The sequence below is a fragment of the Streptomyces sp. NPDC057623 genome (genome assembly GCF_042800355.1).
Taxonomy (GTDB): domain Bacteria; phylum Actinomycetota; class Actinomycetes; order Streptomycetales; family Streptomycetaceae; genus Streptomyces.
The window spans coordinates 92,521-140,432 of sequence record NZ_JBHVGZ010000022.1; the positions used below are offsets into that span (position 1 = coordinate 92,521).

46 protein-coding genes and 1 pseudogene are annotated in these 47,912 nt (G+C 71.8%); 18 read left to right on the forward strand and 29 right to left on the reverse strand.

From position 1 onward, the window contains the following. Positions 1 to 785, forward strand: a 785-nt coding sequence (locus ACFU95_RS23110; protein WP_383830686.1) for an oxygenase MpaB family protein, incomplete at its 5' end; no start/stop codon positions are given. A gap of 247 nt (positions 786 to 1,032) precedes the next feature. Then, complete coding sequence (locus tag ACFU95_RS23115) at positions 1,033 to 2,145, forward strand: ABC transporter substrate-binding protein (protein WP_383830689.1); 1,113 nt, start codon at positions 1,033 to 1,035, stop codon at positions 2,143 to 2,145. A 12-nt stretch (positions 2,146 to 2,157) separates the two neighbouring features. Here ACFU95_RS23115 and ACFU95_RS23120 read toward each other — a convergent pair whose 3' ends face one another. From ACFU95_RS23120 to ACFU95_RS23135, 4 genes are read right to left on the reverse strand one after another with little or no spacing between them, the layout of a single operon-like run. Continuing rightward, the gene (locus ACFU95_RS23120) at positions 2,158 to 2,451 is read right to left on the reverse strand and encodes a hypothetical protein (RefSeq protein ID WP_383830692.1); all 294 of its coding nucleotides are present in this window, start codon (positions 2,449 to 2,451) and stop codon (positions 2,158 to 2,160) included. Positions 2,452 to 2,491: 40 nt separating this feature from the next. Then, entirely contained in the window at positions 2,492 to 3,310 is an 819-nt protein-coding gene (locus ACFU95_RS23125) for an ABC transporter ATP-binding protein (RefSeq protein WP_383830695.1), read from the reverse strand. Continuing rightward, positions 3,297 to 4,349: an ABC transporter substrate-binding protein gene (locus tag ACFU95_RS23130; protein ID WP_383830697.1), complete on the reverse strand. Its 1,053-nt coding sequence runs from the start codon at positions 4,347 to 4,349 to the stop codon at positions 3,297 to 3,299. Before ACFU95_RS23130 ends, ACFU95_RS23125 begins: the two co-directional genes overlap by 14 nt. Positions 4,350 to 4,396: 47 nt before the next feature. Beyond that, entirely contained in the window at positions 4,397 to 5,272 is an 876-nt protein-coding gene (locus ACFU95_RS23135) for an ABC transporter permease (protein WP_383830700.1), read from the reverse strand. A gap of 379 nt (positions 5,273 to 5,651) precedes the next feature. Here ACFU95_RS23135 and ACFU95_RS23140 point away from each other — a divergent pair. Next, positions 5,652 to 5,783 (forward strand): annotated as a pseudogene (locus tag ACFU95_RS23140) (LLM class F420-dependent oxidoreductase); the annotation flags it as partial. A gap of 49 nt (positions 5,784 to 5,832) precedes the next feature. Here the strand turns inward: ACFU95_RS23140 and rox are convergent. After that, positions 5,833 to 7,338, reverse strand: a complete 1,506-nt coding sequence (gene rox / locus ACFU95_RS23145; RefSeq protein ID WP_383830703.1) for a rifampin monooxygenase — start codon at positions 7,336 to 7,338, stop codon at positions 5,833 to 5,835. Positions 7,339 to 7,583: 245 nt separating this feature from the next. On the opposite strand from rox, the gene ACFU95_RS23150 reads away from it, so the two are divergent. Beyond that, positions 7,584 to 8,675, forward strand: a complete 1,092-nt coding sequence (locus ACFU95_RS23150; RefSeq protein WP_383830706.1) for a hypothetical protein — start codon at positions 7,584 to 7,586, stop codon at positions 8,673 to 8,675. 68 nt (positions 8,676 to 8,743) lie between these two features. On the opposite strand, the gene ACFU95_RS23155 is transcribed toward ACFU95_RS23150, so the two are convergent. Continuing rightward, complete coding sequence (locus ACFU95_RS23155) at positions 8,744 to 9,832, reverse strand: DUF5937 family protein (RefSeq protein WP_383830708.1); 1,089 nt, start codon at positions 9,830 to 9,832, stop codon at positions 8,744 to 8,746. A 133-nt stretch (positions 9,833 to 9,965) separates the two neighbouring features. Here ACFU95_RS23155 and ACFU95_RS23160 point away from each other — a divergent pair, with 133 nt between their 5' ends. Together ACFU95_RS23160 and ACFU95_RS23165 are read left to right on the forward strand one after the other, a co-directional pair. Further along, positions 9,966 to 11,183: an MFS transporter gene (locus ACFU95_RS23160; RefSeq protein WP_383830710.1), complete on the forward strand. Its 1,218-nt coding sequence runs from the start codon at positions 9,966 to 9,968 to the stop codon at positions 11,181 to 11,183. Positions 11,184 to 11,337: 154 nt separating this feature from the next. Further along, positions 11,338 to 12,663 (forward strand): hypothetical protein, encoded by a 1,326-nt coding sequence (locus tag ACFU95_RS23165; RefSeq protein WP_383830713.1) that lies wholly within the window; start codon positions 11,338 to 11,340, stop codon positions 12,661 to 12,663. A 33-nt stretch (positions 12,664 to 12,696) separates the two neighbouring features. On the opposite strand, the gene ACFU95_RS23170 is transcribed toward ACFU95_RS23165, so the two are convergent. Beyond that, entirely contained in the window at positions 12,697 to 14,115 is a 1,419-nt protein-coding gene (locus ACFU95_RS23170; protein ID WP_383830716.1) for a DEAD/DEAH box helicase, read from the reverse strand. A 210-nt stretch (positions 14,116 to 14,325) separates the two neighbouring features. Next, positions 14,326 to 15,621, reverse strand: coding sequence for a hypothetical protein (locus ACFU95_RS23175; protein ID WP_383830821.1), 1,296 nt, complete (start codon positions 15,619 to 15,621; stop codon positions 14,326 to 14,328). A gap of 206 nt (positions 15,622 to 15,827) precedes the next feature. On the opposite strand from ACFU95_RS23175, the gene ACFU95_RS23180 reads away from it, so the two are divergent. Then, the gene (locus tag ACFU95_RS23180) at positions 15,828 to 17,060 is read left to right on the forward strand and encodes a molybdopterin-dependent oxidoreductase (protein ID WP_383830719.1); all 1,233 of its coding nucleotides are present in this window, start codon (positions 15,828 to 15,830) and stop codon (positions 17,058 to 17,060) included. 322 nt (positions 17,061 to 17,382) lie between these two features. Here the strand turns inward: ACFU95_RS23180 and ACFU95_RS23185 are convergent, their stop codons facing one another. From ACFU95_RS23185 to ACFU95_RS23195, 3 genes are read right to left on the reverse strand one after another with little or no spacing between them, the layout of a single operon-like run. Beyond that, positions 17,383 to 18,138, reverse strand: a complete 756-nt coding sequence (locus ACFU95_RS23185) for a class I SAM-dependent methyltransferase (protein ID WP_383830722.1) — start codon at positions 18,136 to 18,138, stop codon at positions 17,383 to 17,385. Then, positions 18,135 to 18,752: a DUF2064 domain-containing protein gene (locus ACFU95_RS23190; RefSeq protein ID WP_383830724.1), complete on the reverse strand. Its 618-nt coding sequence runs from the start codon at positions 18,750 to 18,752 to the stop codon at positions 18,135 to 18,137. The genes ACFU95_RS23185 and ACFU95_RS23190 overlap by 4 nt, the downstream gene beginning before the upstream one ends. Beyond that, positions 18,749 to 19,453 carry a glycosyltransferase family 2 protein gene (locus ACFU95_RS23195; protein ID WP_383830727.1) on the reverse strand — a complete coding sequence of 235 codons (705 nt, stop codon included), beginning with the start codon at positions 19,451 to 19,453 and terminating at the stop codon, positions 18,749 to 18,751. The genes ACFU95_RS23190 and ACFU95_RS23195 overlap by 4 nt, the downstream gene beginning before the upstream one ends. 123 nt (positions 19,454 to 19,576) lie before the next feature. On the opposite strand from ACFU95_RS23195, the gene ACFU95_RS23200 reads away from it, so the two are divergent. Both ACFU95_RS23200 and ACFU95_RS23205 read left to right on the forward strand, forming a co-directional pair. After that, positions 19,577 to 20,332, forward strand: coding sequence for a response regulator (locus ACFU95_RS23200; protein WP_383830730.1), 756 nt, complete (start codon positions 19,577 to 19,579; stop codon positions 20,330 to 20,332). Further along, positions 20,325 to 21,437 (forward strand): sensor histidine kinase, encoded by a 1,113-nt coding sequence (locus ACFU95_RS23205; protein ID WP_383830733.1) that lies wholly within the window; start codon positions 20,325 to 20,327, stop codon positions 21,435 to 21,437. Before ACFU95_RS23200 ends, ACFU95_RS23205 begins: the two co-directional genes overlap by 8 nt. 39 nt (positions 21,438 to 21,476) lie before the next feature. On the opposite strand, the gene ACFU95_RS23210 is transcribed toward ACFU95_RS23205, so the two are convergent. Next, positions 21,477 to 22,478: an NAD-dependent epimerase/dehydratase family protein gene (locus ACFU95_RS23210; protein ID WP_383830736.1), complete on the reverse strand. Its 1,002-nt coding sequence runs from the start codon at positions 22,476 to 22,478 to the stop codon at positions 21,477 to 21,479. A 124-nt stretch (positions 22,479 to 22,602) separates the two neighbouring features. Here ACFU95_RS23210 and ACFU95_RS23215 point away from each other — a divergent pair, with 124 nt between their 5' ends. Together ACFU95_RS23215 and ACFU95_RS23220 are read left to right on the forward strand one after the other, a co-directional pair. Continuing rightward, the gene (locus tag ACFU95_RS23215) at positions 22,603 to 23,352 is read left to right on the forward strand and encodes a flavodoxin family protein (protein ID WP_383830739.1); all 750 of its coding nucleotides are present in this window, start codon (positions 22,603 to 22,605) and stop codon (positions 23,350 to 23,352) included. A gap of 89 nt (positions 23,353 to 23,441) precedes the next feature. Then, positions 23,442 to 24,341 (forward strand): class I SAM-dependent methyltransferase, encoded by a 900-nt coding sequence (locus ACFU95_RS23220; RefSeq protein ID WP_383830743.1) that lies wholly within the window; start codon positions 23,442 to 23,444, stop codon positions 24,339 to 24,341. 31 nt (positions 24,342 to 24,372) lie between these two features. Here the strand turns inward: ACFU95_RS23220 and ACFU95_RS23225 are convergent, their stop codons facing one another. Further along, positions 24,373 to 24,792, reverse strand: coding sequence for a tautomerase family protein (locus ACFU95_RS23225; RefSeq protein ID WP_383830746.1), 420 nt, complete (start codon positions 24,790 to 24,792; stop codon positions 24,373 to 24,375). 123 nt (positions 24,793 to 24,915) lie between these two features. On the opposite strand from ACFU95_RS23225, the gene ACFU95_RS23230 reads away from it, so the two are divergent. Continuing rightward, on the forward strand, positions 24,916 to 25,812 hold the full coding sequence (locus ACFU95_RS23230; RefSeq protein ID WP_383830749.1) for a LysR family transcriptional regulator: 897 nt from the start codon (positions 24,916 to 24,918) through the stop codon (positions 25,810 to 25,812). A gap of 270 nt (positions 25,813 to 26,082) precedes the next feature. Here ACFU95_RS23230 and fabG read toward each other — a convergent pair whose 3' ends face one another. The 12 genes from fabG to ACFU95_RS23290 all read right to left on the reverse strand — a co-directional run bounded on the left by fabG (position 26,083) and on the right by ACFU95_RS23290 (position 37,692). Further along, on the reverse strand, positions 26,083 to 26,811 hold the full coding sequence (gene fabG / locus ACFU95_RS23235; protein WP_383830752.1) for a 3-oxoacyl-ACP reductase FabG: 729 nt from the start codon (positions 26,809 to 26,811) through the stop codon (positions 26,083 to 26,085). 1 nt (position 26,812) lies between these two features. Then, on the reverse strand, positions 26,813 to 28,390 hold the full coding sequence (locus ACFU95_RS23240) for an MFS transporter (protein ID WP_383830755.1): 1,578 nt from the start codon (positions 28,388 to 28,390) through the stop codon (positions 26,813 to 26,815). Further along, positions 28,387 to 29,340: an NAD-dependent epimerase/dehydratase family protein gene (locus tag ACFU95_RS23245; protein WP_383830758.1), complete on the reverse strand. Its 954-nt coding sequence runs from the start codon at positions 29,338 to 29,340 to the stop codon at positions 28,387 to 28,389. Before ACFU95_RS23245 ends, ACFU95_RS23240 begins: the two co-directional genes overlap by 4 nt. A 3-nt stretch (positions 29,341 to 29,343) precedes the next feature. Further along, positions 29,344 to 29,898, reverse strand: coding sequence for a hypothetical protein (locus tag ACFU95_RS23250; protein ID WP_383830761.1), 555 nt, complete (start codon positions 29,896 to 29,898; stop codon positions 29,344 to 29,346). Beyond that, positions 29,895 to 31,586 carry an AMP-binding protein gene (locus tag ACFU95_RS23255; protein ID WP_383830764.1) on the reverse strand — a complete coding sequence of 564 codons (1,692 nt, stop codon included), beginning with the start codon at positions 31,584 to 31,586 and terminating at the stop codon, positions 29,895 to 29,897. Before ACFU95_RS23255 ends, ACFU95_RS23250 begins: the two co-directional genes overlap by 4 nt. Continuing rightward, complete coding sequence (locus tag ACFU95_RS23260) at positions 31,573 to 32,385, reverse strand: hypothetical protein (RefSeq protein ID WP_383830825.1); 813 nt, start codon at positions 32,383 to 32,385, stop codon at positions 31,573 to 31,575. The genes ACFU95_RS23255 and ACFU95_RS23260 overlap by 14 nt, the downstream gene beginning before the upstream one ends. Before the next feature lie 5 nt (positions 32,386 to 32,390). Further along, positions 32,391 to 33,605 (reverse strand): beta-ketoacyl-[acyl-carrier-protein] synthase family protein, encoded by a 1,215-nt coding sequence (locus ACFU95_RS23265; protein WP_383830767.1) that lies wholly within the window; start codon positions 33,603 to 33,605, stop codon positions 32,391 to 32,393. Next, positions 33,595 to 33,858, reverse strand: a complete 264-nt coding sequence (locus ACFU95_RS23270; protein WP_383830769.1) for an acyl carrier protein — start codon at positions 33,856 to 33,858, stop codon at positions 33,595 to 33,597. The genes ACFU95_RS23265 and ACFU95_RS23270 overlap by 11 nt, the downstream gene beginning before the upstream one ends. Then, complete coding sequence (locus tag ACFU95_RS23275; RefSeq protein ID WP_383830772.1) at positions 33,855 to 34,130, reverse strand: acyl carrier protein; 276 nt, start codon at positions 34,128 to 34,130, stop codon at positions 33,855 to 33,857. The genes ACFU95_RS23270 and ACFU95_RS23275 overlap by 4 nt, the downstream gene beginning before the upstream one ends. A gap of 98 nt (positions 34,131 to 34,228) precedes the next feature. Then, positions 34,229 to 35,662, reverse strand: a complete 1,434-nt coding sequence (locus ACFU95_RS23280; protein ID WP_383830775.1) for a class I adenylate-forming enzyme family protein — start codon at positions 35,660 to 35,662, stop codon at positions 34,229 to 34,231. Between the two features lie 6 nt (positions 35,663 to 35,668). Further along, on the reverse strand, positions 35,669 to 36,847 hold the full coding sequence (locus ACFU95_RS23285; RefSeq protein ID WP_383830777.1) for a 3-dehydroquinate synthase II family protein: 1,179 nt from the start codon (positions 36,845 to 36,847) through the stop codon (positions 35,669 to 35,671). Next, complete coding sequence (locus tag ACFU95_RS23290; RefSeq protein WP_383830780.1) at positions 36,844 to 37,692, reverse strand: 2-amino-3,7-dideoxy-D-threo-hept-6-ulosonate synthase; 849 nt, start codon at positions 37,690 to 37,692, stop codon at positions 36,844 to 36,846. Before ACFU95_RS23290 ends, ACFU95_RS23285 begins: the two co-directional genes overlap by 4 nt. A gap of 394 nt (positions 37,693 to 38,086) precedes the next feature. On the opposite strand from ACFU95_RS23290, the gene ACFU95_RS23295 reads away from it, so the two are divergent. Both ACFU95_RS23295 and ACFU95_RS23300 read left to right on the forward strand, forming a co-directional pair. Then, the gene (locus ACFU95_RS23295) at positions 38,087 to 39,439 is read left to right on the forward strand and encodes an MFS transporter (RefSeq protein ID WP_383830783.1); all 1,353 of its coding nucleotides are present in this window, start codon (positions 38,087 to 38,089) and stop codon (positions 39,437 to 39,439) included. A 203-nt stretch (positions 39,440 to 39,642) separates the two neighbouring features. Further along, entirely contained in the window at positions 39,643 to 40,122 is a 480-nt protein-coding gene (locus ACFU95_RS23300) for a potassium channel family protein (RefSeq protein ID WP_383830785.1), read from the forward strand. Between the two features lie 83 nt (positions 40,123 to 40,205). Here the strand turns inward: ACFU95_RS23300 and ACFU95_RS23305 are convergent, their stop codons facing one another. Next, positions 40,206 to 40,712, reverse strand: a complete 507-nt coding sequence (locus ACFU95_RS23305; RefSeq protein WP_383830788.1) for a TetR-like C-terminal domain-containing protein — start codon at positions 40,710 to 40,712, stop codon at positions 40,206 to 40,208. Positions 40,713 to 40,778: 66 nt separating this feature from the next. On the opposite strand from ACFU95_RS23305, the gene ACFU95_RS23310 reads away from it, so the two are divergent. After that, a complete protein-coding gene (locus ACFU95_RS23310) occupies positions 40,779 to 41,558 on the forward strand; it encodes an oxidoreductase (protein ID WP_383830791.1) in 780 nt (259 codons plus the stop codon). Between the two features lie 138 nt (positions 41,559 to 41,696). On the opposite strand, the gene ACFU95_RS23315 is transcribed toward ACFU95_RS23310, so the two are convergent. Both ACFU95_RS23315 and ACFU95_RS23320 read right to left on the reverse strand, forming a co-directional pair. Continuing rightward, positions 41,697 to 42,407, reverse strand: coding sequence for a GNAT family N-acetyltransferase (locus ACFU95_RS23315; protein ID WP_383830793.1), 711 nt, complete (start codon positions 42,405 to 42,407; stop codon positions 41,697 to 41,699). Between the two features lie 115 nt (positions 42,408 to 42,522). Continuing rightward, on the reverse strand, positions 42,523 to 43,413 hold the full coding sequence (locus ACFU95_RS23320; RefSeq protein ID WP_383830796.1) for a LysR family transcriptional regulator: 891 nt from the start codon (positions 43,411 to 43,413) through the stop codon (positions 42,523 to 42,525). 222 nt (positions 43,414 to 43,635) lie between these two features. Between ACFU95_RS23320 and ACFU95_RS23325 the strand changes: the two genes are divergently transcribed. The 3 genes from ACFU95_RS23325 to ACFU95_RS23335 are packed head-to-tail and all read left to right on the forward strand — an operon-like array spanning position 43,636 to position 46,269. Then, positions 43,636 to 44,634 (forward strand): alcohol dehydrogenase catalytic domain-containing protein, encoded by a 999-nt coding sequence (locus ACFU95_RS23325; protein ID WP_383830799.1) that lies wholly within the window; start codon positions 43,636 to 43,638, stop codon positions 44,632 to 44,634. 22 nt (positions 44,635 to 44,656) lie between these two features. After that, on the forward strand, positions 44,657 to 45,751 hold the full coding sequence (locus tag ACFU95_RS23330) for a flavin monoamine oxidase family protein (RefSeq protein ID WP_383830802.1): 1,095 nt from the start codon (positions 44,657 to 44,659) through the stop codon (positions 45,749 to 45,751). Next, positions 45,739 to 46,269, forward strand: a complete 531-nt coding sequence (locus tag ACFU95_RS23335) for a DinB family protein (protein WP_383830804.1) — start codon at positions 45,739 to 45,741, stop codon at positions 46,267 to 46,269. The genes ACFU95_RS23330 and ACFU95_RS23335 overlap by 13 nt, the downstream gene beginning before the upstream one ends. 144 nt (positions 46,270 to 46,413) lie before the next feature. On the opposite strand, the gene ACFU95_RS23340 is transcribed toward ACFU95_RS23335, so the two are convergent. After that, entirely contained in the window at positions 46,414 to 47,610 is a 1,197-nt protein-coding gene (locus ACFU95_RS23340) for a multiprotein-bridging factor 1 family protein (RefSeq protein WP_383830807.1), read from the reverse strand. Between the last annotated feature and the right edge of the window lie 302 nt (positions 47,611 to 47,912).

Here is a 47,912-nt window from a genome sequence, read left to right on the forward strand (position 1 = left end):
GCGCCCGCATCCATCACACCCCCGGCCCGCGCTGGTTCGGACCGGACCGCCCGATCCGCACCGTCCACGGTGACACCTCGATGTTCATCGGCGGGCTGAGCGCACTGCTGTTGCAGTCCCTGCATCCGCTCGCCATGGCGGCGGTGGCCGGGCACTCCGGGTACCGCGGCGACCCATGGGGCCGGCTGCAGAGAACCAGCACCTTCCTGGCCGTGACGACCTACGGGACCGCCACCGACGCTCAGCGAGCGGTCGACCACGTGCGCGCCATCCACGAGCACATCCGCGGCACGACGACCGAGGGCGTCCCCTACCACGCGGCCGACCCTCATCTGCTCGGCTGGGTGCACGCCGCCGAGACGGACAGCTTCCTGCGCGCCCACGAACGCTACGGAGCGCACCCGCTGGACGCCGCCGCCTACGACGCCTACGTCGCCGACGCCGCGCGTGTCGCCGAAGCGCTGGGCGTGCCCGACCCTCCACGCGACCGAGAGGAACTCACCGCACGCCTGACCGCGTACCGGCCCGAACTGAGGGCCACCCCCGAGACCCGTGCCGCCGCCCGCTTCCTCCTCTTCCAACCCCCCTTGCCCCTCGCGGTGCGGCCCTTCTACGGCGGGCTGGCCGCCAACGCCGTCGTACTGCTCCCGCCCTGGGCCCGCGGCATGCTGTGGCTGCCCCGCGTCCCGGTCGTCGAGGATCTCGCCGTACGCCCCACCGGCCAGGCCCTCACCCGAACCATCCGCTGGGCGATGACCCCACAACGCTCGCCCCGGCCGACCTGAGCACCGGGACCGCCCGAACTGGCCCCGGTACGAGGGCGATTGGTGGACACCAGGCCGAGCACGGCCCCCCTGCGGGCTGCGGTCGAATAAACGGTTGCCTCTCGGCGATGATCGTGGATGCAATGTCCGGCATGATCACCCAGGCGCGCTCGCCACGGCGACACGAGATGAACGCGGACCCCCGGGCCTTGTCGCTCCGCGATCCGGGCACACCGCAAACGAGTCCGCAGGTGGGAGACGTCAGCGCATGAAGACGCCGTCAGCATCACCTGGAGCGGAGCGGGCTGACGGGCCGTCCGTCCCGATCGGCGTTCTCGTCCCGCTGACCCGGCCTGGCTGGGCCGCGGCGGGCCGGCATCTGCTCGCCGGACTCGAACTGGCCGTCGGCGAGGTCAATGACGCCGGCGGGATCGGCGGAAGACCACTTGAGCTGCTGGTCCGGGACACCGCGGCTGATCCGCAGAGGGCCGCGGCGGCCGTGGAGGAACTGGCCGGCCTGGGCGTGGCCGCCTTGGCCGGGGAGTACCACAGTGTCGTCGCCGGCACCGCTGCCACCAGGGCAGACGTCCTCGGCGTGCCGTTCCTCTGCTCGTCAGCGGTGCTCGACGCACTCACCGACCAGCCAACGAACTGGGTAGCGCGGCTCTCCCCGCCGCAGTCCCGCGGTTGGCGGCTCTACGCGGACCACCTCCGCAACACCGGCCACCGCCGCATCGCCGTAGCGGCCCAGCCCAGCGCCTACTGGGCGGCCGGGGCCCGCATCCTGCGGGACCACCTCACCCCACGCGGCGGCACCGTCATCGAACTCGACATGCAGGTCCTCACCCCCACGGACCTGTGCGACGAACTCGTCGACAAGCGCGCGACAGCCCTCCTTCTCCTCGTCGGCCATCCGGAGCCGGCCGTGCCGATCGTCAAGGCTGTCCGCGGCGACCAGCGCCTCACCGAGATCATGATCGGCGCTCCGGCCGGGCAGCCCGAGTTCGCCGAATGGGCGACGTCGCTGGGCGGCGACGGCGCCGCGATCCCGTTCCTGCGCTACCTGCCCGAACGCCTCAGCCCACTCGGCGAGCGAGTCGAGACGGTCCTTCGCGAGCGGCTGGCCGAAGCGCCCTCGTTCGTCGCCTTCGAGGGTTACGACACGGTCACCGTCCTGGCCGATGTGTTGCGTACGCACGGCGTGGACCGCGAGCGCACTGCCGAAGCCTGGCCGCACGTCGCAGTAGAAGGCACCCGCGGGCGGATCCAGTTCTCCCGCACGCCAGGAATCAGCGTCTGGCAATGGACGGCGGCGCCGATCCAGATCGTTGACCGCGACCCGACCGCACTCGATCGCTTTCGGATCCTGCACACCGGCTGAGACGGCACGGACTCAGGAGCCGAAGACGGCCCGGACGACATACGCCACAAGGCCCAGGAGCAGGAGCAGGAGCAGGAGCAGGAGCAGGAGCAGGAGCAGGAGCAGGAGCAGGAGCAGGAGCGGGACGGCCACTGGGACGAACGCCCCGACCGGGTTGCGCCGCGAGCGGCCCCAGGGGGACTTGACCTGGCCACCGAACGGCGGTAGCGCGACGGACGGTTCCGGGCGTGGCCCCACGGCCCGCGGCGCAGCGAAGAGGCCCGTGCGGCCGCTCTCGGGGTGCACCCGCGCCACCGGGTGCACCACCGGCTTCAGTTCGGTGAATTCCTCGCCCCCGGAGGTGGGATCAGGCCGCTGCGGCTGACTTGACGGCGTGGGCGACCTGCGCGCGCAGCTCGGCGAACTCGGGGGAGCCGCGCAGCTCCTCGGCGTCCACGTCGCCGCGCGGCAGGGTGATCGGCAGGTCCAGGGCCACGGTTCCCGGGCTCCTGGTCAGGACCACGATGCGGGAGCCGAGGAACACCGCCTCGTCCGCCGAATGCGTCACGAACACCGTGGTCCGCCCGGTCCGGTCGGTCACCCGGCGCACGTCCTCCTGGAGCCGCTCCCGGGTCAGCGCGTCCAGCGCCGCGAACGGCTCGTCGAGCAGGAGGAGCGGATTCTCGGCGGCGAGGGCCCGGGCGATGGCGACGCGTTGCTGCTGCCCGCCGGAGATCTCCCAGACGCGCCGCTTCTCCGTGCCGTCGAGGCCGACCCGGGCCAGCAACTCCGCCCGCCGCGCGGGCCATTGGGCGCGGTCCACGCCCGCGTACCGCAGCGCCAGGTCGATGTTGCCCCGCACGGTCCGCCACGGGAACAGCCGCGGCGTCTGGAACACCACGCCGGCCGTTCCGCCGGGCCGCGGCTCGGCGCCGGAGATCCGCACCGAGCCCTGCGTGGGCCGTTCGAACCCGGCGATCAGCCGCAGCAGCGTGCTCTTGCCGCAGCCGGACGCGCCCACCAGGACCAGGAACTCCCCGGCCGGCACGGTCAGGTCGACCGGCCCGACGGCGGTGAAGGCCCCGCTGCCCCGGCCGTACCGGTGGGTCACGTGGTCGAGACGGACGGATCCGGCGCGTGCGTCGGCCACCTCTGTCGCGGCCTCGGTGAGCTCACTTGAGGACATCGGACAGCCCCTTGAGATAGAACGCCTCGCGGACGACGTCTGCGGACGGTGCCGCGTCGATCTGCTTCTGGCCGGCCAGGAACCGGCCCGTGTCGGTGACGTAGGCGAGCAGCTTGCCGGGGCTGTCGTCGGTACCCAGCCAGTCGGCCGAGACCACCTGCTCCGGGGTGAGGAACACACCTTGCGCGAGCTGCGCCTTCGCGTCCGCGGAACTGATGCCGAGCTCGGCCGCGACGGCCTTGACCGTGCCGTCCGGGTCGGACTTGATCAGGCGCAGCGCCTCCGCCTCCGCCTCGCGCCAGGCGACGATCGCCTGCGGGTCCCTGGTGATCAGGTCGTCCGACACGACGGCCAGGTCGAGGGTCGGTTTGCCCGCCGCGCCGACCTCCTTGCTGCTGGTGAGCTGGGTGCCGGTCGTGCGCAGCTCGTCCAGGGTCGGCAGCCAGACGTAGGCGGCATCGATGTCACCCCGCTGCCAGGCGGCGAGGATCGGCTGCGGCTGGAGGTCGATGAGCTCGACGTCGGACGGCTTGAGACCGGCCGTCTCCAGGGCCGCCAGCAGGCTGTAGTGCGAGGTGGAGGCGAAGGGCGTGGCGATCTTCCTGCCCTTGAGTCCGGCGACGTCGGAGATGCCGGTGGCCTTGCGCGCTATCAGGGCCTCGTTCTCGCCCGCGACGTCGAGGATCCACGCGACCTTGTACGGGATGGGCGAGCCGCCGGACACGCCGCGCGCGAACGGGCTGGAGCCCAGCGCCGCGACGTCGAGGGACCCGCCGATGAAGGCCTGGTTGACACTGGCGCCGGAGTCGAACTTGATCCAGCTGATCTTGTAGTCCGGCAGCGCCTTCTCCAGCAGCTTTCTGTTCTTCACGATCAAGTCGCCGCTGGGGAAGGCGAAGTAGCCGATGCGCAGCTGCTTGGAGCCACCGGACGCCGACGCCGAACTGTCCGCGGAGCAGCCGGTGACAGCCGCCGACACGGCGGCCAGCGCGCCCGCGAGGAGATGACGACGGGACGGACCTTGGGGGACACGGGACATGGCGGAGCCGTTTCTGTGCATGGGGGAGAGGGCGGGAGAAGGGGGTTCTACGCGCGACCGCGCCAGGGCACGACAGCGCGTTCCAGCCGCAGCAGGAGGCCGTCGATGATCAGGCCGGAGATGCCGATGGCGATGATGCCGACGAGTACGACGGGAGTGTTGTTGTAGTTGGCGGCGTCCTTGACCATGCCCCCGATGCCGGGGAGACCGTTGACCAACTCGGCGGCGACGAGGGAGGAGTAGGCCACCCCCACGGCCAGCCGGATCCCGGTGAGCGTCTCCGGCAGGGCGGACGGGACGACGACGTCCCGGACGACGTCCCAGCGCGACGCCCCGAGCGCACGGGCCGCCTCGACGAGGCTCTTCGGTACGGCCGCCACAGCTGTCGTGGTCGACACCGCCACGGGTGGGAAGGCGGCCACCGCCAGCAGCGTGATCTTCGGCTCCTCGTCGATGCCCAGCCAGATGACGAGCAGGGAGAAGTACGCCAGCGGCGGCAGCGTCCGCAGGAAGGTGATCCAGGGTTCGAACAGGGAGCGCACCCAGCCGACCGTGCCCATGAGCAGCCCGAACAGCACCCCGAGCGCGATGCCGATGCCGGCTCCGACCGCGATGCGCCGCAGGCTGATGCCCAGGTGCTCGATGAGGTAGGTGCCGTTGTAGCCGCGCACGCCGTCGTGCGTCGTGGACACGTTGACGAACGCGTCCCACACCTTGGCCGGCGGCGGAACCAGGGTCTCGCTCCACGTGCCGCTCGTCGCCAGCAGCTGCCACAGGACGAGGAAGAGCAGCAGAGAGCCGAACGGCAACGCGACATGACGGGTGCGCACCCACAAGTCCCCTACGGAGGAGTGGGGTTGGGGTGGCACGTCGGTGGACGGCGTGAGCTGATCGGACTTGGGCGGAGAAGGGGATCCGGACATGGGGCGTCCTCCATGGGGGCGCCGGGACATGAGCGACTGCCGTCGACCGACATGAGCGGCCGGCCCCGAGCGAGAGTGATGCCGAACGAAGCGGAGAGAGCACCCTGCGAAGGGGTGCGGGAACGACCCTCGCCGCATGACAGATCGGCGTGGGGCGGGTCAGAAAAGAGCTGCTACGTCAGCAACAACACGAGCCCGGGCGTCGGCACAGGTCGATGACCAGGCGTCGCACCAAGGGCTCGGGAATCATGGGCCATTTCTACAGCAGCCCCAGCTCCGCACCAACAGGCGTCCACCCTCTGGAACGGAGGACGCACGGACGCCAACCCCTGACACCCCGGCCCGCCGCCGGCCGCCGCGTCACGAGGCAGCCAGGGACACCGTCGCCGCCGAGGCGCGGCGCTACCGGGAGGCCGGGGCGGCGGAGGTGGTGTTCACCACGACGTACCTGAGCAGCGAGGCCGACCGGCACCGCACCTGGAAGCCGCTCGGAGAGCTGGCCACAGGATGAGGCGCCGCGCTCGGCCAGGGCAGTCCTGCCGACGCCGCCCGGGCGAACATCAGTTGGCGGGCCTGCCGAACCAGCGGGAGAGGTGGTCGTCCAGGTCCCGCTGATCGTCGCCGATCCAGGCGACGTGGCCGTCGGGGCGCAGCAGGACGCACGGAACGTCCAGTGCCGCGGTGGGATCCGCGATGTGGTCGACCCGGTCCGACCAGCCGCCGACGGTCAGGCGTTCGGTGCGGTCCAGCAGCAGGCCGCGGCCGCGATGCGACAGGTCGTAGAGGCGGCCCTGTCTCACGTCGATGTCGCGCAGACGGCGGCCGAGCAGGTCGGGGCCCGCACCGAGGTCGTAGCGGATGCCGATCGCGGTGATCTTCTCGATCAGGTGACGGTTCACCTCGTCGAAGTCCATCAGTTCGGTGAGTAGCCTGCGCACGGCCCGCGGGCCCGGTTCGGTGGAGTGCAGCTCCATCTGGGCGCGGGTGTTGTCCAGCACGTCCTCGGCGACCGGACGACGTTCGGCCTGGTAGGTGTCCAGCAGTGTTACCGGCGCCCAGCCGCGGATCTGCGCGGCCAGTTTCCAGCCGAGGTTGAACGCGTCCTGAACACCCAGGTTGAGGCCCTGTCCGCCGGTGGGTGGATGGATGTGTGCCGCATCGCCGGCCAGCAGCACCCGCCCGACCCGATAGCGTTCGGCCAGCCGCGTGGCATCCCCGAAGCGGGACAGCCAGCGCGGGGAGTGCACGCCGAAATCGGTTCCGGCGACGGCGCGCAGCTGTTGTCTGAAGTCGTCGAGGGTGGGCGTTTCCGCGCGATCGCTGACTCCCGCGGCGGGGACGACGACGCTGTAGACGCCTTCGCCGAAGGGCCGGAGCCAGAAGCGCTGATGGGTCTCGCGGGTTTCGGTCACCTTGGCGGCGACCTCCTCCTGCGGCACGCCCACCTCCATCTCGCCCATCAGGGTCTCGGCCCGCGAGGGCTCGCCGGGGAAGCCGACGCCGGCCCGTTTGCGCACCGTACTGCGCCCGCCGTCACAGCCGACCAGATAGCGCGCACGCAGCTGTTCGCCGCTGGCCAGCTCGACGGTCACACCCTCGTCGTCCTGCTCGAAACCGGCCACCGCACCACCACGTTGGACCTGCGCACCCAGGCGGACCGCATGCTCTTCGAGCAGGCGAACGATGACCGGCTGCGGGATGCCCACCAGATAGGCGTGCGCGGAATCCAGGCCCTTCGGCGCGGGCTTGTCGATGGCGGCGAAGAATCCGCCCGCCGGACGCCGCCTTCCGTGTTCGAGAACGCGGTCCAGCAGTCCGCGCATGGCCATCAGCTCGACACTGCGAACATGCAGACCGACTATCCGGGAGAACGACACCGGCTCGGTCTCCTTCTCCAGAACGAGTACCCGCACATCGTGCAGCCGCAGTTCGGCGGCGAGCATCGCGCCGGTCGGCCCGCACCCGGCAATGATCACGTCGAACATGCGGGGCGCGCGTTCGGCGCCGGAGGTCGACGACCGTGGTCCGTTCGACGACGGCTCGGCGGTGAACTGTGGAGAGTCCATGGGTGTTGCCTTTCGGGAGTGCCTTGTTGTCGAGGCGCTCCCGGCGACACCTACGTCAATCGCCGGCCGTGAGGGGAAGGGGGAGCACCCACGTCGATACAGCGTTCATGGGTCTCACCTCCTTGGGTGGTGTCACGGTCCACCGGAAGCTACAAGCCCGAGCATCACACCGTCCAGCTCTTTTCCCGTGTGAGGATGTCGGCATGGTGTGGCTGAGGAAGCGCCGGAGGCGCACGGTCGGATGCGTGGCCGTGGCGAGTGCGGCGCTCGCGCTGACCGGCTGCCGGGCGGACGGTGTCGATGACGGAAGTTCCGCAGACCGTGAGGCGAGGTACAAGCGGGTCATCGAAGACCCGCACCCGAGCCCGGCCGACGTCATCGAGGCGGCCGGCGCACCCACCGGCGTGGTCCGCGCGGGCGACGGGTCGCTGCTGCTGACGTACGACGCCGGCAACGTCGAGGACGACGAGGGGCCTGCCGCCTGGGCCTGGCGGATCGTCGGCCCCGACGGCCGTACGGTCGCCGAGCACGCGGAACACGGCGACGCGGAGGCGCCGTTGGCCGCGTTCAAGGGGGTGAGCGGGGGCTTTGTGCGGGTGCCGGCGGAGGGAGCCGGGGAAGCGTACCGACTGGATGCGCGCGGCAAGCGGCACTCACTCGTCATCACCGAGTCTCCGTCGCGCACCCGCCCCGGCGACGTCCTTCTCGCCGAGCCGGAGCCGACCCTGATCTACCGCCCCGCCACACACACCGTGGCACCCCCGGCCGACGTGCCGGACAACGCCGTCGGCCTCGCCGTCGACGAGCGGGGCACCGTCTGGAGCCTGGACCAGCCCCTGACCGACGACCCCAACCGCGTCGTATGGCAGCGCGACGGCCGCACCCTCGGCTCCAGGGACGTCCCGAAGCCCTACACGGGAGGCGTCCTCGCCGCGCGGGGCGGTACCGCGGCGCTGTCCCTCATCCAGGGCGACGGCGTGCGCGGCCTGTTGGTGACGACGGACGGTGGCGGGCACTGGCGGACGGTCCTCGGTGGCGGCATCGCCTTCGGCGAGCTGAAACATGGCCCGGAGGCGCTGGTCCTTCAGACGCTGAGCGACGGACGGCTGCTCGTCGGTGAGGAAGGCGGCCGCTACTGGCTCGCCGACGACCGCACCAACAGCGCCTTCCACGAGCTGAGGACACCGGCGGGATTCACGTCGTTCAGCGTCGACGGAACGACGCTCTACGGCATCGTGGACGCGACGACGGCGACGTATGACCTGGTGGCCGGCGAAGGGTTGTGGATCTCGCGTGACGGCGGTCGTGAGTGGCGGCGCCATGGGCAGCGCGGATAGGCGGACAGCATTCCGCTGCCGGGGGCGGGCTGTCCGGCAGGAACGGCACGGGTCGAGCCGGCGCCCGGTCAGCGCAGTACGGCCGTCAGCAGGTCCGTTCCCAGTGCCGTCAGGCCGGGCAGGTTGAGGGTGTTGCGGACGTAGCGGCCGTGCCGCTCGGTGGTGAGCAGGCCCGCGCGGCGCAGGACGGTGAGGTGACGGGAGACCTCGGGCGGTGAGAGTTCCCAGGTGTGGGCCAGCTCGCCGGTGGTGTGCGGACCGCGCGCCAGGGTGCGCAGCAGACGCAGTCGTACCGGATGGGCGAGTGCTTCGAGCCGTAGCGTGACCGTTTCCAGCGATACCGGCTCCGATGGACCGGGCTCGGCCACGGGGTACTGCACGACCGGTTGCCATCCGGGCGTGTGGACCGCGACGAGGTGGGGGCGGCCGAAGACGCTGGGGATGAAGGTGACCCCGGCGGTGTGGGCGGTGGTGGACTTGTCCTGGAGCTTGTCCACGATGATGCGGTCACCGTCCGGTGCCAGGGTGATCGCGCCGGAGACCGATGTGAGGGCCGGCCCGAGGCCCTGGTGCCTGAGCAGGTCGTTCTTCAGGCGCAGGTCGGTGGCGAGTCGTACGGTGACGTCGGCCCAGGCGGCGTCGAAGAAGGCGTCGGCGCACTGTTCGAGGGTGTCGCGCACCCGTGCCCGCACAGCGCCCGGGTCGGTGAGCAGCCGTTCGGCGAAGGCCCCTTGACGTGGGCCGCGGGCCTGGGCCAGGTCCAGGGCCCGTTCGCGCGCGGCTGCGTCGGCGAGTGGCGACGGCGCGGCGCTGGAGGCGGCCCGGTTGCCGCCGCACGTGGTGACGAGCGCGGCGGTCACGTACCTCTCGTCGTCGATGAGGTCCACGTCGTCCAACTCCTCCGTGAGGGTCGGCCGAGGCCGGGCGGGGATCAGGAAGTCGGCCTGTGAGGAACGCCAGAGGAACTCGGCCTCCCTGAGCCGTTCGGCCAGCTCCGGGCGCAGTGCGGCCCAGACGTCCGCGGCCCAGCCGGCGTGCTGCGGATGATGCCCGGGTTCGGACAGCACATGCAGCATCGCGGTCAGCTCGGCCAGCGGGGAGGTGGCGAACCGCAGCCGCTCGGACGGCGACCGGCTGATGTCGATCTTCAACGTCACCCGCCCATCATCACCGACCATTCGGCCTCACGGACCGCCCAGCATCACCCGACGCATGGCCGGGCACGGCGTCGGTTGACGATCTCCGTCAACCGACGTGGCCGCCGCGGCGGCCGAACGCACCGTTGACGCCATGCAAGCCACCACCAAGATCGAGCCCCGCGCCCTCGTCCGTGCCTCCGGAGGCCCCCGCTATGCCGTGGCCCTGGCCGTGGACGCGCTCGGCACCGGACTGCTGCGGCCTTTTCTGCTGCTCTACGGGGTGACCGTGCTGCGGCTGTCCGCACCGGCCACCGGCCTCGCCATGACCGTCGGCATCGTCGCGGGCCTCGTGTGCATGCCCGCGGTGGGCCGATGGCTGGACCGGGGCGCACGCAGCACGGTCGTGGCGGCGTCGATGCTCGTGCGGGTGCTGGGCGTGGCCGTGCTGCTGGCCACCCCGGCGGGGCACACCGGGCTGTTCGCGGCGGCGGCGCTCTTCCTCGGCATCGGCAACCAGGCATGGCCGGCCGCACACGCGGCTGTCGTGGCCACCCTCGCCCACGGCCGGGAACGCGACACCGCTCTCGCGGCAGGCCGCGCGCTGCGCAATGCCGCCCTGGGCGCGGGCGCGCTCATCGCCACCGCGAGCCTGGCGGGCGGTACCACCGCGTTGCGGGCGCTGGCAGCCGTCACGGGCCTCGCCTATCTCGCTGCCGCGGCCCTGGCGTTCTCGGTCCGCCTGCGCGCCCGTCCCGCCGCTGCCCCCACCGAGGCCGGCAAGGACGCGGGCGACGAGCCCGTACCCCGGATGCGCGCGCTGCTGGCCGCCAACGTGGTCTACGTCTTCTGCCTCAACGTTCCCGAGATCGCGCTCCCTCTCATCCTGGTGACCCAGCTGCACGCGTCCCCGGTGTGGTCGGCGGCCGTCTTCGTGGCCAACACGGTGCTGGTCGTCACCTTGCAGGTTCCGGTCACCGTCCTGATGGCCCGCTACTCCCGGCAGAGCGTGCTGGCTGTGGCAGGCGTGGTGCTCGCGGCGTCCTACCTCGGCTTCCTCGCGGCCACCTCACTGGGCCACGGCTGGGGTGCCCCGGCCGTCGCCGCGGTGTCCGTGGTCTGCACGATCGGCGAGATCATCTACGCGGGCAGCGCCACCGCGCTCGTCACCCACCTCGCCCCGGCTCCCGTCCTGGGCCGTGCCCTCGCCCGCTTCGAACTCTCCACGGGTTTCGGCCTCGCGGTCTCCCCGATGGTCATCACCGCCCTCGCGCCTCGTGGCCCGGCCGCGCTGTGGGGGAGCCTTGCCGCCGCGACGCTGGTCTCCGCCATGGGGTGGCGTGTGCCATCGGCATCGCGACCGGGTCGATGAGTTCCGGCGGTCGGTCCGACCGAGGCACGCGGGTCATACCGCTGGGGAACCGGTCCGCCGGATTCTGCGTGATGACCTGACGTGCTGTCGGCTGATACCGACTGATGCCGACTGGTGTCGGACGACCGGAGGGGGAGCGGTGCGGGTGCGGGCGATGGTGACCATGGCGGTATCGGCCTGTGTGGCGCTGGTGGCGTGCGGTCCGGAGGAGCCGAAGGAGTACACGGGTGCGGAACCGTCACAGGCCTCCGCGGCCGCGGCCGCCCGGTTCGCGCCCCTGGTGCGGCTCGCCAAGAACGAGTCGCTGATGCCGATGGACGCCACGCGCTTCATCGAGCGCTCCGCGCTGCGCTTCGACCACGACGCACTGTGCCGCGACGAGGCGCCGGTTGCCGACCCGGCCGACCCGCGGCGACTCGGCCTGGGCACCACCGAGCCCTACCGCCACCAGCGCGTGAAGCCGGGGAGCCCGTCGTCGAAGCCGCTGTCCTGCCCGGGACACGAGGGACAGGAACACACCACCACCGAGACCGCCGCCGGTTTCTATCTCGACCCGCCCAAGGCGGTCCGAAACGGCGAGGGTACCGGCGCACCCGTCTACTGGGAGCACCACAGACACAAGACCGACCCGGCGCGCACGGCATACGTGTACTGGTTCTTCTACGCCTACAACAACCTGATGCCCGGCAACAGGCACGAGGGCGACTGGGAGCGCGTCGCGATCCAGCTGCGCGACGGAAAGCCGGAGGCGGTGACGTTCGCCAAGCACGGCAACGATCCGTGCAGCGTGAGGTGGGCGGACCTGGACCCGCAAGGCGGGCATCCGACGGTGTACTCGGCGCGCGGTTCCCACGGTTCCTACGCGACGGACGGCTACCACCGGGTGGGTGCCACGTTCGACCGGGCCTCGAAGGACGGCGCCGAGTGGCGCACGTGGAACAACGTCCGCCCCGTCGACGGCGAACCCTGGTGGGGATACGCCGGGTGGTGGGGTGCGCAGGAACACGTGAAGGGGTTCAACGGGCCGATGGGCCCGTATCCCAAGCGCCAGCTGCCAGGGGTGTTCACCGACGAACGCTGCGGCGGCGCTGACACACCGCCGGCCGACCCGCCCGGGGACCAGCCCGCCCCCAGGACGAAGCAGGCGGCGATCCAGCGCTACGAGCAGTACCTCCACGCCTTGGGCCGGGAGGACATCGACACGGTCTGCGAGGTGGCCGGGCCCGCGGCGAAGAAGGCCCAGGACGAGGGATTCGGACCGTGTACGACGACGTACACCGTCGTGTTCCAGATGGTCTCGCCGGCACAGAAGAAGGCTCTGCGGACGGCGACGGTCGACCCGCGGCGCGTCATCGTGCAGACGCCCGAGAAGATCGAGATGCCGGTCGAGGCGGTCAGGTCCTCCGCCACCTTCTCCGAGAGCGACCTCGGCAGCTACACCCTGGAGTACATCAAGGACGGGTGGTACATCACCGACTGAAGCCCGCGCGTTCCGGTCACCCTCGCCCCGGCGTCAGCGGCCCCTGCGTACCCGGGCCGCCGCTCGGGCCTCCGCGGCCCTGCGGGCCTCGGCGGCTTTGCGGGACTCCTTCGCGGGGCGGCCCGCACGGGAGCCGAGGCCCCGGAAGGGGACGTTTCCGCTGTTGGTCCTCGTCTCGTTCGGGGGGCGTTTCGCGCCGGTGATGGTGGTCAGTTTCGCCTCGCCGGAGCGCACCTGTGTGACCGTCGGCCGGATCCCGGCGTCGGACATCATCCGGTTCACATCGCGTCGTTGGTTGGGCGTGACCAGGGTGACCACGGTCCCGGATTCCCCGGCGCGTGCCGTGCGCCCGCCACGGTGCAGGTAGTCCTTCGCGTCGGCCGGCGGGTCGACGTTGACGACGAGGTCGAGCGTGTCGATGTGAATGCCCCGCGCGGCGACGTTGGTGGCCACCAGCACGGTGATCTCACCGTCCTTGAACTGGCCGAGCGTGTGCGTGCGTTGAGGCTGCGACTTCCCGCTGTGCAGAGCGCCGGCCCGGACGCCGCTCGCCCGTAGGTGACGCGTGAACTGGTCCACGCCCGCCTTGGTGTCCAGGAACATCAGGACCCGGCCGTCCCGCGCGGCGATCTCGGTCGCGGTCGCGTACTTGTCGGCGGCGTGGATGTTCAGCACGTGGTGTTCCATCGTGGTGACCGAGCCCGCCGCCGGGTCGACCGATGCGAGAACCGGGTCATGAAGGTAGCCGCGCACCAGCTGGTCGACGTTGCGGTCGAGCGTGGCCGAGAACAGCAGCCGCTGCCCGTCGGAGCGCACCTGGTCCAGGATCTCCGTGACCTGCGGCAGGAAACCCAGGTCGCACATCTGGTCCGCCTCGTCCAGCACCGTGATCCGCACCTGATCCAGGTGGCAGTCCCGGCGCGACACCAGGTCGGCCAGCCGCCCCGGCGTCGCGATGACCACGTCGGCTCCCGTTCGCAGGAGCGTCTGCTGCCGGTTGATCGACAGCCCTCCGACGACCGTCGCCAGCCGCACCTTCAGTTTCCGCGCGTACGGGGCCAGCGCGTCGCTCACCTGCTGTGCGAGTTCCCGGGTCGGCACCAGGACCAGCGCGAGCGGCCGCTTCGACTCCGCTCGCAGCCCTGCGGTCCGCACGAGGAGCGCCAGCCCGAAGGCCAGCGTCTTACCGGAGCCGGTCCGCGCCCGGCCGAGGACGTCGCGGCCGGCCAGCGCGTTGGGCAGGGTGGCCGCCTGGATCGGGAACGGCTCCGTCACCCCGAGGCCGACCATCGTCTCCGTCAGCTCCGACGGCAGCCCGAGTGCGTCGAAGGACGCCACCGGAGGCAGGCCCGGGGAAACCGTCCGCGGCGTCGAAGGTTCGCCCTGCGATCGTGGCGCCCGCTGCGGTGTACCGGCACGGGAGAGTCCAGAAGCCGACGGCTTCGCGTTCATGGGGGAACCTTCCTGATCTGGCGCCCCGGAACGATCCGGGGCCCGTACCCCTTGGTACGGGCCCCGTCGATGTCGAAGCGTGCCCCCATTTTATCAGCGGGCGCCCGGATGCCCGGATGCCCGCTGCGCCGTCGCCCCTCTTGGGCGGCCTGTCGGTACGAGAACGCCACCCCGCATGGCTTCAGCTTCCGCCTCCTCGCCCGCCCGCGGTCACCACCCGGTATACAGCAGATGGTTCAGGAGCAGCGCGAGCACCGCCTGGACGGCGAGCCATGCGCGGGGGTTGGTGAGAAACGCGCAGGCCGGGAGCAGCCACAGTGCGAACGGCAGCCAGATGCGTTCCGTCTCCGCCTTGCTCATGCCGGACAGGTCGGCGACCAGCAGGGCGAGGAGGGCGGCGGACATGAGGAGCGCGAGGCGAACATCGGCGGCCCGGTGGGAGGCGCCGCCACGCTGCCGCAGGAGTGTCGCGCCGGTCCGCCGGAGGCCGGCCGCCGTCGCCAGGCCCGTGGTGAGCACCGTGCAGGCCAGGTTGGCCCACACCCAGTAGCCGTAGGGACGGATACCGCCCGCGCCCTGGTAGTAGCGCGTGACCAGCAGGTGGTACGCCTCCCACCAGTCGAACCCGGCGAGCGTGAACGCCGCCGGGACCACGGCCGCTCCGGCGAGCAGTGGCACCAGCAGGACCGGACGCTCCCGGAGGCCGTCCCGGCCGAGCGCCAGGACCGTCGCCGCGATCAGTGCGACGAGTGTGAGGCCGTACGACAGATAGCAGGTCAGGCCGAACAGCAGCCCGGACGCCCCCGCCCACCACAGGGACCGTCCGGTGACCGCCAGGGCCAGCAGGGCGACCGCCCACGCCGCCACCGCTGCGAAGTACGCGTCGGCCGAGGTGCCCATCCACACGGCGGCCGGGGCCAGGACGAGGAAGGGCGCCGCCCTGCGTGCCAGTGCCTCGTCGGCCAGGGCGCGGATCGTGACCAGCACGGCCACGCAGGCCGTCGCCCCCACGGTGATGCACCACATCCCGGCCCAGCCCCCGCCCCGCAGTCCGATCCGGTCGAGCAGGACGAAGGTGAGCGGGGCCGCGGGCGGGTGGCCGGCGACGTGGGCGGGCCAATGGTCGGGGGATCCCAGCAGGATGTGCTGGGTGAAGTCCCGCAGAGCGGCCGGGATGTCGTGGAAGCGGTCGATGACCTGGAGGTACTCGTGCCGGGTGGTGAGCCGGACGGCGATGCCCCGGTGCCAGCCGTCGATCAGGGCCAGGGAGCAGATCCATGCCATGGCCGTGCCCCACGCCAGCGGCAGCATGGCCCGCCAGCGGAGACGGGCCGCGAGGCCGGGACCGTACGCCACGATGGCCACGGCCAGCAGCACGGCCGCCGGAGTGCCGGGGCCCAGGTGCGGTCCCCAGGACGACCAAAGCGGGGGCCAGCCGACGAAGAGCGTGTGGCTGGTCCCCTGGATGTGGCGGCCGACCAGCACGGCCGCCGTCACGAGGAGCATTGCGGCCCCGGCGGCGTACAGGTCACGACGCGGGCCGCGGGGCACGCCGGGACGCGTGGCGCCGGGCTCGGCGGAGGGCAGGGTGCGGATCACACCGGAACGCTAGGCCGCGCGGACGGTCATGGACCGCCGTCCGGGCCCGATGTCAGCGTTTCGTCATGGGTTGAGCACCCTTTCGCGGGGTGGTCCCGGCCTACGGTCGGCTCATGCGAGACGATCCGCGGTTCCCCACGTCCCCCGGCTTCTGGCGCAGCCCCCTGCGCGGCCCCTGGTTCACCTCGGTGCTGGGCCTCGTCCTGCTGGTCGGCATCACCGTGCTGTTCGTGACGGGCCTGGTCTCGTACGCCGCCTACAACCCGGACCTGGCGCCGGTGAACGACAAGACACCGGACAAGGGGATTCTGGGCTTCTACCTGTTCGCCTGGCCGACCGGTCCGCACTGGCTGTACCGGCTCAACCAGGGCGTCCATGTCACCCTCGGCATCACCCTGATCCCCGTCCTGCTCGCCAAGCTGTGGTCCGTGGTGCCGAGACTGTTCGCGCTGCCGCCGGCCCGCTCACTCGCGCACGCGCTGGAGCGGATCTCGCTGCTGCTCCTGGTGGGCGGCGCGCTGTTCGAGTTCGTGACAGGCGTCCTCAACATCCAGCTCGACTATGTCTTTCCCGGGTCCTTCTATCCTCTCCACTTCTACGGCGCCTGGGTGTTCTTCGCCGCGTTCGTCGCCCACGCGCTGCTGAAGCTGCCCATGGCGCTGCGCAATCTCCGGCACCTGCGGGAGGAGAAGAACGACCTGGTGTCCCCGCGCCCCGCCGAACCGACCGTCTCCCGGCGCGGTGCCCTGTGGTTCGTCGGCGGCGGCTCGCTGCTGCTGTTCGCCACGACGGTGGGGCAGAACTTCGACGGTGCGCTGCGGCGCACGGCCCTCCTCGCGCCGCACGGCGGGGGCGATCCCGGGAGCGGTCCGAACGGGTTCCAGATCAACAAGACCGCCGCGTACGCCGGGATCGCCGCGGCGGACACGGGCGAGGACGCGTGGCGGCTCGTCGTGACGGGGCGCACCGGCACCGTACGCCTGAGCCGGGCTCAGCTCGCCGAACTCCCCCTGCACAGCGCGTCGTTGCCCATCGCCTGTGTGGAGGGCTGGTCGACGTCCGACCAGTGGTGGCGCGGAGTACGGCTGCGCGACCTCGCGGCGCTCGTCGGGTACGAGGACGACCCGCCGGACGTGTTCGTCGAGTCCCTTCAGCGGCGCGGGGCCTTCCGCAAGGCCGCCCTGCGTGCCAACCAGGTGGCCGACCCGCGTTCCCTGCTCGCGCTGTACGTCAACGGCGAGGCGCTGTCCCCCGACCACGGCCACCCGGCGCGGATCATCGTGCCCGCGGCGCCCGGTGTGCTCAACACCAAGTGGGTGGCCCGGATGACGTTCGGAGACCTGTGATGTCGATGAACCGGCTGCGGATCCCGCTCGGCAGCCCCTTCCAACTCCTGCTGCTGGCCTGCTCGTTCGCGCTCGCCGCCTACGCGGGCGTACGGCTGCTCGCGGACGACTGGTTCGGCGTGGCGCTGTGGTTCGTGGGCGCGGCGCTGCTCCACGACCTCGTGCTGCTGCCCCTGTACGCGGCCGCGGACCGGGCGGTCGTACGGGGGCTCGGCGCGGTCCGGCGCCGGGGCTGGGCGCCGTACGTGCGCGTACCGGCAGCCCTGTCCGGGCTGCTACTCCTCGTATGGTTCCCGCTGATCAGCGGCATGGTGGAGCGACGCTACCGGCTCGGCACCGGGCTGTCGGCGGACGTGTTCCTCGCCCGCTGGCTGCTGATCACCGCCGTCCTCTTCGGCGGTTCGGCGCTGCTGCTGGCGCTGCGGGTGCGCAGGGCGGCGAAGCGCCGGCCGTCGGCCGTCCACTGACCGGCCTCGTCCCAGCCGCGCGCGTACCGCAGCAGCGCCGGCGTGCCGAGCCGTGCCCAGGGGAACGCGGCGTCGGCTCCGTCGGCGCCGGTGAGGTCGACGACCTGCACCTGGGCGCGTTCGTCGACGTCCACCCAGGCGGTCTCGGCGATCAGCAGGCCGCCGGGGCGCAGCAGCCCGGCCACCCGGTCCAGGAGGGCGTGCGGGTCGCCGCCGATGCCGACGTTGCCGTCCATGAGCAGGACGGTGTCCCAGTGGCGCTCGCCGGGCAGCGGCTCGAAGACGGAGCGTCGCAGCGCCTGGCCGCCGAGGCGGACCGTGTGGTCCACGGCGGCCTCGCTGACGTCGATGCCGAGGACGGCCCGGCCGCGGGCGGCGAGTTCCGCCACCAGCCGTCCGGGCCCGCACCCCACGTCCAGCACGGTTCCCTCGCACCGGTCCAGTACCGCGCGGTCGACCGCGTCGGCCCGGGCGCACCAGCGCTCCACCTCCAGCGGCAGCAGCCAGCCGTCGGCGCGGCGCAGGAACAGCGGTCCGTGCCCGGTGCGCAGGGCGGCGGCGTAGGGGCCGGCGGTCGCCCAGGCCATGGCCGTGGCGGGCGGGGTGCTCATCGTGGAATGCCCGGCACGGACCGGGCGAGTCGTGCGGCGAACCGGCCGTGCGGGGCGAGGGCGGCGACCGCCTCGGCGTCGTCGGCGGTGTCGACGTCCCGCAGCCGGGGCAGGTCCCGAACCCTCAGACCCGCGGCGACGAGCCGCTCCCGCTGCACGGCACCGGTCTCTGGCGTGGACATGGGCACGCCCCGCACCAGGGCGGGGTCGGGATCGGCCAGGCCCAGGGCCCAGAATCCGCCGTCCTCGGCCGGGCCGAACCAGGCGTCACAGCCGGCGAAGTCGACGGTGAGCAGGCCGGGCGTCACCTGCGGGGTGTCCATGCCGATGAGCAGGGCCGGGCCGTCGCAGTGCGCGAAGGCGTCCGCCAGCCGTTCGTCGAGTCCGCCCGCGCACTGCGGTACGACATCGAAGCCGGCCGGCAGCCAGGGGCCGGGCTTCCCGTCGAGGACGAGGATCCGGCGCGTCGCCGGGGTCGCCGCGACCGCGTCCAGCGTGTCCGCGAGGGACGCCTCGGCCAGCCGCGCGGCCTCCCGGGGCGTGAACGGCGGGGTCAGTCTGGTCTTGACCCGGCCGGGGCGCGGTTCCTTGGCGATGACGAGGAGGGCGGTCACCGAACGCCCCTTCCGACGGCCGGAGCCTCGCCCGGCGCTTCGGCCAGGACGCGGCTCATGTCCCGTACGGCCTGCCAGGTGCCCCGCCAGGTGCCCGTCACCTTCGAGGCCCCGGTGCGCGGCAGGTAGGGCACGTCGTGCTCGCCGATCCGCCAGCCGGCGTCGGCCGCGCGGACGACCATCTGCAGCGGGTAGCCGCTGCGCCGGTCGGTGAGGCCGAGGGAGAGCAGCGCCTCGCGGCGGGCGGCGCGCAGGGGACCGAGGTCGTGCAGGCGCAGCCCGGTGCGGCGCCGCAGCATCCGCGCGAGCGCGAGGTTGCCGGCGCGGGCGTGCGCGGGCCACGTGCCCCGGCCCTGCGGACGCCGTCGCCCGAGTACCAGGTCCGCCTCGCCGTCGCGCACTTCGCGGACGAAGGGGACGAGGAGCGAGGGGTCGAGGGAGGCGTCGCAGTCGCAGAAGCACACCACGTCGGCGGTGGCGGCGGTCAGCCCTGCGTGGCAGGCGGCGCCGAAGCCCCGGCGCGGCTCGTGCACGACGGTTGCGCCGAGTGCGCGGGCGACCTGGTCGGAGCCGTCGGTGGAACCGTTGTCGACGACGAGTGCGCGCCAGCCCGGCGGGATCCGTTCGAGCACCCAGGGCAGGGCCTCGGCCTCGTTCAGGCAGGGCAGCACCACGTCGACGTCTGAAGGTGTCGTCGTCACGGATTCACCCTACGAGCGCGAATTGGGCATATCGGACTCCCGGTCCTTACGAAACGCGGACGTCGAAGGCCGGGGCGGTGCTCGGGCGCGGCATCGACGGCGGCACGGTGCCAGGGTGGAGGCATGCAGCAGCAGCCGTACGAGCCCCACGGGGCGGACACCGCCCACGGGTCCCCCCGGATCCTGGTCGTCGACGACGATCCCACCGTCGCCGAGGTCGTCGCCGGTTACCTGGACCGCGCCGGTTACGCCGTCGACCGTGCCGACGACGGTCCGGCGGCCCTCGCCCGCGCCGCCGCGCACTGGCCGGACCTGGTCGTGCTCGACCTGATGCTGCCCGGCATGGACGGCCTGGAGGTGTGCCGGAGGATCCGCGGCCACGGGCCCGTGCCGGTCATCATGCTCACCGCCCGCGGCGACGAGGACGACCGCATCCTGGGCCTGGAGGTCGGCGCCGACGACTACGTCACCAAGCCGTTCAGTCCCCGCGAACTGGTGCTGCGCGTGGAGTCGGTGCTGCGCCGCAGCCGGCCCGCCGCCACCGGACACCGCCTGGGAGCGGCCGGCCTGACCGTCGACCCGGCAGCCCGCCGGGCCACCAGGAGCGGCACCGAACTTCCCCTGACCCTCCGGGAGTTCGACCTGCTGTCCTTCTTCCTGCGGCACCCGGGGCGGGCCTTCAGCCGGGAGGACCTGATGCGTGAGGTGTGGGGGTGGGACTTCGGGGACCTGTCGACCGTCACGGTCCACGTCCGCCGCCTGCGCGGCAAGGTCGAGGACGACCCGGCCCGGCCCCGCCTGATCCAGACCGTGTGGGGAGTGGGCTACCGCTTCGACCCCACCGGACAGGCCGCGCGGGAGGGGGCCGACCGTGCGTGACATCCTGCTCATCGCCCTGTACGCCTTCGTCGGCGCGGCCGCCACCGGTCTGGCCGGAGCGGGCGCACTGCGCATGATCCGCCGCCGCTCGCTCACCGCCTCGCTCGCCGTGGTCGCGGCGGTCGGGGTCGTCGCGATGCTCGCGGGCACCCTCGCCGTCGCCTGGGCGATGTTCCTGTCGTCGCACGATCTGACGGTCGTCACGACCGTCGTCGCCATGGCGGCCGTCGTCTCCCTGGCCACGGCGCTGCTGCTGGGCCGCTGGGTCGTCGCCCGCAGCCGCGAACTCGCCGTGGCCGCACGCTCCTTCGGTGACGGCGGGAACTTCGCCGCCCCGGACGGCCCCACGACCGCCGAACTGGACTCCCTGAGCCGCGAATTGGCGGCCACCAGCGTCAGACTCGCCGAATCCCGGGAGCGGGAACGGGCGCTGGAGACCTCCCGGCGCGAACTCGTCGCCTGGATCTCGCACGACCTGCGCACCCCGCTCGCCGGCCTGCGCGCCATGTCGGAGGCCCTGGAGGACGGCGTCGCCGCCGACCCCGACCGCTACCTGAAGCAGATCCGCACCGAGGTCGAACGTCTCAACGACATGGTCGGCGACCTCTTCGAGCTCTCCCGCATCCAGGCCGGCACGCTCCCCCTCACCCCCACCCGGCTCTCCCTCTACGACCTGGTCGGCGACGCGCTGGCGGGAGCCGACCCGCTCGCCCGGGAGCACGGGGTGCGGCTGGTGGGCGGCCGTATCGAGCCCGTCCCGGTGGAGGTGGACGGCAAGGAGATGAGCCGAGTGCTGGGCAACCTGCTGGTCAACGCCATCCGCCGGACGCCGGCCGACGGCACGGTCGCGGTGGCCGCGGAGCGTTCGCCCGAGGGCGTGGTGCTGTCGGTCACCGACGGCTGCGGCGGCATCCCCGAGGAGGACCTGCCGCGCGTCTTCGACACGGGCTGGCGCGGTACGCACGCGCGGACGCCCCCGGCGGGCGCCGGCCTGGGTCTCGCCATCGTCCGGGGGATCGTCGAGGCACACCAGGGGCGGGCCACCGTACGCAACATCCCCGGCGGTTGCCGCTTCGAGGTGGTGCTGCCCGCCGCCGCTTCCTGAACGCGGGCAGCACCACCGGTCCCGTGGATCCCCGCGGTCCTACGCGCCCCGCATCCCGGCTCGCGCGAACTCCGCCATCCCCTCGCCGAACCCGACCTCCGGCTTCCACCCCAGCCCGTTCCGCAGCCGTGACGAGTCGGCGGTGATGTGCCGTACGTCCCCGAGCCGGTACCCGCCCGTGACGACCGGTTCGGGTCCGCCGTACGCGGCGGCCAGCGCCCACGCCATCTCGCCGACGGTGTGCGGATCACCGCTGCCGGTGTTGTACGCCGTGAGCACACCCGCGGCGGCCTCCGCCTCCAGCGCCACCACGCCCGCCGCCGCCACGTCCCGCACATGCACGAAGTCCCTCCGCTGCCGCCCGTCCTCGAACACGCGCGGTGCCTCGCCCCGGGCGAGCGCCGAGCGGAAGAAGGAGGCGACACCGGCGTACGGGGTGTCGCGGGGCATTCCGGGGCCGTACACGTTGTGGTAGCGGAGCGACACCGCCGATCCGCCGGTGCAGCGGGCCCAGGCGGCGGCCAGGTGCTCCTGGGCGAGCTTGGTCGTGGCGTACACGTTCCGCGGATCGGCCGGGGCGTCCTCGTCGACGAGGCCGGGGGAGAGGTCGTCGCCGCACACCGGGCAGGCGGGCTCGAACCGGCCCGCGTCGAGGGCGGCGACGGTACGCGGGCCGGGCCGTACGACCCCGTGCCGCGGGCACTCGTAGCGCCCCTCCCCGTAGACGACCATCGACCCGGCCAGCACGAGACGCCGGACGCCTGCCTGCGCCATGGCGGCGAGCAGCACCGCGGTGCCCAGGTCGTTGCGCGAGACGTACTCCGCCGCGTCGGCGAACCCGTCGCCGAGCCCGACCATCGCGGCCTGGTGGCAGACGGCGTCCACACCGGCGAGGGCACGGCCGACGGCCGCCGGGTCCCGCACATCGGCGCCGGCGTCCTCCCGCACATCGAACACGAGCGGCTCGTGCCCGCGCGCCGACAGCGCCTCGACCACATGGGACCCGATGAACCCGGCACCGCCGGTTACCAGTACACGCATACGGCCACGCTAGGTCCGCTCCGGCGCCACAGCGCGGGAGCGCGGCCGTACGTCATGACTCCGTAAGGCGTGAGGGCGTGCGTCGGACCGGGACAAAACGGAATCCACGCGAGACGCTGCCCCCATGACAGCCACGCCGTCCACCGATGTCGCCACCGAAGCCCCGGCCCCGTACCGCTTCGACGACCTGACCGCCCTCTACATCAACTGCACCCTCAAACCGTCCCCGCACCTCAGCCACACCCAGGGCCTGATCGACAAGAGCGCGGAGATCATGATGTCGCGCGGGGTCACCACGTCCGAGATCCGCGCCGTCGACCACGACATCGCACCGGGTGTCTACCCGGACATGACCGAACACGGCTTCGCCACCGACGAGTGGCCCGCGCTGTACGAGCGGGTGATGGCCGCGGACATCCTGGTCATCGCCGGGCCGATCTGGCTCGGCGACAACAGCTCCGTGACGAAGAAGGTGATCGAGCGCCTCTACGCCTGCTCCTCGCTGCTCAACTCCCAGGGCCAGTACGCCTACTACGGCCGCGTCGGCGGCTGTCTGATCAGCGGCAACGAGGACGGCGTGAAGCACTGCGCGATGAACGTCCTCTACAGCCTCCAGCACCTCGGCTACACGATCCCGCCCCAGGCGGACGCGGGCTGGATCGGCGCGGCCGGTCCCGGGCCGTCGTACCTCGACCCGGGTTCGGGTGGCCCGGAGAACGACTTCACCAACCGCAACACGTCCTTCATGGCGTGGAACCTGATGCACCTCGCCGCCCTGCTGAAGCGCGCCGGCGGCGTTCCCGCCCACGGCAACCAGCGCTCGCAGTGGGACGCCGGCTGCCGCCCCGGCGCGGACAACCCCGAGCACCGTTGACGGACGGGCCCGCCTGGGCGGACGTACGGGTTTCGTCCGTCGCCGCCCTGGACGCCATCGAGACCAAGTACGCCCAGCGCGGCAAGACCGTGGAGATCACCGGCCTGAACGAACCCAGCGCCCACCTGCACGGCAAACTCAGTGTTCTGCCCAGGCCCTCGCAAGAGTCCTGCGTGGTTCTAATTCCGTTGCCGGAACACCCGCGTCTTCGATCGAATGCCTCCATGACTCATGACGGCCCGACAAACCATCTGGAGCAGAACCGACGCTTCTGGGATGACGAGGCGGCTGCGTGGCACGGGCCGCTCGCCCGTGATCACTGGTCGCGGGAGGAACCGTCCTGGGGACTGTGGGCGACCCCTGAGCCACAGGTCTCCGTGTTTCCCGACGACATCGCCGGTATGCGCACCATTGAGCTGGGCTGCGGTACCGCCTACGTTTCCGCCTGGCTGGCCAGAGCCGGGGCCCAGCCGGTCGGTATCGACCTCTCGGAGAAGCAACTCGCCACCGCGCGCGAGATGCAGGCGGAGTTCGGCATCGATTTCCCTCTCATCCTGGGAAACGCCGAAAAGGTCCCCTACGAGGACGACTCGTTCGACCTGGCGATCAGTGAGTACGGCGCCTCGTTGTGGTGCGACCCGTACCAGTGGATTCCGGAGGCGGCCCGGCTTCTCGTTCCGGGCGGGCAGTTGGTGTTCATGCGCTACTCACCGCTGTTCGCGCTGTGCGTATCGCCCGAAGGGGCTGCGTCCCCCAGCCTGTTCCGCGGGCAGTTCGGCCTGACTCGGATGGAGCGGGACAATAATGTGCAGTTCGTCCTGCCGCATGGTGAAATGCTCCGGCTACTGCGGTCCTGCGGCTTCGTCGTCGAAGACCTGATGGAGATTCAGGCACCCCGGCCCGCGAACCGGGACTACGCGGAGGTTTCCGCTGACTGGGCCCGGCAGTGGCCCAGCGAGGAGATCTGGAAGGCTCGGCTGGCCGGCTGAACGACTCCTCGATCGCCACCTCTTGGGGCGGCTATCGGGCAGCGGGGGCGGCAGCGGGAATTCCCAGGTCGCCCGCTATGTACTGGGCTCGGCCGAAGCCGAAGGACCAGTCGGCCGGGGTGTTCTCGACGTACCCGATGAATACGTCCTCCCCGGCCACCCCGGCCTGCGCCAAGTGGGCGGCGATGGCGGCGTAGAGCTGCTGCTTGACGTCGGTCGAGCGGCCGGTCTGCGTGAAGATCTGGATCATCACGATGTCGTCGCCGCGCTCGAAGCCCAGACCGGCGTCGAGCGCGATGACCCTGCTCGCCTCGTGCTCGGTGACGATCTGGAAGCGGTCGCGTTCGGGTACGGCCAGCACCTCGACGACAGCCGTGTGGACAGCGTCGGCGACGGCGCGGACCTGGGCGTCGTTGCGGCCCTTGACGAGATCGATACGGACCAGGGGCATGGCGGGACTCCTTGTGCGGGCCGGGGCTGCTGCGGATGTGCTCCCAGCGTGTCGCCGAGGCGGTGCATAGGTCAAAGACCTAGGTCTTCGCCCAGCTATAAGAATCCCGAATAGAGTGATGTCATGGAGGTGCGCACGCTTCAGTACTTCCTCGCCGTCGCCGAGGAACAGTCCTTCACCCGGGCCGCGGCCCGCTGTCACGTCGCCCAGCCCGCCATCAGCCAGCAGATCCGTTCGCTGGAGCGGGAACTGGGCGAGGCGCTGTTCGAGCGGGACTCCCGTACCGTCCGGCTGACCGCGGCGGGCGAGGCGCTGATGCCGCATGCCCGTACGGTGTCGGCGGCCGTCGCCGCCGCGAAGGCCGAGTTCGCCGCGCGCTCCGGCCTGCTCACCGGGACCCTGTCACTCGGAGCCGCCGACGGGGTGGAGAGCAGCAGCCTCCCGGCCCTGCTCGGCACGTTCCACCGGCTGTACCCCGGCGTCGCCGTGCATCTCGTCGAGGGGGCGAGCGCCGGTCTGGTACCCCAGGTGCGGCAGGGCTCCCTGGACGCTGTGTTCGTCGCCGTCCCACCCGGGGGACTCGACCCGGGATTCGGGCACCGGGTCCTCGTCCGCGACGAGATCGTGGCACTGGTGGCCTCGGACCAGCCGCAGGCGCGACAGGCGGCACTGTCCCTGAGTGAGGTCTCCGCCACCCCGCTGATCACTTACGGCCCGGACAGTGGCCTGTACCCCCGCCTGCGCGCGGCCTTCGAGGAGGCGGAGGTCCCGTTCCGGCCGACCTATGCCACCAACCACGTCGCGCTGCAGTCGGAGCTCGTCGCCGCCGGCGTCGGCATCGCCCTCGCAGCAGGCGCGGCCAGGGGAATCACCAGGGACCCGCGGGTCACCGTGGTGCCCGTGACGCCCCGGATCCCCTACGCCAAAGCGTTGGTCTGGCGCGCGGGCCCACACTCGTCGGCTCCGCTGCGAGCCCTGCTGGACCTGCCCCACCCGGCCGGGCCCTCGTCCTCCGAGTGAGGCACCCGCGGGACCCCTCCCCGGCCTCCTGCGGGAGCCTGGGGGACCTGCGAGAGAGCAAGGTGTCCTGGCCGTAGGGCAGTTGGGGGAGTGAGCCGGTATGAGTGGGTCCGAAGAGCCGTCGGGTGTCGCAGGCGCAGCAGAGCCTTCAGGCGGACCGGAGTCCACCCCGCCCGACTTCGCGTCGCCGCCCCAGCAGCCCGACGATCCGCCGTATCCTCCCGGAGCTCCCGGAGATCGAGCCCCTGAAGCCGGCCGTCTGAGCCCCGGTCAGTGGCCCAGTCCGGCGCCTCCGTCGACCGGGATCACGGCGCCGCGCACGTATCCGGCACCGGCCAGGAAGGCCACGGCGTCGGCGACTTCGTCAGGGTGGGCCAGGCGGCCGGCCGGTGTCCGGCCGAGCAGGTGCCGACGCTGTTCCTCGGTGAGCGCGCGGCTCATGTCCGTGTCGGTCAGGCCGGGGGCCACCACGTTGCAGGTGATGTCGCGGGCGCCGAGTTCGTGGGTCAGTGACCGGGCGAAGCCGATCAGTCCCGCCTTCGCGGCCGCGTAGTTGGTCTGCCCCGCCGCGCCGTGCAGTGCTGCCGTGGAGGAGATCAGCACGATACGGCCGTGACCCTGCACGAGCATCCCGCGCACCGCGCGCCGAACGACCCGGAAGGCCCCGGTGAGGTTGGTGTCGATGACGGAGGTGAAGTCCTCCTCGCTCATCCGCGCGAGCAGCCGGTCGTTGGCGCCGCCCGCGTTCGCGACCAGGACGGTGGCCGGACCGTGGGCGGCCTCGGCCTCTTCGAACGCCTGGTCCACCTGCTGACCGTCCGTCACGTCGCAGCGCAGGGCGAGGAGGTTCTCCTCGGCGGGTGGTCTCTCGCCCCGGTAGGTCACCGCGACCCGGTCTCCCGCCGTCGCGAAGCGGCGGGCGATCGCCAGCCCGATGCCCCGGTTCCCCCCGGTCACGAAGACCGATCGAGCCGTGGGCCGTTGCCTCGTACCCGCCACTTCAGTTCCCTTCCGTCCCGTTGCTCTTGTTTCCCTCGCTGTCGACGTCCCGTGCGCGCAGCCCCACCACGGTCACCACGAACCCCACGAAGGCCAGTACGGCGGTCCAGAACGTGGCCGCGTACATGGCATCCAGGAAGGCGCGGTCGGCCATGGCCGCCAGCTCCGGCAGGCGCAGCGAGGCGGCCAGCGAGCGGGCCGCCTCAGCCGAGGTGCGGGCCTGCTCGGCCGTGTCCGCCGACAGGCCCCGCGGACCGATGGGCAGGGCGGTGTCCGACATGCGGTCCCGGTAGACGGCGGAGAGGACCGACCCCGCCATCGCCACCCCGAGGACCCCGCCCACCTGCCGCGTGACGCTGTTGACGGCCGATCCGGCACCCGTGAGCTGCGGTGGCACCCCGCGCATCATCACGGCCGTGACCGGTGTGCCGACCAGCCCCATGCCGAAGCCCTGCACCCACAGCAGCGCGGCGACGACCGTGATCGGGGTCCCTCCGTCGAACCACAGATAGCCGGCGTACGTGGCCGCCGTGGCCAGGACACCGGCCGCGATCGTCCACCGGGGCGACAGCAGCCTGCTCAGCGCCGGGGACGCCTGGCTGCCCAGGACGATGCCGACCGCGGCGGCGAGCATCACGGTTCCGGCGTCGGCGGGGGAGAGCCCGCGGGGTCCCTGGAGGTAGAAGGCCGCGTAGAACAGGTGCCCGGCCAGCGCCATGAACGCGATCAGCAGCACCACGCTCCCGGCGGTGAACCCCGGCCGGCTGAAGAGCCGCAGGTCCAGACTGGGCGTCGGGGACCTGCGCTGACCGGCCACGAAGGCGCCCAGCAGCGCGCCGCCCACGACGAGGGGGAGCAGGACGGGCGCCCCGTACCAGGTCTGTCCGTTGCCGAGCTCGATGATCCCGTAGACCACACCGCCGAGGCCGAGCACCGACAGGGCGAGGCCGGGCAGGTCGAGCGTCCTGCGCCCGGAGCCCTTCAGACCGGGAACCACCGCCACCACCCCGGCCAGGCACAGGGCCACGATCGGCACGTTGGCCAGGAACACCGAACCCCACCAGAAGTGACTGAGCAGTGCCCCGCCCACCACCGGGCCGACGGCCACCCCCAGTCCGCTGGACGAGCTCCAGATCGCGATGGCCCGGGTGCGTTTCTCCTCCGGGGTGCTCTGCACGATGACCGACAGGGTCGCGGGCATCAGCAGCGCACTGCCCGCGCCCATGAAGGCGCGCGCCAGGATCAGCCGGCCCGCGTCCGGTGCGAACGCGCCGGCCGCGGAGGCGGCGCCGAACAGGGCCAGACCGGCGAGGAGGGTGGTCCGGGGGCCGAAGCGGTCCGCGAGCGCGCCGCCCGCGAAGAGAGTGCCGGCGAAGACCAGGGTGTAGGCGCTCGCCACCCACTCCAGTTCGGCGGGGGTCGCGCCCAGGCCCTCGGCCGGGGAGGCCAGCGTGGTGACCGCGACGTTCAGGATCGAGGTGTCCAGCCAGATCAGCATCTGGGCGCAGACGACGACCAGGAGGACCGGCCACGACCGGGACGGCGCCGCCCGGCCCTCGGTCGTGCTCAGGGTGCTCATCGCGTGCCATCTCCGGCAGGGGCGACGTGCGGGCCGTGGCCCAGCCCGTCCCGCCAACTCGGGTGCAGCGGCTTCCAGCCCAGTGCCGTACGGGCCCGGTCGTTGGCCGCTCCGCGGGCCGCGGTCAGCTGGTGGGCCATGAACCAGCCCAGCAGCCGGGGCGCGAGCGCCGCCGGGACCGTGCGTGGGGGCGGGGCGCCGAGCGTACCGGCGTAGTGCGGCAGCCACCGCGAGGCCCGGGCCGGCTCGTCGTCGCTCACGTGGAAGACGCCGGTGGCCGGCGACTCGACCGCCGCCACCGTGGCCCCCACGGCGTCCTCCACATGCACAAACGACGTGACTCCGGCCCCGCCCTCCGGCAGCGGGAGTTTCCCGGACAGCACCCGCTGCCCGGTTCCGCCGTCACGGGCGTACGCGGTCCCGGGGCCGTACAGCGTGCCGTACCGCAGTGCCACCCCTTCGAGGTCCCGGCCGTCGCCCAGCACCTGCCGCTCCAGCGCGGCGACGGCGCGTACGGTGGCGGCCCAGCCGGGGTCCGGGGCGTCGACGTACAGCGGCGCGTCCTCGTCGAGCACCGGTGGGCCGTCCGGCACGGCGGCGAAGGCGATGGACTGGGCGACCAGCCGTCGCGCACCGGCCGCGCGGGCCGCCTCGACCAGGTTGGCGGTGCCCTCCGTGCGCAGCCGCGCCGTCCGCGCGAAGGCTCCGGGAGGGTCGTCGCGCAGCAGGCGCAGCGCCGAGAGCTGGTGTACGACCACCTCGGGCCGGGCGTCCCGCACCGCCGACAGCAGAGTCTCCCGGTCGAGGGCGTCGGCGACCACGATCCGGTCCGCGTCAGGAGCCCGCGACGCGTCCCGTACCAGGGCGCTCACTTCATGGCCGCGCACCCGCAGCGCGCCCACCAGCGGATGTCCGACGACTCCGGTGGCCCCGGCGACGAGTACCCGCACGGCTCAGCCCTCCACGGCCGGTGCGAGGGGGGTGGCGACCCGCATCAGCAGACGGCACGCCTTGTCGCCGTCCCGCAGACAGCTCTCGGCCCGGTTCTCCGTCAGCGTCACGCCGAGCCCCTCCGACCAGCCCGCGTGGACGTCGGTGCACGGGCACCGGTAGCCGTCCAGCGCACCGGCCATCCGCACCATGGTGATCGCGAAGCTCCGCTTCAGGGTGAGCACGATCAGGTCGTCCGCCGCCACCTCGGTGGAGGCGTTGCGCAACTCCGGCGGGAACATCCGGTCACCGCAGTCGTCGTAGCGCAGGCGCAGTTCCTCCAGGTCCTTGCGGCTGTCACCGGTGTCGGGCAGCGGACCGGCGAGGCGGCCGACGCGCTGTCCGACCTGGAGGGCGACCTTGCGCAACGCCTCGGCGTTGATCTCGTTCGCGACCTGCTGCCCGAACCGCGCGGCCACCCCCTGGTACCAGTTGGCGTCGTGCTGCCACCACAGCCGGTACGCCTCCACCGTCTGCGCGCGGTGGTTGACCTTGCCGGCGTCCGTGTCCGTGCTCATGCGTGCCGCTCCTTGGTGGCGAACCTGTCGCGCATCACTCGTTTGAGAACCTTGCCGGTGGCGCCCTTGGCCACGTCGCCGGGCTCCATCCGCAGGGCCCGGTGCACCGGGGGGAAGCCGGCCGCGGCCAGCACCGAGTTGACGCGCCGGGTCCACGCCTCGTCGTCGAGGTCCCCGCCGTCCCCGCCGCGCCCGCTGTCCTCGCCGTTCTCGTCGGCGAGTTGGAGCAACGCGTAGGCGTCGGCCTCCCCGTCGCCGTCCCAGTCCGCCCGTACGCCGTCCGGGGCGACCCCGACGACCGTGCAGTCGGCCAGCCCGGGCAGCTCGGCCAGCAGCAGTTCCTCGGTGCGGGTGCTGAAGACGATGCCGTCCCGGGTGCGGATGGCGTCCGGCGCCCGGTCGAGGTGGTAGAAGTTGCCGTCCTCGTCCCGGTGGGCGAGGTCCCCGGTGAGCCAGTAGCCGCCGAGCCGCATGCGGTGCCAGGTCAGCGAGTCGTTCCAGTAACCGGGTGTGAGCGTCGGGGACTTCAGGCCCAGGCGGCCGATCCGTCCCGGCGGCAGCGGGGTGCCGTCCTCGGCGAGTACGGCGGCCTCGGCGAAGCTGATCGGCTTGCCGATGCGGCGTGAGTAGGCGTCGGTGTCCTTGGTGTGCCGGTTGTGGAACACGGAGTAGCCGGCCTCCGACGAGCCGAGTCCGTCCACGAAGACCGAGCCGTCCACCCGTACGCGGCGCAGGTCCCGGTCGATCGTCCGGTGACTGCCGTGCCGCACGAGGGCGCGGATGTGCGCCTCGTGCGCGGCGTCCCCGGTGTTGAACCACACCTGCACGCTGGACAGGTCACGCTTCGTCAGGTCCTCGGCGGCCATCTCACCGAAGGTCCCCGCGAAGGCCAGCACGGTGGTCGGCCGGAACTCCTCGACGGCGTCGAGCACGTCGCTGCCGCGCTGGCTGGACAGGAGCTTGATGTCGGTGCGCAGCAGCAGACAGTAGAGCAACGTCGCCACCATGGCGTTGTGCGCGCCGGGCAGCCCCACCAGGGTGCGTTCCATGTCGGTCCCGGTGGAGTAGCGCAGCCGGTGCAACTGGGCGTACATCAGGGTCCGGTGGGTGTGTGGCACGCCCTTGGGCACACCGGTGGTGCCGGAGGAGTGCGAGATGAGCACGGGGTCGCTCGGGTCGTGCCGGTAGGGGTACGACGGCGGCAGCGACGCGCGGTGCTCGGGCCGGATGTCCTCGGCGGTGACGCGGAAGCCGAGGCCGCGGTCCCTGAGCACCTCCCGGTGGGCGTCGTCCGTGAACGCGCCGACCGCGCCCTGGCGTTGTATGTACGCCCCTGCCGTGTCCGGGGCCAGATTGCCGTTGACGAACGACGGGATCGCGCCGAGGGACGTCAGGGCCAGGAAGTTCACCGCGAACCCGGTGCTGGAGTGGCAGTGGAGGGCGACCGGGTCGCGGGGCCGCACGCCGTGCGCGGCGTACCAGCCCGCGTAGGTCTCGACCGCCTCGTACAGCTCGCCGAGCGTCAGCACCTCGGGGCGGCTTCCGTCGGGTGCCCGCCAGGTGGCGTCCGTCCGCAGCACGGGCTCGTCGAGCGGACGGCCATAAGCCTTGAGGCGCTCCAGGATGTTGCCGGCGCCGAGTTCGGTGTCGGAGCAGATCAGCGCCCGCTCCTGCCTACTGATGAGCATGGGTACTCGTCTCGTTCCTTGCTTCGGTTTCGGCGGTGAGGACGAATGCGGCGGGGCCGGGCAGGAGCCGACCGCCGCCGTCCCGCAGCAGCTCTCGGTGGGCGGTGGCCAGGTCGAACAGGCCCTGGACACTGCCGGGTCGCTCGCCGGCCGGGGTGCCGGACCAGGGGCCGGACGGATCGGCGGACCTGACCGTCACGGGTACGCCGGCACCGGGACGGCCGAGCAGTACGGCGGCCGCCAGGCCGGCGGACGCGGGGAGGTCCTGAACCGGGCCGTCGCCGTCGGCGGTCAGTTCCCGGTACAGGGCGGCCAGCCGTTCGCCGCCGCCCAGCTCCACGCCCAGCACCAGGACACGGTCCAGCTCCGGGTCCTCCAGCAGGAGATCAGCCATGGCGAGCAGCTCGGTCACCGGGTCGTCGAGGGTGGAGACGCTGAACATCTGCCCGGTGATCCCGAACTCCCGGCTGGTGTGGCCCAGTACGGAGTTGGGCGTGGCCTGCATGAAGAGCAGCGGGTTGTGCACCTTGCCGGAGACCATGCGCCGACTGGCCAGGTCGGCGGTGGTGGTGTCGCCCAGGAGCGCGGCCAGTGCCACGGCGGTGCGTGAGCCGTCACCGGGCCGCTCGGTCAGGCACTGTCTGCTCACCTCGTACGCCAGCGGGCTGAACGCGGACTCCACGAAGCCGGGCAGCCTGGGCAGCGGGATGTCCTCGTCCCGCCCGGTGCCGTGGGTGGCGGTGGCGGTGGCGAGGATGCCGAGGGGGGAGCGCGGCACGGTCTTCTCGCTCGTCGTCATCGTCGTCACGGCCGCTCCAGGACGAGTGCGGTGTTGGCGCCCCCGAAGGCGGCGTTGACGGTGAGGGCCCGGCGCAGATCGGCCGGGCGCGGCCGGTTCGGCACGTAGTCGAGGTCGCACTCCGGGTCCGGCGCGGTGAACCCGGCGGTCGGCGGCAGGACGCCGTCCGTCAGGGCCAGCAGCGTGATCACGAACTCCACGACGCCCGCCGCCTCCAGGAGGTGGCCGGTGGTGCTCTTGGTGGAGCTGACCGGAATCGACTCGGCCCGGTCGGGGAACGCGGCGCGCAGCCCGCGGGTCTCGGCTCCGTCGTTGTACTTGGTGCCGGTGCCATGGGCGTTGACGTAGTCGAGGGCCGCCCCTTCGGGATCGCCGGCCAGCCGCAACGCCTGCCGCGCCGCGCGAGCCAGCCCGGCGCCCTCGGGGTGCGGCTGGGCGATGTGGTGGGCGTCCGTGGCCGCGCCCCAGCCCGTCACGGACGCCAGCGGCCGGGCGCCCCGGCGCCGGGTGTGCTCGGCGGACTCCAGCACGACGACCGCCACACCGTCGCCCAGCAGCAGCCCGCTGCGGTCCGCGCTGAACGCACGCACCGTGCCGTCCCGGGACAGTGCCCGCCCCGAGTCGAACTTGCCGAAGGTCTCCTCCTCCACCAGGTAGCCCCCGGCACAGACCGCCACGTCGGTCCGCCCGGAGGAGATCAGCCGGCAGGCGTGGATGATCGCGGCGGCGGAGGCGACACAGGCGTTGGTGAAGGCCAGCCGGGGGCCGGTCAACCGCAGGCGCGCGGCGAGCAGTTCGGCCAGCCGGGCGGGTACGGCATCGGCGGCCCGCCCGTCGGCCGCGCCCGCGACCGTCCCCGCGACTTCGCCGGCCCCCGTGCCGGCGCCGCCCTCGGCGGCGTCGCGCCAGTAGCGCGTGACGCTCGTGTGGTCGCCCGCGACGCCGAGCAGGACCGCGGCCCGAGTGCCGGGGCCCAGGCCCGCCATGTCGAGGGCCTCCGTGCCGCACCGGTCGAGCGCGTGGCGCAGCGCCCAGTCCTCGACCGCGTCGGGGCCGTCGGGCGCGGCGGCCGCCATCGGGGTGCGGTACGGGCCGGTGTCGAACCTCGTGGTGGGCGCGAACGCGGGGAGTCCCGCGAAGACCCCGCGCCGCAGGACGTCGGCGCCGGCGCCGAACGCGCTGCGTACCCCGAACCCGGTCACCGTGACCTCACCGCTCATCGCGTCCACCTCCCTCGGCGGCACGCAGGTAGTCGGTGAGCCGCCGCAGTGAGGTGAGCCCGGCGATGTCCTCGTCGCTGGGCTCCACGACCAGGCCGTGCCGTTCCTCGAGCACGTGCAGCAGCCATACCAACCCCAGGGAGTCCAGGACCAGTTCGGCGTCCTCGCCGAGGTCGTCGGGCAGTCCCGGGAAGATCTTCCGGTCGGACAGCAGGTCCCGGACCAGGTCGGTGGTGAAGGTTCCCGTGCTCATGCCTTCGCACCGCGACGGACCACCTCGGTGACGAGTCCGCCGAGGGTGAGGGAGGCCAGGGGCTCGATGTCGGTGTCCGGTATCTCCACGCCGAACCGCGACTCCAGTCGCAGGGCCAGCTCGATCAGGCTCAGCGAGTCGACTTCCAGCCCGCCGACGGTCACCGGGCTCTCGTCCGTGATGCCGTCGCGGCTCAGCAGGACGTTCATCTCGTCGATGACCGCGGTCAGGACGAACTCGCGGATCTCGTCTTCCAGGGGCGGCGTACTCATGATCGCTATCTCCAGTGAACGAAGTCGGTGGGGGCCGAGCGCGTCGAGCGCCCAGAAGGCACGAGGCGGTGACATCCGCGGCTGCGCCGCGTGGGGGCTCACCCGGCCGCGCGCAGTGCCGCCGCCTGGCGCAGCAGCTTCCCGTTGGACGTGCGGGGCAGGGACTCCAGCACCCGGATCACCCGCGGCAGCTTGTAGTCGGCCAGGCGCGCCCGGCACCAGCGCAGCAGTTCCTCCGCGGTCGGCTGCGCGACCCCGACGGCCGTCGTGACGTACGCCTCGGTCACGTCCTCGTGGACCAGGACCGCCTGCTCGACCGCCGGATGCTCGCGGAGTACGTTCTCGACCTCCAGGAGGTCCACCTTCAGGCCGCCGATCACGACGAGGCAGTCGGCGCGGCCGTGCACCAGAACCGTCCCGGAGCCGTCCACCGTGGCCCGGTCCCGGGTGTGCAGCCAGCCGTCCGCGTACTGGGTGCCGCCGGAGTCGAAGAGGTACGGCGACTCGTCGAGGGCGACGTCGAGTTCGCCCCGGTGTTCCCGTACCACCACCCCCGGTGCGGTCGGGCCGACCGATGGCCGCAGCGTGCCGCCGGCGTCCATGGCGACCACTCCGGTCTCGGTGGTCCCGTAGGCCTCGCCGACCGCGAGCCCGTAGCGTTCGGCGAACCGCGCCGCGACCTGTGGGGGCATCAGCTCGCCGCCCGACACCGCGACGCGCAGCTCGGGCAGCGCGGGGGCGTCGATGGCGGCGCCGAGCAGTTCGTAGTGCATCGGCACCCCGAACAGGGCGGTGATCCTGTGTTCCACGGCGGTCCGCAGGATGTCGCGGGCGGAGATCCGGGGCGCGAAGACCACGGAGACACCGGCGGTCAGCGAGTGCAGCAGTCCGGCGATCAGACCGAAGCTGTGGGCCGTGGAGCTGAGCAGCAGCAGCCGGTCGCCCGTGCCCGGCATGCCGGGCACGCGGGTGAACCGGTCCACCTCGGAGGCGAGCGACCGGGCGGTCCTGCCGATCACTTTCGGCCTCCCGGTGGAGCCCGAGCTGAACTGGACGAGCCGGTGGTCGGTGCCGGCCGCCCGGCCGCCGGCCTGGCGTTCGGTGACGACCTCGTACTCGGCCCGGAAGCCGAACGTGGCCTGGACGTTGGTGCCCGCGCTGACCATGAACTGCGGTCGGCAGGTCGTGCGGAGCGCGGCGACCTCGGCCGGTTTGAGCCGGAAGTCGAAGAGCAGCACCTGGGCGCCCAGCCGCCACAGCGCGAGCAGTACTTCGACCTGGGTGAAGCTGGGCGGGGTGCGCAGGCCGACGGTGCTGCCCGTACCGATGCCGTATCCGGCGAAGACGGCGGCCTGTCTGGCCACCCTGTCCCGTAACTCGCCCCGGGTGACCGTGTCTTGACGATGCGTCAGGAAGGGCAGCTCATCGCCCTGCGCGTCGAGGAGGCTCCGTACGAGGGATCTCATCCCGTCGTCGCGGCCGCCCGTCGCCGGGTCTGCCGCGAGGTCCGCCGTGAGCTCGAGTTCGCTCATGCGGCCTCAGACCTCCTTGCAGAACTCGCCGATGGGCAGGCCCACATGGCGCTTGTCCGTGGCCAGGTAGCCGAGCAGCTCGTCACCCGTCTGGAGTTCGGTGACGTTGAGGACCTTGCCGCCGGGGCCGAGCACCCGTACATGCCAGTCGTCCTGCACGGTCAGGCTGACCAGCTGTCCGTCCTCGGCATGCGTGCGGATCTCCAGCAGCGGCCGGGACTCCAGCTTGGCGCGGCCGACGACCACCCGCCGGGTGCGCCCGTCGGCGCCGACCGCCAGCAGGGGAGTGCCGGAGCCGACCTCGCTGAGGTAGTTGGTGCGGTTGTCGGGGCCGAGCGTGTACGAGTGCAGGGCACCGGCGTTGACCCGGAACGGCCTGGTCGGCATGTACGGCAGCGGATGGGTCTCGGAGCAGCACAGCACGAACCCGGAGGAGTAGGAGCCGACGAGGATGCCCTCGTCCTCCTCGAAGTGCGAGCAGGTGTCCACGCAGACCCGGTCGCCGAGCCCGACGTGCCGGATGCTCTCCACGGTCAGCGTGGACAACTCCAGCTGGGGTGTGGTGGCCTGGAGCAGCCGCGCCAGGGCGAACACGTCGTCGGCGCCGCGGGGCGTGAACAGGATGCCGTCCGAGCCGCGCTCCAGCACGTCGAAGACGATCGCCGCCTCCTCAAGGCCGTCGACGACGGTCACCAGCTTGCCCTCGGCCGACTCGGCCGCGGCGAGCACGATCTCCAGCGGGATCTTGGTCGGGTCGGCGAAGTGGATGACGGTGTACGGCAGTGCCATGGCGCCCGTGCAGGACAGCTGGAGGGTGCGGTCGTCCCGTACGTCGACGAAGCCGGCGACGGGGGTGGAGGCGGCGCCGGCGCGGTGGTCCGCGGCGAGGGCGTCCAGCTCGTCCCGGGTGGTGAACTTCCGCAGCAGGACGTCGTATCCGGTGCCGGGCCTGGTCTCCTTCGAGGACTCCTTGGCCGCCTTGTCCCGTGTGTCCTTGTCGGTGGCGGTCTTCCTCGCGGCGGGGTGCTGGGGCATCAGCACCCGGGTGACCGTCGGCGGCAGGGTGGCGAGCAGCTCCGCGTCGGCGGAGACCACGCCTGCCATCCGGGCGTGCACGGCCGCGTCCACGACCGCCTGGATCTGCTGTCGGGGGACTTCACGGAGATCGATCCATGCGAACCTCATGCGACACCTGCCACGATCGTCGAGTAGTCGGTGGGGGAACCCGTGCGGGAACTCGTGCTCATGCCGGTGGCGCCGCTGGTGTCAGGGGCCCGCCCGTGCACGACGGAGGCCAGCCGGGACACCAGCGCACCGGGGGACGGAGCCGAGAAGATCCGGCGGCCGACGGCCAGCCCCCGGCAGCCGGCGGCCATCACCGCGGTGCCGTACTCGACGAGATCGGAACCGTCCGGCGGACCGCCGGCCGCGAGGATCGGGATGGGGCTGCCCGCCACCACCTCCGCCATCCGCTCCCACGGCAGTGCGACGGAGGTCTTCACCATGTCCGCGCCCAGGTCCGCGGCCACATTGGCCAGATGGGCGAGCAGGGCCGGGTCGCGCGGGTCCTCGATGCGGGGGCCGCGCGGGTAGACCATCGCGATCAGCGGCATGCCCCAGGCGTCGCAGGAACGGGCCACCGCCCCCAGATCGGCGAGCTGCTGGGCCTCGGTGTCCGAGCCGATGTTGACGTGGACACTCACCGCGTCCGCACCGAGCCGCAGTGCCTCCTCGACATCGGCGACCAGCACCTTGGCGTGGACGTCGCCGGAGTGGCCGGTACTGGCGCTCAGGTGCACCACCAGTGCGCAGCTCCTGAGGATGTCCGGCGCGAAGGCGCGGGCCCGTCCCTTGTGGACGATGATCCCGTCGGCCCCGCCGTCCACCAGTGCGCGCAACAGGTCGTCCCACTGGTCGGCCGGGACGATCGGGCCGTCCGAAACGCTGTGGTCGAGCGGCACGAGGAGATGTCGGCCGTCTCCGGCCAGCGAAAGTCGTCTCAAGCGAAATAACTTGCCGGTTTTCAGCATGGGTAATACGCCTTTCCCGGTCCGTAGGTCCTTCCAATGTCTGAAAATCGATGGTCATAGAACTTTCAAGTTCTCCTGGAGGTCAGCATTCCGCGCGTGATCAGGCGTTGGCAAGACGTGACCACGATCAAATATTCTTGCGAAGTTCGGCATGAATATTGACAGCGAGTTGACAGGGGGCAGGGGGTTGACGCCTCAAAGGGGGGCGGTTCAGGGGCACTTCTCACTATTGGGTCGGTCTGTCCGAACTCATAACCGCATCGGGCATTTCATCATTGGTAACGCGTGTAAATAGGCGAATCCTTTGTCCGATTTCTCGAACGACGCTGTTTCCTTGTCGAATTCAATTTCCGGGCCTAGGGTGCCTTCCACTCCCCGTCGGAATGGATTCCCCATGCCCGAATTACCGTCCCCTGCCGCGCCCGTGATCGTCTCGTCCCCGCGCTCGACGCCCGGTCCCGGCCCGACCAAGGCGCCGCGGGTCGCCGCGGCGAGCCTGGTCGGTACGACGATCGAGTACTACGACTTCGCTGTGTACGGCACCGCCAGCGCGCTCGTCCTCGGACCCGCCTTCTTTCCCTCCGGCAACGCGACCGTCTCCTCCCTGGCCGCGTTCCTCACGTTCGCCGCGGCCTTCGTGGCCCGCCCCCTCGGCGTCGCCCTGTTCGGGACGATCGGCGACCGCCTCGGCCGCCGCCGGGCCCTGGTCGCCTCCCTCCTGCTGATGGGCGTGGCGACGGTCGGCGTAGGACTGCTCCCCACCTACGAGACCGCCGGACTCCTCGCTCCCGTACTGCTCGTGACGCTCCGTCTGCTACAGGGCGTGAGCATGGGCGGAGAGTGGGGCGGTGCGGTACTGCTCGCCGCGGAGCACGCGCCGCCCGGACGCCGCGCACTGTACGCGTCCATCCCGAACATCGGCCCCTCCCTCGGCTTCCTGTTGTCCAGCGCGGTCATCCTGCCCACGTTGGACATCGCCGGCCGGGACGGCTTCACCGACTGGGCCTGGCGGATCCCGTTCCTGCTCAGCGCCGTGCTCGTCGTGGTCGGTCTGTGGGTGCGTACGACAGTCTCCGAGTCACCGCATTTCACGCCGCAGACCAGGGCGCGGGCACAGGAGCCCGCGTCGACGTCCCGTTTCCCGCTCGGCACGCTCCTGGCCCGGTACCCCGGCCGGCTGCTGCTCGGCATCGGCGCCGCGCTCGGCGGCTCGGCCGTCTACTACCTGACGATCGTCTACAGCCTCTCGTACGGGCCGAAGGAACTCGGTATCCCGCAGAACACGATGCTGACCGCCGCGAGCGTCGGCGCGGCGGCCGGAATGGCCGTCACCCTCCCGGCCGCCAGGCTGGCCGACCGGATCGGCCGGCGACCGGTGATGCTGGCCGGAGCCGTCGGCTGCGTGGTCTGGGCCGTACCCATGTACGCCTCGCTGAGTTCCCGCGACCCCTGGGTCATCACCGGCGCCTACACGGTCGGACTCATGCTGCTCGCCCTGATGTTCTCCCCGGTGGCGGCCTTCCTCCCGGAACTCTTCCCCGCCCGACTGCGCTACACGGGAGCCTCCGCGGCCTTCATCCTCGCGAACACCCTCGGCGGCGGCTTCGCCCCTCTGATCGCCACCTGGTTGAACAGCCAGTGGGAGTCACCGCTCGTCCTCGGCTTCTACACCGGCGGACTCTGCCTGCTGAGCCTGCTGTGCCTGCTGGCTCTGCCGGAGACCCGTGATCACGAGTTCGACGCGTGACCGTACCGTCCTGAGTGGGTCAGCCGTCGGTCACGCCAGGCGGCGAACAGCGGGCTACGGGACAGCTCTTGGCACCGCCCCCGAAGCTGACCGGACCTCAACTGCTGTTCCGTTCGACCGGGGGCCGCTGTTCGGGTCGGGGTTGCTGCCCGCGCGGCGCGTTCCCGCGGGGCCGGGCCGGGGAGTGGAGCAGGATGCGGCGTATGATTCCCGGTTTCCTGGCCCGGGCGGTCGAGCTGCTGCTGGGCCGTCAGGGGCGTTCGCTGCATTTCAAGGCGGCCGGAGCCGCGACGGTCGTCCTCGCGGTCGTGATCCTGGTGGGTTCGAGTCTCGTCGTGGCCGCCGAGCGCGGCGCGCCGGGTGCACGCCTGACCACGTATCCGCGGGCTCTGTGGTGGTCGTTGGAGACCGCGACGACGGTCGGGTACGGCGACTTCTATCCGGTGACACTGTGGGGGCGACTGATCGCGGCGGTGGTGATGGTCGTCGGAATCACCGCTTACGGGATGGTCACCGCGGCCCTGGCCACTTGGTTCGTGGGCCGGGACGACGAACGCCGGCGCCACCGCGTGCGCCATGCGGAGCAAGCGGTGGAGCAGACGTACGCAGAGATGGCACATGCGGTGCACGAGCGTTTCGATCGCATCGAGCGCATTCTGGAGGGCGGTGGCAGGACGCCGTGACGGCACACGCGAGGCGGTGATCGAAGCCGGAGTGCCCGGTGTGCCGAAGTGCCCGGTGTCATGGGCGCCCGGATCGTCCGTTGTCAGGGCCGGCGAGTGCCGGTTGCCAGGATCTGCAGGAGTGGCTTGGTCCGGGTGGTCATCTCGGCGGGTGTGACCGGGCATCCGCGTTGCAGCCAGTCGGTGGCCACGCCGATGAGGGCGCCGGCCACGAATGCCGCGGGCACGTCGTGCGGAATGCCGGCCGGGTCCATGGCGTCGGGCGGTGGGGCGTCGTCCGGGGCGCATCCGTAGGAGTGGGCGGCCGCGGTGGTGCGCAGGCGTACGTGTTCGATGACGCGGGCGCTTCCCGTCGGTCCCAGAAGACTGCGGTAGAGACCGGCGTGCTCGGCGAAGTGGGCGAAGAACGCCGTCAGCGTGGGGTCGGGGTCCTCGGGTGGACCCGACGGTTTCGGCGCGGCGGGGTCGAGAGCGACGACGACCCCGATGAGGTCGTCGATCATCGAGGTGCAGGCGGCCTCGGCCAGTTCGTGCACGTCCCGGTAGTGGGCGTAGAACGTCGAGCGGTTCACCTCGGCCCGGTCGACCACGTCGGCGACGCTGATCTGGGAAAGGTCCTGCTCCTCGACGAGGCCGATCAGGGCGTGCTGTGTGCCATGAACCTCGACCTCACCGACAAGACAGCCGTCGTCACCGGCGCCAGCAGGGGCATCGGACTTGCCACCGTGCGGACCCTGATCGGCGAAGGCGTCCGTGTCGTCGGTGCCGCCCGCACCATCACGCCCGAACTGAAGGAAACCGGCGCGCACGCGGTGTCGGCCGACCTGAGCACCGCGGAAGGAGTCTCCGTCCTTTTCGACAGCGCCCTCGCCGAGTTGGGCGGCATAGACCTGCTGGTGAACAACGTGGGAGGCGGAGACAGGGCAACCGTCGGCTTCCTCGATGTCGATGACACCGAGTGGAACAGCCTGTTCGACATCAACGTGCTCAGCACGGTCCGTGCAACGCGTGCGGCCCTGCCCAGCCTGATCGAGCGGCGGGGAGCGATCGTCAACATCTCGTCCATTCTCGCCCTGATGCCCGGGGGTTTCCCGGTCGCCATGAGCTCGGCCAAGGCGGCGCTCACCGCGCTCGGCAAGTCCCTGGCCGAGGAGTTCGGACCCCGGGGCGTACGCGTGAACACCATTTCCCCCGGCTTGGTCAGCACCTCCGTCTACCAGGACCCCAACGGCCAGGTCGCCCAGTGGGCCGCCGCTTCCGGCATGACACTTGCCGAGTTCACCCAGCGGATGGTGACGGACCAGAACGTCTCGACCGGCCGTATGGCCGCAGCCGAGGAAGTGGCGGCGCTGATCGCGTTCCTCCTCTCCGACGTGGCAGGCAACATCACCGGCGTCAACTACGTCATCGACGGCGGCACGGTCAAGACGGTCTGAACCGGAAGTGCGTCGACGCCCGCGTCGGCACACGGACCGTCCCGATGAGGAGACCGGGCCCACTCGGGCCCGGACCGAGCACGGGATGGCCGGGCCGACCGGGGTCCTGTACGCCTCCTGCGGAGTACGGAACCCGTCTTACGGAGTACGGAACCCGCGAAAGGTCACGCGCCTGCGGCTCTCGAAGCCGAGCCGTTCGTACAGGGCGATCGCCGCGGTGTTCGTCTCGGCCACATGCAGGAAGGGGCGCTCGTCCCGGGCCAGGACGCGTGATGCGACGGCGCTCACCAGGCGGGCGGCGTGGCCCTGCCCGCGTGCCTCGGGGGCCGTGCATACGGCGCTGATCTCGGTCCAGCCCGGGGGCCGGAGCCTTTCGCCCGCCATGGCCACCAGCCGGCCGTCGGCGCGAATGCCGAGGTAGGTGCCGAGTTCGTGCGTTCGCGGCCCGAACGGCCCCGGCCGGGTCCGGGCGACGAGGTCGAGCATCTCGGGCACGTCCGCCGAACCCAGTTCGACCACGCCGTCGGTACCGGCCGGACCGGATCGCTCACCGCTCCAGATCATCTGCCGACCTTCGAGGACGAAGACCGGCTCCCAGTCCGGGGGCGGGACCGCCGCGCAGCTGAACAGGTCGGCGAACGCGCCTCGGCCGAGCAGCCGGGCGAGATCGTCCCAGTGCGCCGAGTCCTCCGACTGCGCCGCGTCCGCAGCGGGGAACACCGTCGAGAAGGTCGCGACGTCCGGCAAGTACGTGACGGCCCGGCCGAGTTGACGGGCGAGACCCGCGTGGTGCCCGCGCAGCGACTCGCCCACCGGGTCGTCGAGAACGGAGACGTCCACGCTCGTCATGGTGCTGTGCCTTTCTCGGACTGTCCCGTGAACCCGGACATGCATGGGCTTCGACGGGAATTCCTGCGAATGAATCCACTTGGGAGGCGCCAGGGTAGTGGAGGCATAACCTCTGTCAATCACCGGTGTCTTCGCCGGAAAGCCGGGTGAGGGCCGTGACGAAGTCCTCCAGGTCGGCTGCGAGAGCGCTGCCGTTGTCCCAGACGGCCTCGTAGGCGATCTCCACGGGAGTCCCGGCCCGCACGAGGGGACGGGAGCTGCCGTGGTCTTGAGTGATCTTGGACTGGGGCAGCAGCGCGGCGCCCACACCCATTCGCGCCCACTCGTCCAGCACACGGTAGTTGGAGGCCTCGCCGGGGTAGGTGCGCAGCGCCAGATCGTGGCTGCGGAACAGTTCGGTGGTGAAGGTGGTCAGTCCGCAGCTGTCCGGTACGAGGATGTAGGCGGCGTCGGCCGCGGCCTGCAGCTCGACCGGCCCCCCGGCACGGGATCCCGCCGGGTCGATCACGACGACCGGTTCGCGGGCGATGACGCGATGCCGGAAGGTGGGCATGGCCTGCACGGCCGGCACGAGGAGGACGTCCAGGAGCCCTGCCTCGAGGTCCTCGCGGAGGTGTGTGAGATCCGCCTCGCGCAGGACCAGCCCGAGCGGCCGGTCCAGGCTCCGGGCCGCGTCGAAGGCCCGGGCGACGAGGTCGGCTCCGATCAGCGGGGACACGCCCATGCGGATCGTGTCGGGAGCAGGCTGGGCCAGCCTGCGGGCCTCGGCGACGAGGGAGTCCAGGGCGTCCAGGGCCTGGTCGATCATGGGCAGGATCCGGGTGCCGTCCGCGGTCGGCCGCACCCCGCGTGGCGAGCGTTCGAACAGCGTCACGCCGAGCTCCTGCTCCAGCCGCGCGATGCCGTTGGACAGGGCGGGCTGAGTGACGCCGTAGGCCCTGGCGGCCGCGCTGAACGACTTCGTCGTGGAGACGGCGCGGGCGTAGCGCAGCCCTTCGATGTTCATGCTGCTTCCCCTCGTGGGCTATAGCTGCTCGTTATACCCCCATTCACCATGATCCTCTACCGGGCTGGTCCGGGACGCCCTACGGTGCAGAACGGAGTCACGCGCGACGCATTCCGTGGACATGCGCAGGCTTTTCCATTTCAAGGATTCCACGTATCTCACGTATTTCGAGGAGGGATTTTCTTGTCCCAAGACGCCAACCCTGTTCACAGGGCCGCACAGGTGGCGAAGCCCGGAGCTGCCGTAGAGGTCGTCCCGGTGCGGGAGAGGGCACCCGGGACCGGCGAGGTGCGGATCGACGTGCAGGCGACCGGCATCTGCGGCGCCGACATCGGTACGGTCCGCAACCCCGCTCCGGCGACCGGTTTCCCGGTCACCCCGGGCCACGAGGTCGCCGGTGTGATCGCCGAGCTGGGCCCTCAGGTACAGGGATGGGAGGTGGGGGAGCGGGTGACCGTCGGCTGGTTCGGCGGCAGCTGCGGGCACTGCTCCGCCTGTCGGGCCGGCGATGTCGTGCACTGCCCGGAGCGGAGGATCCCGGGCATGTCGTATGCGGGCGGCTGGTCGAGCACGATCACGGTTCCCGCCGCCACTCCCTCCCGCATCCCCGAGGGCCTGTCCGCGGCGGAGGCCGCGCCGTTCGGGTGCGCCGGCGTCACCACCTTCAACGCCCTGCGGCACTCCGGCGCCGGGCCGGGCGACCTGGTCGCCGTTCTGGGGATCGGCGGCCTGGGGCATCTGGCGGTGCGGTTCGCCGCGGCCATGGGATTCGAGACAGTGGCGATCGGCCGAGGCGAGCAGAAGCGGAAGCTCGCCGGGGAACTGGGCGCGCGGCACTACATCGACACCGAGCGGCAGGAACCCGGAGCGGCGCTGCGGAAGTTGGGCGGGGCGCGGCTGATCCTGTCCACGGCCTCCAGCAGCGAGCCGCTCGCGGAACTGGTGGACGGGCTCGCCCCGCACGGGCGGCTCACCGTCGTCGGCTTCGACGGTTCACCCCCTCAACTCCCCCTGGCCAAGCTGGTGATGGGGGCGCGCAGCGTCACCGGGCATCTGACCGGCAGCCCCGCCGACACCGAACAGGCCATGCGTTTCGCGGTCGCCACCGGCGTCCGCCCCCACGTACAGACCGTTCCGCTGGAGCAGGCGCGGCAGGCGCTCGCCACCCAGCAGGAGGGCAAGGCCCGCTTCCGGATGGTCCTCACCACCGGCGGCGCGTAACCGCCGCCGAAGGGGAGAGAACATGGATCAGGATCACGGCCATGACAGCCATGACAGCCACGACGTCGTCGTGGTCGGTGCCGGGATCGCCGGACTGGCCGCGACCGCCGCGCTGGTCGCCGCCGGGCGCGACACCGTGTGCCTGGAGGCCCGCGAGCGCGTCGGCGGGCGCCTGCTCAGCACGGCCGCCCCGCCCGGAGCCCTCGATCTGGGGGCCACCTGGTTCTGGGACGGGGAGCGGCGCGTCGCGGATCTCGCCGCGAGGCTCGGCGTCGCCACCTTCGAGCAGCATCTCGAGGGGGACACACTCGTCCAGGACACCACCGGCGTACGACGGCTGCAGGGCAACCTCATCGACGCCCCCGCCCGCCGCTTCGCACCGGGCGCAGACACCCTCGCCCGCGCCCTCGCGGCCGAACTGCCCACCGACGTCGTACGACTGAACAGTCCCGTCGGCGCGATTCACCCCCGCGTCACCGGCGGCCTCGAAATCCGTACGCCGAGCTCGTTGCTGCACGCCGAGCAGGCCGTGGTGGCCGTACCCCCCGCGTTGGCCCTCGCGTGCATCGACTTCGGCCCGGAGCTGTCGCCGGAGCTGGTCCGCCTTGCCCGGACGACCCCGGTGTGGATGGGGGCGGTCGCCAAGGTCGTAGCCCGCTATCCCGCCGCCTTCTGGCGGGCGGCGGGGCTCGCCGGCGCGGCGGTCAGCAGAACGGGCCCGCTGCAGGAGCTGCACGACATGTCGGGTCCCGGCGGGCGGCCCGCCGCACTGTTCGGCTTCGCGGCGGCGCGGGCCGTCGGACCCGGCTTCGAGCAGGCGGTGACCGCCCAGCTGGCCCAGCTCTTCGGCCCGGCCGCCGCCGAGCCCGAGACGCTCCACATCCAGGACTGGAGCGGCGAGCGGTGGACCGCGCCGCCCGCCGTCCACCACCTGGCCGACCACTCCCTGTTCGGCCACGCCCTCTACCAACGGCCCGCGCTCGACGGCAGGCTGCACTGGGCCTCGACCGAGACGGCCGCCCAGTACTCCGGGCACATCGAAGGCGCCCTCGCCGCCGCAGAGCGAGCGGTCACGGCGCCCCTGACCACAGACGAGGCGAACCCATGCTCCAGGTAGACGCGCTGCTGCGCGAATACGACCGTGCCCGTGCCTACACCGACGACCTGTGGAAGGACCTCACCCCGGACGAGGTGACCTGGCGCCCGCACGAGGACTCCAGCGCCATCGGCTGGCACCTGGGCCACCAGGCCCACGTCGCCCACTTCATGATCCGCAACCTCACCGCGGCCGAGCCCAGCCCGGACCCGGAGCTGGACGCCCTGATGGACTCGGCGAACCCGGAGAAGTTCCGTGGCACCCTGCCCACGGTCAAACGGCTCATCGAGTTCCGTGAGACCGTCGCGGAGCGCGTGCATGCCCGGATCGGGGACATCGCCGCCGGCCGGGTAGGCGCCCCTGCTCAACTCACCGTCGTTGCCGCCCACTTGCTCACCGTGCTCATCAACCACGAGTACCAGCACGACCAGTGGATCGGTGAGGTCCGCGCGGGCGACCTCGGCCACGCGCTCCCGTCCGATCCCGTCAGCGAGCACCTACGCCGAATCGACGGCTATCTCGTCGTGGACGTCCTGTAGCTGGAGGGGGGACCTGTCTGTGACCAGCACCGCCGCGGACAGCAGTTGCTCCTCGCGGCCCGGAACGGCGCCTGCCTCATCTGTCACCGCAACAGACCTACGCCGATACCCACCTGAGCAGGTCCTGTAGACCTGTCCGTACTGTCAGCCGATCGCGAGGGCGGCCGATGCGTCGATGAGGGCGAGCTGGCCCGGGCCGGCTCTCCGGGTCCGGGCCTGTTCCACGAAACGGCTCAGCTCCGCGCGGACGGTGGCCGAGTCGATGCGTTTGATCACGGGCAGCGTGGCCTCGACGATCTGACAGGCGTCGTCGAGGCGGCCCATACCGGCCAGGGCCGTCGCCTGCCGAACCGCGAAGCGGGCCTGGGAGTTGCTGTCCGCCGGGACGGCCGGCCGGTGCCGGAGCTCGGCGGCGAAAAGGTCGGCGGCCGGCTCGAAGCGACGGAGGCCGAGCATGCAGGACGCCTCGATGAGCCGAGGGTTGCCGTTCTCGATGCGCGGGCCCCAGTGAGGGGGCGGCCGGTCGCCGATGACCTCGGCGGCGTGGCTCCTGAACCGCTCCAGTGCCTCCCGGCAGGCCCCCGCATCGCCACGGCGAGCATGCCCCTGAGCCGCGCGCCGCGCGGCGTGCGCACGGATCACCGGGTTGGCCGCCGGGTGCCCGGCCGCCTGGTCAGCGAATCCGATCGCCGCATCGGTGTCACCGCGGTGCTGGGCGATGAACGCCTTGCGGACCAGGGCATACGCGGCCACCGTTTCGTCCCCGCCGTGTGCGCCCCAGCGGACCGCGAGATTCGTCCAGCGCAACGCCTCCGCGGGATTTCCCGCCTCTTGAGCCATCCACCCCGTGTATTCGGCGAACCTCGAGGCCAGCAGCCAGATCTCGGCACGCTGCTCGCCAACGGCGTGCGGACCGGCGTCCGTCAGGATCCGCGTGATCGACTTCATCGAAGCGGTGACGAACCTCGGTCCGACGGATCTGCCGATGTCCTTCAGCTCCCGCAGGACCCGCTCGTAACCGGCGACCACGGGGCCGGCCTCGACGACATCCTCGGCCCGGGCGCCGCGGCGGCCCGCCCCGGCCAGCTCGAGGAGTTCCCCGCCGGTGCCGAAGGCCGCGTCGCATGCCGACGCCACAGCGGGCGTCGGGTTGCGCACCCCGCTCTCCAGATTGCAGATCTGCCCTTCGGACACGTTCGCACGCCGGGCGAACTCGCGTACGCTCCAGCCCCGACGTGCCCGGAGCGTGGCCAGGACGACGCCGAAGTCGCCCGGCGGCAGACGAGTGCTGGGCGGTCTTCCTGCCGCAACCGTCTCTGCCGCGCTGTCCCCCGGGTCCATGCCAGCCAGCGTACGGAGCGTTGCGGCCGCTATTCAATCCCCGCCGAATAGCCATCAAGCGTTGTACTCCACCCCTATGGTGAGCATGATCCCTGATGTCAAGGCTCACCAGACAGGGGGCAATTGTGCCGCGCATCTTCCTCAGTTTTCGCAAACGGGACTCCCGGTGGATGCGAGACCGCGTTTACCGCGCGCTGTCCGACCGCTTAGCCTCGATCTTTCGTGACGGTCCGCCGACGGAGTCGGTGGGCCGTTTCGCTTTCTGTGGCTGGTGGTGGGCAGGCTGAGGAGCCGTGTGTCGT

Coding starts and splice junctions, on each gene's coding strand:
- ACFU95_RS23115 (WP_383830689.1), top strand. CDS start 1,033: ATGAAGACGCCGTCAGCATCACCTGGAGCGGAGCGGGCTGACGGGCCG.
- ACFU95_RS23125 (WP_383830695.1), bottom strand. CDS start 3,310: ATGTCCTCAAGTGAGCTCACCGAGGCCGCGACAGAGGTGGCCGACGCA.
- ACFU95_RS23130 (WP_383830697.1), bottom strand. CDS start 4,349: ATGTCCCGTGTCCCCCAAGGTCCGTCCCGTCGTCATCTCCTCGCGGGC.
- ACFU95_RS23135 (WP_383830700.1), bottom strand. CDS start 5,272: ATGTCCGGATCCCCTTCTCCGCCCAAGTCCGATCAGCTCACGCCGTCC.
- rox (WP_383830703.1), bottom strand. CDS start 7,338: ATGGACTCTCCACAGTTCACCGCCGAGCCGTCGTCGAACGGACCACGG.
- ACFU95_RS23160 (WP_383830710.1), top strand. CDS start 9,966: ATGCAAGCCACCACCAAGATCGAGCCCCGCGCCCTCGTCCGTGCCTCC.
- ACFU95_RS23165 (WP_383830713.1), top strand. CDS start 11,338: ATGGTGACCATGGCGGTATCGGCCTGTGTGGCGCTGGTGGCGTGCGGT.
- ACFU95_RS23170 (WP_383830716.1), bottom strand. CDS start 14,115: ATGAACGCGAAGCCGTCGGCTTCTGGACTCTCCCGTGCCGGTACACCG.
- ACFU95_RS23175 (WP_383830821.1), bottom strand. CDS start 15,621: ATGCTCCTCGTGACGGCGGCCGTGCTGGTCGGCCGCCACATCCAGGGG.
- ACFU95_RS23180 (WP_383830719.1), top strand. CDS start 15,828: ATGCGAGACGATCCGCGGTTCCCCACGTCCCCCGGCTTCTGGCGCAGC.
- ACFU95_RS23185 (WP_383830722.1), bottom strand. CDS start 18,138: ATGAGCACCCCGCCCGCCACGGCCATGGCCTGGGCGACCGCCGGCCCC.
- ACFU95_RS23200 (WP_383830730.1), top strand. CDS start 19,577: ATGCAGCAGCAGCCGTACGAGCCCCACGGGGCGGACACCGCCCACGGG.
- ACFU95_RS23210 (WP_383830736.1), bottom strand. CDS start 22,478: ATGCGTGTACTGGTAACCGGCGGTGCCGGGTTCATCGGGTCCCATGTG.
- ACFU95_RS23215 (WP_383830739.1), top strand. CDS start 22,603: ATGACAGCCACGCCGTCCACCGATGTCGCCACCGAAGCCCCGGCCCCG.
- ACFU95_RS23225 (WP_383830746.1), bottom strand. CDS start 24,792: ATGCCCCTGGTCCGTATCGATCTCGTCAAGGGCCGCAACGACGCCCAG.
- ACFU95_RS23230 (WP_383830749.1), top strand. CDS start 24,916: ATGGAGGTGCGCACGCTTCAGTACTTCCTCGCCGTCGCCGAGGAACAG.
- ACFU95_RS23240 (WP_383830755.1), bottom strand. CDS start 28,390: ATGAGCACCCTGAGCACGACCGAGGGCCGGGCGGCGCCGTCCCGGTCG.
- ACFU95_RS23250 (WP_383830761.1), bottom strand. CDS start 29,898: ATGAGCACGGACACGGACGCCGGCAAGGTCAACCACCGCGCGCAGACG.
- ACFU95_RS23255 (WP_383830764.1), bottom strand. CDS start 31,586: ATGCTCATCAGTAGGCAGGAGCGGGCGCTGATCTGCTCCGACACCGAA.
- ACFU95_RS23260 (WP_383830825.1), bottom strand. CDS start 32,385: ATGACGACGAGCGAGAAGACCGTGCCGCGCTCCCCCCTCGGCATCCTC.
- ACFU95_RS23265 (WP_383830767.1), bottom strand. CDS start 33,605: ATGAGCGGTGAGGTCACGGTGACCGGGTTCGGGGTACGCAGCGCGTTC.
- ACFU95_RS23270 (WP_383830769.1), bottom strand. CDS start 33,858: ATGAGCACGGGAACCTTCACCACCGACCTGGTCCGGGACCTGCTGTCC.
- ACFU95_RS23275 (WP_383830772.1), bottom strand. CDS start 34,130: ATGAGTACGCCGCCCCTGGAAGACGAGATCCGCGAGTTCGTCCTGACC.
- ACFU95_RS23280 (WP_383830775.1), bottom strand. CDS start 35,662: ATGAGCGAACTCGAGCTCACGGCGGACCTCGCGGCAGACCCGGCGACG.
- ACFU95_RS23285 (WP_383830777.1), bottom strand. CDS start 36,847: ATGAGGTTCGCATGGATCGATCTCCGTGAAGTCCCCCGACAGCAGATC.
- ACFU95_RS23290 (WP_383830780.1), bottom strand. CDS start 37,692: ATGCTGAAAACCGGCAAGTTATTTCGCTTGAGACGACTTTCGCTGGCC.
- ACFU95_RS23295 (WP_383830783.1), top strand. CDS start 38,087: ATGCCCGAATTACCGTCCCCTGCCGCGCCCGTGATCGTCTCGTCCCCG.
- ACFU95_RS23300 (WP_383830785.1), top strand. CDS start 39,643: ATGATTCCCGGTTTCCTGGCCCGGGCGGTCGAGCTGCTGCTGGGCCGT.
- ACFU95_RS23310 (WP_383830791.1), top strand. CDS start 40,779: ATGAACCTCGACCTCACCGACAAGACAGCCGTCGTCACCGGCGCCAGC.
- ACFU95_RS23315 (WP_383830793.1), bottom strand. CDS start 42,407: ATGACGAGCGTGGACGTCTCCGTTCTCGACGACCCGGTGGGCGAGTCG.
- ACFU95_RS23320 (WP_383830796.1), bottom strand. CDS start 43,413: ATGAACATCGAAGGGCTGCGCTACGCCCGCGCCGTCTCCACGACGAAG.
- ACFU95_RS23330 (WP_383830802.1), top strand. CDS start 44,657: ATGGATCAGGATCACGGCCATGACAGCCATGACAGCCACGACGTCGTC.
- ACFU95_RS23335 (WP_383830804.1), top strand. CDS start 45,739: ATGCTCCAGGTAGACGCGCTGCTGCGCGAATACGACCGTGCCCGTGCC.
- ACFU95_RS23340 (WP_383830807.1), bottom strand. CDS start 47,610: ATGGACCCGGGGGACAGCGCGGCAGAGACGGTTGCGGCAGGAAGACCG.